Source organism: Staphylococcus sp. NWU MKU2 (assembly GCF_033283605.1).
In the GTDB taxonomy this organism is placed as follows: Bacteria; Bacillota; Bacilli; order Staphylococcales; family Staphylococcaceae; genus Staphylococcus; species Staphylococcus haemolyticus.
In genome coordinates this window covers 1-57,671 of record NZ_JAVSMH010000003.1, presented here as the reverse complement: position 1 = coordinate 57,671, position 57,671 = coordinate 1, and the positions used below count along the sequence as shown (strand labels likewise).

50 protein-coding genes and 5 pseudogenes (1 of these 55 running past the window's edge) are annotated in these 57,671 nt (G+C 33.8%); 37 read left to right on the top strand and 18 right to left on the bottom strand.

Features of this window, described 5'->3' with window-relative positions:
* Window positions 1-1,510, top strand: partial view of a glycosyltransferase gene (locus tag SBL15_RS06285; RefSeq protein ID WP_107611610.1) — the 3' portion only. 995 nt of this gene lie to the left of the window's left edge; only the last 1,510 of its 2,505 coding nucleotides appear in the window; its start codon lies beyond the left edge, outside the window; its stop codon occupies window positions 1,508-1,510.
* A 180-nt stretch (window positions 1,511-1,690) separates the two neighbouring features.
* On the opposite strand, the gene SBL15_RS06280 is transcribed toward SBL15_RS06285, so the two are convergent.
* On the bottom strand, window positions 1,691-2,641 hold the full coding sequence (locus SBL15_RS06280) for an NAD-dependent epimerase/dehydratase family protein (RefSeq protein ID WP_107611611.1): 951 nt from the start codon (window positions 2,639-2,641) through the stop codon (window positions 1,691-1,693).
* Window positions 2,642-2,918: 277 nt separating this feature from the next.
* On the opposite strand from SBL15_RS06280, the gene pruA reads away from it, so the two are divergent.
* Window positions 2,919-4,463 carry an L-glutamate gamma-semialdehyde dehydrogenase gene (gene pruA, locus SBL15_RS06275; protein ID WP_317955476.1) on the top strand — a complete coding sequence of 515 codons (1,545 nt, stop codon included), beginning with the start codon at window positions 2,919-2,921 and terminating at the stop codon, window positions 4,461-4,463.
* 873 nt (window positions 4,464-5,336) lie between these two features.
* On the opposite strand, the gene SBL15_RS06270 is transcribed toward pruA, so the two are convergent.
* Both SBL15_RS06270 and SBL15_RS06265 read right to left on the bottom strand, forming a co-directional pair.
* Window positions 5,337-5,783 (bottom strand): VOC family protein, encoded by a 447-nt coding sequence (locus SBL15_RS06270; RefSeq protein WP_107611613.1) that lies wholly within the window; start codon window positions 5,781-5,783, stop codon window positions 5,337-5,339.
* 112 nt (window positions 5,784-5,895) lie between these two features.
* Entirely contained in the window at window positions 5,896-6,444 is a 549-nt protein-coding gene (locus SBL15_RS06265) for a TetR/AcrR family transcriptional regulator (protein WP_053016090.1), read from the bottom strand.
* Between the two features lie 320 nt (window positions 6,445-6,764).
* On the opposite strand from SBL15_RS06265, the gene SBL15_RS06260 reads away from it, so the two are divergent.
* Together SBL15_RS06260 and SBL15_RS06255 are read left to right on the top strand one after the other, a co-directional pair.
* On the top strand, window positions 6,765-7,235 hold the full coding sequence (locus SBL15_RS06260) for a hypothetical protein (RefSeq protein ID WP_011274829.1): 471 nt from the start codon (window positions 6,765-6,767) through the stop codon (window positions 7,233-7,235).
* Window positions 7,236-7,411: 176 nt separating this feature from the next.
* On the top strand, window positions 7,412-8,362 hold the full coding sequence (locus tag SBL15_RS06255) for a CorA metal ion transporter family protein (protein WP_107611615.1): 951 nt from the start codon (window positions 7,412-7,414) through the stop codon (window positions 8,360-8,362).
* Window positions 8,363-8,418: 56 nt separating this feature from the next.
* On the opposite strand, the gene SBL15_RS06250 is transcribed toward SBL15_RS06255, so the two are convergent.
* Window positions 8,419-8,736, bottom strand: a complete 318-nt coding sequence (locus tag SBL15_RS06250) for a YrhK family protein (RefSeq protein ID WP_107611616.1) — start codon at window positions 8,734-8,736, stop codon at window positions 8,419-8,421.
* 90 nt (window positions 8,737-8,826) lie between these two features.
* Between SBL15_RS06250 and SBL15_RS06245 the strand changes: the two genes are divergently transcribed.
* Window positions 8,827-9,348, top strand: coding sequence for a methylated-DNA--[protein]-cysteine S-methyltransferase (locus tag SBL15_RS06245; RefSeq protein ID WP_107611617.1), 522 nt, complete (start codon window positions 8,827-8,829; stop codon window positions 9,346-9,348).
* Window positions 9,349-9,437: 89 nt separating this feature from the next.
* On the opposite strand, the gene SBL15_RS06240 is transcribed toward SBL15_RS06245, so the two are convergent.
* A complete protein-coding gene (locus SBL15_RS06240; RefSeq protein WP_107611618.1) occupies window positions 9,438-10,604 on the bottom strand; it encodes a hydroxymethylglutaryl-CoA synthase in 1,167 nt (388 codons plus the stop codon).
* Between the two features lie 294 nt (window positions 10,605-10,898).
* Between SBL15_RS06240 and SBL15_RS06235 the strand changes: the two genes are divergently transcribed.
* Window positions 10,899-12,050, top strand: a complete 1,152-nt coding sequence (locus SBL15_RS06235) for a thiolase family protein (protein WP_053016095.1) — start codon at window positions 10,899-10,901, stop codon at window positions 12,048-12,050.
* Window positions 12,051-12,054: 4 nt separating this feature from the next.
* Window positions 12,055-13,332, top strand: a complete 1,278-nt coding sequence (locus tag SBL15_RS06230; RefSeq protein ID WP_107637514.1) for a hydroxymethylglutaryl-CoA reductase, degradative — start codon at window positions 12,055-12,057, stop codon at window positions 13,330-13,332.
* A gap of 95 nt (window positions 13,333-13,427) precedes the next feature.
* On the opposite strand, the gene SBL15_RS06225 is transcribed toward SBL15_RS06230, so the two are convergent.
* Together SBL15_RS06225 and SBL15_RS06220 are read right to left on the bottom strand one after the other, a co-directional pair.
* Window positions 13,428-13,862, bottom strand: a complete 435-nt coding sequence (locus SBL15_RS06225) for a CHAP domain-containing protein (RefSeq protein ID WP_107611620.1) — start codon at window positions 13,860-13,862, stop codon at window positions 13,428-13,430.
* A 532-nt stretch (window positions 13,863-14,394) separates the two neighbouring features.
* The gene (locus tag SBL15_RS06220; RefSeq protein ID WP_107637515.1) at window positions 14,395-14,610 is read right to left on the bottom strand and encodes a sterile alpha motif-like domain-containing protein; all 216 of its coding nucleotides are present in this window, start codon (window positions 14,608-14,610) and stop codon (window positions 14,395-14,397) included.
* A gap of 192 nt (window positions 14,611-14,802) precedes the next feature.
* On the opposite strand from SBL15_RS06220, the gene cidR reads away from it, so the two are divergent.
* The 5 genes from cidR (at window position 14,803) to ptsG (ending at window position 21,308) form a co-directional block, all read left to right on the top strand.
* Entirely contained in the window at window positions 14,803-15,687 is an 885-nt protein-coding gene (cidR, locus tag SBL15_RS06215) for a cidABC operon transcriptional activator CidR (protein WP_317955471.1), read from the top strand.
* A 292-nt stretch (window positions 15,688-15,979) separates the two neighbouring features.
* Window positions 15,980-16,366 (top strand): CidA/LrgA family protein, encoded by a 387-nt coding sequence (locus SBL15_RS06210; RefSeq protein WP_107611624.1) that lies wholly within the window; start codon window positions 15,980-15,982, stop codon window positions 16,364-16,366.
* Between the two features lies 1 nt (window position 16,367).
* A complete protein-coding gene (locus tag SBL15_RS06205) occupies window positions 16,368-17,054 on the top strand; it encodes an LrgB family protein (protein ID WP_107637516.1) in 687 nt (228 codons plus the stop codon).
* Window positions 17,055-17,104: 50 nt separating this feature from the next.
* Window positions 17,105-18,844: a pyruvate oxidase gene (locus SBL15_RS06200; protein ID WP_037538548.1), complete on the top strand. Its 1,740-nt coding sequence runs from the start codon at window positions 17,105-17,107 to the stop codon at window positions 18,842-18,844.
* A 397-nt stretch (window positions 18,845-19,241) separates the two neighbouring features.
* The gene (gene ptsG, locus SBL15_RS06195; RefSeq protein ID WP_107613179.1) at window positions 19,242-21,308 is read left to right on the top strand and encodes a glucose-specific PTS transporter subunit IIBC; all 2,067 of its coding nucleotides are present in this window, start codon (window positions 19,242-19,244) and stop codon (window positions 21,306-21,308) included.
* A 64-nt stretch (window positions 21,309-21,372) separates the two neighbouring features.
* On the opposite strand, the gene SBL15_RS06190 is transcribed toward ptsG, so the two are convergent.
* A complete protein-coding gene (locus tag SBL15_RS06190) occupies window positions 21,373-21,936 on the bottom strand; it encodes a LysE family translocator (protein WP_233666938.1) in 564 nt (187 codons plus the stop codon).
* 195 nt (window positions 21,937-22,131) lie between these two features.
* Window positions 22,132-23,184, bottom strand: a complete 1,053-nt coding sequence (locus SBL15_RS06185; protein WP_107637517.1) for a zinc-dependent alcohol dehydrogenase family protein — start codon at window positions 23,182-23,184, stop codon at window positions 22,132-22,134.
* 202 nt (window positions 23,185-23,386) lie between these two features.
* Between SBL15_RS06185 and SBL15_RS06180 the strand changes: the two are divergent.
* Window positions 23,387-23,791, top strand: a pseudogene (locus SBL15_RS06180) (acyl-CoA thioesterase).
* Between the two features lie 20 nt (window positions 23,792-23,811).
* Window positions 23,812-24,144, top strand: a complete 333-nt coding sequence (locus tag SBL15_RS06175; RefSeq protein WP_053016105.1) for a thioredoxin family protein — start codon at window positions 23,812-23,814, stop codon at window positions 24,142-24,144.
* A 170-nt stretch (window positions 24,145-24,314) separates the two neighbouring features.
* Here SBL15_RS06175 and SBL15_RS06170 read toward each other — a convergent pair whose 3' ends face one another.
* Window positions 24,315-25,271, bottom strand: a complete 957-nt coding sequence (locus SBL15_RS06170; protein WP_107637518.1) for an L-lactate dehydrogenase — start codon at window positions 25,269-25,271, stop codon at window positions 24,315-24,317.
* A 163-nt stretch (window positions 25,272-25,434) separates the two neighbouring features.
* On the opposite strand from SBL15_RS06170, the gene SBL15_RS06165 reads away from it, so the two are divergent.
* Window positions 25,435-26,406, top strand: a complete 972-nt coding sequence (locus SBL15_RS06165) for an alpha/beta hydrolase fold domain-containing protein (protein WP_107637519.1) — start codon at window positions 25,435-25,437, stop codon at window positions 26,404-26,406.
* Between the two features lie 110 nt (window positions 26,407-26,516).
* Here the strand turns inward: SBL15_RS06165 and SBL15_RS06160 are convergent.
* Window positions 26,517-27,445: pseudogene (locus SBL15_RS06160) on the bottom strand (EamA family transporter).
* 84 nt (window positions 27,446-27,529) lie between these two features.
* Here SBL15_RS06160 and SBL15_RS06155 point away from each other — a divergent pair.
* Entirely contained in the window at window positions 27,530-28,429 is a 900-nt protein-coding gene (locus tag SBL15_RS06155) for an AraC family transcriptional regulator (protein WP_317955465.1), read from the top strand.
* Window positions 28,430-28,447: 18 nt separating this feature from the next.
* Here the strand turns inward: SBL15_RS06155 and SBL15_RS06150 are convergent, their stop codons facing one another.
* Window positions 28,448-28,768 carry a hypothetical protein gene (locus SBL15_RS06150; RefSeq protein ID WP_053019915.1) on the bottom strand — a complete coding sequence of 107 codons (321 nt, stop codon included), beginning with the start codon at window positions 28,766-28,768 and terminating at the stop codon, window positions 28,448-28,450.
* Between the two features lie 426 nt (window positions 28,769-29,194).
* On the opposite strand from SBL15_RS06150, the gene pgsB reads away from it, so the two are divergent.
* The 10 genes and pseudogenes from pgsB to SBL15_RS06100 form a co-directional block, all read left to right on the top strand.
* Window positions 29,195-30,352, top strand: a complete 1,158-nt coding sequence (gene pgsB / locus SBL15_RS06145; RefSeq protein ID WP_011274856.1) for a poly-gamma-glutamate synthase PgsB — start codon at window positions 29,195-29,197, stop codon at window positions 30,350-30,352.
* A gap of 1 nt (window position 30,353) precedes the next feature.
* A complete protein-coding gene (pgsC, locus tag SBL15_RS06140; protein ID WP_011274857.1) occupies window positions 30,354-30,806 on the top strand; it encodes a poly-gamma-glutamate biosynthesis protein PgsC in 453 nt (150 codons plus the stop codon).
* 23 nt (window positions 30,807-30,829) lie between these two features.
* Window positions 30,830-31,903 carry a CapA family protein gene (locus SBL15_RS06135; protein WP_048667803.1) on the top strand — a complete coding sequence of 358 codons (1,074 nt, stop codon included), beginning with the start codon at window positions 30,830-30,832 and terminating at the stop codon, window positions 31,901-31,903.
* A complete protein-coding gene (locus tag SBL15_RS06130; protein ID WP_011274859.1) occupies window positions 31,878-32,054 on the top strand; it encodes a hypothetical protein in 177 nt (58 codons plus the stop codon). Before SBL15_RS06135 ends, SBL15_RS06130 begins: the two co-directional genes overlap by 26 nt.
* Window position 32,055: 1 nt before the next feature.
* Window positions 32,056-33,651, top strand: coding sequence for a gamma-glutamyltransferase (locus SBL15_RS06125; RefSeq protein WP_317955462.1), 1,596 nt, complete (start codon window positions 32,056-32,058; stop codon window positions 33,649-33,651).
* A 377-nt stretch (window positions 33,652-34,028) separates the two neighbouring features.
* Window positions 34,029-35,516, top strand: a pseudogene (xylB, locus tag SBL15_RS06120) (xylulokinase).
* A gap of 412 nt (window positions 35,517-35,928) precedes the next feature.
* A complete protein-coding gene (locus SBL15_RS06115; RefSeq protein WP_016930797.1) occupies window positions 35,929-36,975 on the top strand; it encodes a PTS sugar transporter subunit IIC in 1,047 nt (348 codons plus the stop codon).
* A gap of 2 nt (window positions 36,976-36,977) precedes the next feature.
* Window positions 36,978-37,664 carry a serine dehydratase beta chain gene (locus SBL15_RS06110; RefSeq protein WP_011274863.1) on the top strand — a complete coding sequence of 229 codons (687 nt, stop codon included), beginning with the start codon at window positions 36,978-36,980 and terminating at the stop codon, window positions 37,662-37,664.
* Window positions 37,665-37,677: 13 nt separating this feature from the next.
* The gene (gene sdaAA, locus SBL15_RS06105; protein WP_011274864.1) at window positions 37,678-38,574 is read left to right on the top strand and encodes an L-serine ammonia-lyase, iron-sulfur-dependent, subunit alpha; all 897 of its coding nucleotides are present in this window, start codon (window positions 37,678-37,680) and stop codon (window positions 38,572-38,574) included.
* Between the two features lie 323 nt (window positions 38,575-38,897).
* Window positions 38,898-39,065: pseudogene (locus SBL15_RS06100) on the top strand (hypothetical protein); the annotation flags it as partial.
* A 112-nt stretch (window positions 39,066-39,177) separates the two neighbouring features.
* Here the strand turns inward: SBL15_RS06100 and SBL15_RS06095 are convergent.
* On the bottom strand, window positions 39,178-39,672 hold the full coding sequence (locus SBL15_RS06095; RefSeq protein WP_107611630.1) for a GNAT family N-acetyltransferase: 495 nt from the start codon (window positions 39,670-39,672) through the stop codon (window positions 39,178-39,180).
* Window positions 39,673-39,830: 158 nt separating this feature from the next.
* On the opposite strand from SBL15_RS06095, the gene srtA reads away from it, so the two are divergent.
* Both srtA and SBL15_RS06085 read left to right on the top strand, forming a co-directional pair.
* On the top strand, window positions 39,831-40,433 hold the full coding sequence (gene srtA, locus SBL15_RS06090) for a class A sortase SrtA (RefSeq protein ID WP_053016113.1): 603 nt from the start codon (window positions 39,831-39,833) through the stop codon (window positions 40,431-40,433).
* A gap of 269 nt (window positions 40,434-40,702) precedes the next feature.
* Window positions 40,703-41,500, top strand: coding sequence for a Cof-type HAD-IIB family hydrolase (locus tag SBL15_RS06085; protein ID WP_107611632.1), 798 nt, complete (start codon window positions 40,703-40,705; stop codon window positions 41,498-41,500).
* 60 nt (window positions 41,501-41,560) lie between these two features.
* Here the strand turns inward: SBL15_RS06085 and SBL15_RS06080 are convergent, their stop codons facing one another.
* Window positions 41,561-42,553, bottom strand: coding sequence for a D-lactate dehydrogenase (locus SBL15_RS06080; RefSeq protein ID WP_037538390.1), 993 nt, complete (start codon window positions 42,551-42,553; stop codon window positions 41,561-41,563).
* A gap of 318 nt (window positions 42,554-42,871) precedes the next feature.
* Between SBL15_RS06080 and SBL15_RS06075 the strand changes: the two genes are divergently transcribed.
* The 3 genes and pseudogenes from SBL15_RS06075 to SBL15_RS06065 all read left to right on the top strand — a co-directional run bounded on the left by SBL15_RS06075 (window position 42,872) and on the right by SBL15_RS06065 (window position 46,410).
* A complete protein-coding gene (locus tag SBL15_RS06075; RefSeq protein ID WP_107611633.1) occupies window positions 42,872-43,528 on the top strand; it encodes an NAD(P)H-dependent oxidoreductase in 657 nt (218 codons plus the stop codon).
* A gap of 240 nt (window positions 43,529-43,768) precedes the next feature.
* Window positions 43,769-45,262, top strand: coding sequence for an aldehyde dehydrogenase family protein (locus tag SBL15_RS06070; RefSeq protein WP_107611634.1), 1,494 nt, complete (start codon window positions 43,769-43,771; stop codon window positions 45,260-45,262).
* A gap of 219 nt (window positions 45,263-45,481) precedes the next feature.
* Window positions 45,482-46,410: pseudogene (locus tag SBL15_RS06065) on the top strand (phosphate/phosphite/phosphonate ABC transporter substrate-binding protein).
* Between the two features lie 352 nt (window positions 46,411-46,762).
* Here the strand turns inward: SBL15_RS06065 and SBL15_RS06060 are convergent.
* Window positions 46,763-47,569, bottom strand: a complete 807-nt coding sequence (locus SBL15_RS06060; protein WP_107611636.1) for a VOC family protein — start codon at window positions 47,567-47,569, stop codon at window positions 46,763-46,765.
* Window positions 47,570-47,807: 238 nt separating this feature from the next.
* On the bottom strand, window positions 47,808-48,089 hold the full coding sequence (locus SBL15_RS06055) for a GNAT family N-acetyltransferase (RefSeq protein ID WP_053016119.1): 282 nt from the start codon (window positions 48,087-48,089) through the stop codon (window positions 47,808-47,810).
* 173 nt (window positions 48,090-48,262) lie between these two features.
* Here SBL15_RS06055 and SBL15_RS06050 point away from each other — a divergent pair, with 173 nt between their 5' ends.
* Window positions 48,263-49,225 carry a metal ABC transporter solute-binding protein, Zn/Mn family gene (locus SBL15_RS06050; protein ID WP_107637949.1) on the top strand — a complete coding sequence of 321 codons (963 nt, stop codon included), beginning with the start codon at window positions 48,263-48,265 and terminating at the stop codon, window positions 49,223-49,225.
* A 48-nt stretch (window positions 49,226-49,273) separates the two neighbouring features.
* On the opposite strand, the gene aldA is transcribed toward SBL15_RS06050, so the two are convergent.
* The gene (gene aldA, locus SBL15_RS06045) at window positions 49,274-50,701 is read right to left on the bottom strand and encodes an aldehyde dehydrogenase (RefSeq protein ID WP_107611638.1); all 1,428 of its coding nucleotides are present in this window, start codon (window positions 50,699-50,701) and stop codon (window positions 49,274-49,276) included.
* A gap of 177 nt (window positions 50,702-50,878) precedes the next feature.
* Here aldA and mhqR point away from each other — a divergent pair, with 177 nt between their 5' ends.
* The 4 genes from mhqR to mhqD all read left to right on the top strand — a co-directional run bounded on the left by mhqR (window position 50,879) and on the right by mhqD (window position 53,874).
* On the top strand, window positions 50,879-51,313 hold the full coding sequence (gene mhqR / locus SBL15_RS06040) for a MarR family transcriptional regulator MhqR (RefSeq protein WP_011274878.1): 435 nt from the start codon (window positions 50,879-50,881) through the stop codon (window positions 51,311-51,313).
* A gap of 63 nt (window positions 51,314-51,376) precedes the next feature.
* Complete coding sequence (gene mhqE, locus SBL15_RS06035) at window positions 51,377-52,345, top strand: ring-cleaving dioxygenase MhqE (protein WP_317955459.1); 969 nt, start codon at window positions 51,377-51,379, stop codon at window positions 52,343-52,345.
* A 14-nt stretch (window positions 52,346-52,359) separates the two neighbouring features.
* Complete coding sequence (locus SBL15_RS06030) at window positions 52,360-53,265, top strand: VOC family protein (RefSeq protein WP_053016123.1); 906 nt, start codon at window positions 52,360-52,362, stop codon at window positions 53,263-53,265.
* Window positions 53,266-53,280: 15 nt separating this feature from the next.
* Window positions 53,281-53,874 carry a methylhydroquinone degradation carboxylesterase MhqD gene (mhqD, locus tag SBL15_RS06025; RefSeq protein ID WP_107611640.1) on the top strand — a complete coding sequence of 198 codons (594 nt, stop codon included), beginning with the start codon at window positions 53,281-53,283 and terminating at the stop codon, window positions 53,872-53,874.
* A 61-nt stretch (window positions 53,875-53,935) separates the two neighbouring features.
* On the opposite strand, the gene SBL15_RS06020 is transcribed toward mhqD, so the two are convergent.
* Window positions 53,936-54,973 carry a hypothetical protein gene (locus SBL15_RS06020; protein WP_390894803.1) on the bottom strand — a complete coding sequence of 346 codons (1,038 nt, stop codon included), beginning with the start codon at window positions 54,971-54,973 and terminating at the stop codon, window positions 53,936-53,938.
* A gap of 253 nt (window positions 54,974-55,226) precedes the next feature.
* On the opposite strand from SBL15_RS06020, the gene SBL15_RS06015 reads away from it, so the two are divergent.
* Window positions 55,227-57,008, top strand: a complete 1,782-nt coding sequence (locus SBL15_RS06015; RefSeq protein ID WP_107609753.1) for a cation:proton antiporter — start codon at window positions 55,227-55,229, stop codon at window positions 57,006-57,008.
* Window positions 57,009-57,671 lie beyond the last annotated feature (663 nt).

The window sequence follows — 57,671 nt, the reverse complement described above, 5'->3', positions numbered from 1 at the left end:
CATTGTCTTTTATACACCTGACTACGAAACATATCAATTTGAAAGAGGAGTGTATATCAACACTCAGGATTTACCGGGACCGGTTGTGCATACCATTGATGATGTTGTACAAGCTATACAACAAAAAACATATCAATTAAGTAAGGTGAAACATAACTATCAAACGTTTAAAAAGACGTATGCTTATCTAGATGACGGAAATGCTGTTGACAAGGTGATTGAGCGGGTATTCACCTCAAAACATAAACGTAAAAAGAAAAAGAAATGTGCTAAAAAACGACTATTAATTTATCCTGGCGGGATGAAAAATAATGGTATTACATCGTCTGTTATTAATTTATTAGAAAATATTGATTACAATCAATACGACGTTACTCTATTTACAAATAGAAGTAATAATGAAGAAATCTTGAATAACCTGAATAATGTTAATCAAAATGTAAGAATTATTTTAAGAGTTGGACCATTAGCAGCGTCGTTAAAAGAGACGTATAAAGTAGACTTCGTCAGACAACGAGGGCTAAAAAGTGCATTAGAACGTTTCTTATATCCAAAACATGTATATGAACGTGAGATGCGTAAAATATTAGGTGAAAGTCAATTTGATTGTGCGATAGATTTCAGTGGGTATTCTATGTTTTGGGCGAATCTTATTTTAGCTACGACTGCTAAACGTAAGTTGGTCTACCTTCATAGTGATATCAAAGCGGACATGGAGAGAACCGTAAATGGTGTGAAACCGCATTATCAAAATTTAAAAGGTTTGATCACATTGTATGATCAATTTGATAAACTGGTATGTGTTTCTGATGCATCAAAAGAACAAAATATGCGCAATATAGCTAAAAAAGCACTAAATAAGAAATTTGTAGCGTCAAGAAACACGATTAATTTAAGTAAAATATCGAAATTCATGTTAGATGATGCTGATCAATTTGAGAAAAATAATGTACCGGTGCTCGTCAGTGTGAATAAAGGGAAAGTAACGTCGGTGCCTTTTAAAGAGGATGATTTTAAAATTGTGTCGGTTGGCCGTTTATCACCTGAAAAAGGATTTGATTTATTAATTGAAGCGGTTGGCAAAGTTATCGTGCACTATCCTAATACGAAATTATATATTATGGGAGAAGGTCCATTAAGACATAAATTAGAACAACAAATCCGTAAGTTGAAGTTAGAACAGCATGTCTTTTTATTAGGACAACGAAAAAATCCATTCTATATTATGAAACAAGCAGATGTCTTATCGTTAACGTCTTATTATGAAGGCCAATCAATGGTTCTACTTGAAGCACTATCACTTGGTATGAATGTATTGGCATCCGATATCATTGCGAATCGTTATGTATTAAATAATGGTAAGTATGGTATGTTAGTGAGTCATGATGTCAATGATATTAAGCACGGCTTAGAGCGTTTTATCAAACATCAAACACCACATTATGAGACGTTTAACGCTCAAGAATACAATCAATTAGCGATAGAAGAGTTCTATAAACTTCTAAAATAATCAGTAAATACAATATCTATTAAACTTAAAGAATTCTTGATCCAAAAAGCGTTTGAATGTGTATTAATCATGATTGGATAAAGAATGTAGTATTTCCATTGGTTAATAAAAATGATAAAAAGACAATTTCTATTGAAATTAAATAGAGATTGTCTTTTAAATTTATCTGAGTCGATTGTTTTATAATCTTACTTCATGTTCTTTATTATATGCTAAATAAGATTGAATGCCTTTAGCTATATCATATTTAGGGTGATAACCTAATGATTCAAGTGGTGTAATGTCAGCACAAGAATGCTTAATATCTCCAAGTCTTGGTGCTTTAAATTGGCATGGGATACTGTACTTGAAGCCCTTCTCAAACGCTTTAAAAACTGCTTTCAGATTTGTTTGTATGCCCGTACCTATGTTGAATATTGAACCACTAGTTGTTGGGGTATTAAGCACAAGCCACATAGCGTCAATTAAATCATTAATGTAAACAAAATCACGAGTTTGTTCACCATCACCATAGAAGGTAAATTCAGTTTGATTGGTAAATTTATGATTCATTATTGAGATGACACCTGAATAATCCGAGTTAGGATTTTGTCTTGGGCCATAAACATTAAAGAATCTGAGACAAGCGCAGGGAATGTCGAACAAATGATTGTAAATCTTTGCATACTGTTCTCCAGCGTATTTCTGTATTGCATATGGAGATAATGGCGACGGTTTAGAGAGAGAAACGGATTTAGGTAAACTTGGTAGATCACCGTAAATGGCTGCCGATGATGCAAATATGAATTTCTTAATTTGCTTATTATACGTTCGAATGGTTTCTAAAAGATGAACTGTGGCATCAATATTAATTTGATTAGATAATGATGGTTTCTCAATCGTTTCAACAACACTCACCATGGCTGCTAAATGAATAACATAATCAAATTGTTCTTGACGTATTAATTGCGTTACAAACTCAAAATCGGTGATATCCTTTACGTAAATATGTTCTTTATTAACAAAGGGAATATTATGTAAGTATCCGGAACTTAAATTATCTATGACATGTACCTCGATATTTTGCTTAACAAAATGTTCGGCTACATGTGAGCCAATGAATCCTGCTCCGCCTGTAATTAATGCTTTCATGTGTGTACTTCCTTTTCTTGATGTCGTTAAATTGTGTAAATTTATTATACTTTATTTTTATAAAAATATAAAATTAGAATAATATAGCTAGGTTGTATCGAAAAATAAGCCACCTTTGACTAATAATTAAAACTTTTCAGATAATGTTAATGTAAGCGATTGCAAAAATAACCCTAAGCATAGTAGAATGAAATTAATGACACAAATTATCATTTTAAGTAAGTCATTGTTTTACTGATTTTTATAATTCTTACAAATACATAGGGGGTAATTAAGAATGGTAGTACCTTTCAAAAATGAACCTGGGATTGATTTTTCAGTACAAGAAAATGTAGAAAGATTTCAAAAAACGTTAGAGCAAGTTAAAAATGAAATTGGTCAAACACTTCCAATTGTGATTGACGGAGAGCACATTACTAAAGATGATACATTTGATTCAATTAATCCAGCTAATACATCGGAATTAATTGCTAAAGTATCTAAAGCTACTAAGGAAGATGTAGATAAAGCGTTTGAATCTTCAAACAAAGCTTATAAAGCATGGCGTCAATGGTCACATAAAGATCGTGCAGAGTTATTATTACGTGTTGCAGCAATTATTCGACGTCGTAAAGAGGAAATCTCTGCAGTCATGGTATATGAAGCAGGTAAACCTTGGGATGAAGCTGTAGGCGATGCAGCAGAAGGTATCGACTTTATCGAATACTATGCACGTTCAATGATGGAATTAGCAGATGGTAAACCGGTATTAGATCGTGAAGGGGAACATAACAAGTACTTCTATAAATCAATTGGTACTGGTGTTACAATTCCACCTTGGAACTTCCCATTTGCAATCATGGCTGGTACAACATTAGCACCAGTTGTTGCTGGTAACACGGTTCTGTTGAAACCTGCTGAAGACACAGTATTAACAGCGTATAAATTAATCGAAATCTTAGAAGAAGCGGGTCTTCCTAAAGGTGTTGTTAACTTTGTACCTGGTGATCCGAAAGAAATCGGTGACTATTTAGTTGATTCTGTTCATACACACTTTGTTACATTTACAGGTTCACGTGCAACAGGAACTCGTATTTACGAACGCAGCGCAGTTGTTCAAGAAGGACAAACATTCTTAAAACGTGTTATTGCAGAAATGGGCGGTAAAGATGCGATTGTCGTTGATGAAAATATTGATACTGATTTAGCTGCAGAATCAATTGTAACGTCAGCATTTGGTTTCTCAGGCCAAAAATGTTCAGCATGTTCACGTGCCATCGTACACAGTTCAGTGTATGATGAAGTATTAGAAAAAGCGGTAGCATTAACTAAAGAATTAACAGTTGGTAACACTGTAGATAATACATTCATGGGACCTGTTATTAATAAAAAACAATTCGACAAAATTAAAAAATATATCGAAATTGGTGGAAAAGAAGGTAAAATTGAAATCGGTGGCGAAGCTGATGATTCAACAGGTTACTTCATTAAACCAACAATTATTTCAGGATTAAAATCATCTGATCAAGTAATGCAAGAAGAAATCTTTGGTCCAGTGGTTGGCTTTACTAAATTTGATAATTTCGAAGAAGCGATTGAAATTGCGAATGATACAGACTATGGCTTAACAGGTGCAGTTATCACAAATAATCGTGAAAACTGGATTAAAGCTGTTAATGAATTCGAAGTAGGTAACTTATATCTTAACCGTGGATGTACTTCAGCAGTTGTAGGTTATCATCCATTTGGTGGATTTAAAATGTCTGGTACAGATGCCAAAACAGGTAGCCCAGATTACTTATTAAACTTCTTAGAACAAAAAGTAGTTTCAGAGATGTTCTAAGCAATTAAGATCAATATATAACATGTTCAATAAATTTTAAAATAACATTTCTAAGTAAATAGTCAGTAGATGAATGCAGTCCATTCATTTACTGACTTATTTTTATTTCATTAAACTTGAGATGCTTGCCTAGGGGGTAAAGAAATTCTTAATTGTTTTACATTTTATAATTACTTACCTAAGTGTCAAAGCACATAGGTTCATTATTTAACTTAAATTATTTCGCATTCCAGTGGGAAAGGCTCGTGCCTGTATTCCTCTAAAGGCGCTCTTAGATAGATGATCCACTCACTTAAGTTGCTTCGCGTTCCTGGGGTGCCGTCTCAGCCTGTAGTCTTCGACTGGCACTGCTCCCCTAGGAGTCTTCGCAACTATGTTTCGTATTCTATCTTAGAGCGCCTTACCTAAGTGACATAGCACTTAGGTTCATCTAATAATGGTTCCACTAGGAGTCTCATAACTATGCTACGCTAACTATCTTAGAACTACTTACGTAAATGTTTGAACACTTAAGTTCCTTTTCCCCAGCTTGCTTAGCTTGAAGATTTTCTTATTTAACATCTCTTTGCTGAGCTTCATTCCCAAACTCTATTTATTATCTATATCAACGCTACTTTCTTAAATGAGTATGACTTTAATGTTATATAAAAAAAGAGCCTGGGACATAAATAATATGATGATGCTATTTTGCAAATTCGCAGTAGCTGACTGAACTGAAAATGCGCTTAAATCAAGCTTTTTTCAGTTCTAGTCATCCTTGCGGGGGTGGGACGACGAATTTAAAAAGAATTCTGTCCCACTCCCTTCTAACTAATCTATGAATAGGATGTCATAACATCTTTGATTAGTAGTTTAATAAAATCAATGTGATTATTAATTAAGTTGTGTATAGTCTTGACCATGTAACATCCAACGTACGCCATATTTATCTGTAAAGGCGCCCATTTTTCCACCCCAGAATTGTTCTTTGAGTGGCATTTCAATGTCTATTGAGTCATAATCTTTAATTTTATCGTAAAATTGTTGAACTTTATCTGAATCGTCTTGATTGTTAACATCGAAATCAATAAGTAATGAAATTCCATTATTGATGTTCTCTACACGTCCGAATGAATCAGAGCATAAAATTTTAACACCTAACACTTCAAATTCAGCGTGCATTGTAGCTTCTGCAGCCTGTTCTTTTGTCATGCCAAATTGTTCCGCTTGTTCTTCGCTCACTTCTAATCTTTTGACGTTTGTAGCGCCAAATACTTCTTCGTAATATGCTATTGCATATTTTGCTTTTTCAAATGCTAAATATGGAAATAATTCAGTCATGATAAAACCCCTTTAGTTAGTTTGTAACCCAGTCCATTATATAATGAATAGATGTAAATAGCGATTAATATACGGTCGTGAAACTTTGAATAAAATAGAATGAGTATTCTAATTAATCATGTGCTTTGACATTGATAAGTTTATGAAAGATTTGGTCCATTTGCTTAGGTTTAATCTCGACATTTTCATTCTTTTTCCAATCGATAAATGCATTTAGTACCGAACCGAACACATAGAATACTAGGCTTTTCGGTACTACATTATCAACAGTAATACGATGCATGTTGGTTTTGAAATCCTTTTGCATTATTTCAATTAAATAATTATTGCGAACATCTTCAAACTCTTTATCGTTATATTGCTTGAGTTCAATTCGAGATATCTCTTCTTTATTGAAGGAATTAGCTAAAGTTTGAAAAGGATTATTCAAACGTTCTTTAATATCAGTTGCAAAGTAGTCATCGTGTGTTAATTTTAATAGGTATTTAAGCAATTCATATTTATCGTAAAAATGTTTATAAAAAGTAGTGCGATGAACACTAGCATGCTTACAAATTTTATTAACCGTTAATGTTGTAAACATCTCTTGTTCAAGCAATGAATATAAGCTATCAGTTAATGCCTTTTTAGTTTTAATTACCCGTAAGTCTTTATCATTCAAAATTGTTCTCCCCTAACATAGATAGAAGAATCTAATAAATTTGGTGAAACATAATATTTAATTATAGATTATATAAATACATAAATAAACATGCATTTACATTAAAAATGTAAATTACGTATAAAAAATAAACTGATTAAAAATTTGAAATGTATTGTGTAATGATTTTGACATAGCGTTTTAAAGCGTTTTGAAAGGGTATATTATATCCAAATAGAAACATTGTTTAACTATTAAAAATAAAATTGTAATTTTTATGAATTTATTCTATTTTCCAAGTCTAAATTTATAAATTTATTCTATATGGGAGGATTTTAATTATGAAAGGCACTAAACAATTAGATCAAATTAAAGAAGATAATAAGAAGCAACTTAAAAAATTATTCAAATATGATAAAGATAATGCATTAACATTTAGCAAAGAAGATCGTGAGAAAGTTCAAGATAAATTTGGCGTATATGTTATCTTCGATAAAAAGACGCCTATCTTCGTTGGTCAAACAGGTGGCTATTCTACTGGTTACCAACTTATTACAAAAGACTTATTCAATAAATTAGGTCAATATAATTTAAAATCAGGTGTCGGCACTACCAAATTTAAAAAAGGTTTAGCACAGAAAAAAGGTGTCAATGAAGAGGATATTAAATCAATTACAGCTGAAGATTATAATTTGAAATTCCAATATGTCAATGTTAAAGATGAACCAGCGTTCATTAATGTTTTAGAAATCTTAGCAATTGAGTATGCTAAAGATAAAGGTTATGAATTATATAATTTTAACCAAAACTAATGACATCAATTGATAAGTATAAATGAATTGTTATAAGAGGTTAGGACGATTGAGGGGCTAGGACTTTGAATGAATATTGAATTCTTTCCTATTCCACATGATAGTCCTAACCTTTTTGTTTTCATTTTCTGAAGAGTGGTATTGATGAGTAAAACTTATCTAAAGTAGGAGATACTATGGCAATTCGTGTCCATTTTCAAGACCAAGCAGATCACTTCCATACTGCATGTACATTTTCAGCTATTCCTGAGGATGCCAAACTTGTGTGGATTGATTTTGAGAATCCGACAAAAAACGATCAAGCATTACTTACTCAACGATTCAATATTGCTAGACACCACATTGAGGAATCTGTATTTACAGTTACGAGACCTAAAGTTAGTTATCACCCACAGAAACAGCATTTATATTTAATATTGCATGCGATTAGCCATAATAATTTCTCAGCAGAACCACTGAGTATTACTGTTAAGGGTAATTGGATAATCACGGTCCATAAATATCCTATGGATGTATTATTAGATATCATTACGTCATTCAATAAGTCACCTAAAGCTATAACTGCGATTGAACTAACAACTATCATGGTTGATAAGATTACACATCAATATTTTAAATATGTGGATCATGTTGAAGACACTGTTTTCTCTTTTGAGGATCAAAATGTAGATAAAGTCAATAACCGTAAATTAATGGATGATGTATATAATATTCGTTCTGAAATTATTAAACTGAAACGTGTGCTCATTCCTATGGAACAACTCCTAAATGAAATAATAGATGAATCACCATTAGACGTATCACACGAATATCAACTATTGATTAAACATATTCATAGTAGAATATTAAGACAAACAGATACGTTGATGGCATGTGAGCACATCACAGATGATATTAAAGATAATAATGAGTCTTACCGTTCTAATAGAATTAACGGTGTGATGAATGTCTTAACCATTATTTCGTCTATATTCTTTCCGCTATCATTTTTAACAGGTTGGTATGGCATGAACTTCTCTTATATGCCAGAACTTGATTGGCATTATAGTTATTTCGTCTTTATTGCTATTTCATTAGTGGTTGTTGTGTCGCTCATTACTCTTTTCAAAAAGAAGGACTGGTTCTAACACAAACAAAATAAGCGTATGATTCTACAAGTGCTAGATTCATACGCTTATACCTATTAATGTTGATTCTCTTCATCTAGGAGCCGTTTATATTTGCGTTTGTAATATTTAGACAGTTTCATGTCATGGACAAAAGAAATCACAGGTCGTGCTGTCATTTGAATACTTCCAATCACAAATAGTATCGTGCCGGCAATCATTGTTTGGTCACTAAAGAATAGAAAACTACCTATTAAAAATATAATGCCCAGTACGATATCGTTGATTTGGTATAGGGCTTTGTAGAAGAATGAGATTTGCTTCGCATGATCATCTTCATTAAATTGATTGGTATTAAAATGTAAATCAACATCATCTTTATTTAAACCAGCCATTTTAACACCTCCATTATTTTAAGTAATAACATACTTCCCGTTGTACTTTGATATGAAACTTCTTCATAATGGTCAGAAAGGAGTGGTATGATGTCTTATTCAATGCTTTACGAATCTCCCGTACAAAATTTAGAACTCATTAGTGATGGTGAGTCACTTACACATGTACTCTATAAATATAACGACACAACGGATACTCATCCAACTAATCCTGATTTAGATATTTTTAAAAAAGTGGTTGAGTGGTTAAATGAATATTTCTCAGGAAATCGTCCGCAAATTGATTTTTCACTTAAACCGGAAGGCACTGATTTTCAAAAAAGTGTGTGGCGAAAGCTACAAGAAATAGAATATGGACAATTAAAAACGTATGGTGATCTAGCGAAACGCGTAGGTGAAGAGCGTAATAAGCCGAATATGTCTGCACAAGCAGTAGGTGGTGCAGTAGGTAGCAATCCGATTTCTATTATTATTCCATGTCATCGCGTGGTTGGAAAAGATGGAAGTTTAACAGGATATGGTGGCACGATTAATCATAAAATTAAATTACTTGAGCTTGAGAAAGTAGATATGACTAAATTGTATAGACCTAAAAATTCAACTAAACCATAACACCTTTATATTTACCCAAAAATAAAGAGGCGTTCGAGACAAGAGCCTAAATTGCTCTTATTTCGAATGCCTCTTATTTAATGTTAACGTTATTGAGGAATATGATATTGACGAATATCCTCCTGAATATTTTCTAAGTAGTAAATAGACTTATCGTCATCTGTTTGTTCAGTAGCGTGGTCGAATTCTAAATCATCGAATCGCTTGAAGAAACTTTCATAGTCTTCAACTGAAACTTCTTGACGTTCATTCAATAAAGCTTTATGTCGTTCAATATCTAGTTGTTTTTCATAGCCTTCGACTAACGTAGCACTAAAGAATTCTCCTACAGAACCAGATCCATAGCTAAACAATCCAATAGTTTGACCACCCTTAAGCGATCTATTCTCTAATAATGAAATTAAACTTAGATATAAAGAGCCAGTATAAATATTACCTACATAACGATTATAATATACTGCATCTTCATATCCAGATGTTAAACGTTCTTGCGTCGTTTCATCGGCATCATTGATAATTGAGTCTAAAGCTTTTTTACCCATTTTAGTGAAAGGTACGTGGAAACATAATGACTCAAAGTCAGATAATGTTTTACCTTCACGTCGAGCATATTCGTTCCAACTTTCTTGGAATGATTTAATATATGCATCTTTAGATAACGCACCGGCAACTAATGGATATTTATGTCCAGTTGGTCTCCAGAAGTCATACACATCTTCAGTATATGCAACGGCATCATCATTCAATTCTAAGATACTTGGATTATTTGAAATCAACATAGCTACGGCACCAGCACCTTGTGTCGGTTCGCCACCAGATTGAATACCGTAACGAGCTGTATCACTTGCGATAACAAGTACCTTTTCATTAGGTCGTTTCTCAATGTAGTCTTTAGCTAATTGAATTGCAGGTGTTGCAGCATAGCAAGCTTCTTTCATTTCGAAGCAGCGTGCGAATGGCTGAATACCTAGTAAATTGTGAATTTGTACTGCAGCAGCTTTTGCATTATCGATTGCAGATTCAGTTGCTACAATGACCATTCCAATATGTTTTTTATCATCATCTGTTATAATATCTTTAGCAGCATTAGCCCCCATAGATACAATATCTTGTGATACTGGACTTACTGCCATTTGGGTTTGACCAATCCCAATTAAAAATTTATTTGGATCAACTTGGCGAGCTTCTGCAAGCTTAGCCATGTCTACATAGTATTTAGGTACGTAAAAGTTAATTTTATCGATTCCTATACTCACGGGCACTACATCCTTTCGTTATTCTAATTTTATAAGTCATATTAATAGTAGCTTTTTGAGACAATTTCATTTAAAATGCTCACTAATAGAAAGCGTCTTCATACGGAAAGTTAAATGCAATAACGCATGTCGTTTAATATAGTAATATAATAAAATATGTGAAACTGCATGGTATAACATTGAGTGTGAGATAACTTCTATCGGCTATTATTAATAATCATATTAATAGTTATTTTACCAAATTAAATAACTAAATTACAATTTATATATAAACTACATATAAGGAGATAAAGAATGAAAAAAATTGCTATAGTTAGTGCTAAAAGAACGCCAATCGGTAGATATAAAGGTAAATTAAGAAATTATTCTGCAGTTGAATTGGGAACGACAGCTTTGAAAGGTGCAATCGATTCAGCAAATATTGACCCTAATATAATTCAACAAGTTATCTTTGGTAACGTGCTACAAAGTGGTGTAGGACAAAACCCAGCACGTCAAATTGCGATTAAAGCGGGTGTACCTGATACAACACCAGCTATGACAATTAATGAGGTATGTGGATCAGGTCTTAAAGCAATTATATTAGGAAAACAGTTAATTCAATTAGGTGAAGCGGATGTTGTTGCAGTGGGTGGAGTTGAAAGTATGACAAATGCCCCACAATTAATCTTAAAAGAAGGTCAAGAACCAGTGGAAAGTTTTATGCATGATGGTTTAACAGATGCCTTTCATTATGTACCAATGGGTGTAACAGCTGAGAACATAGCTGAAAAATATGACATCACGCGTGAAATGCAAGATGAGTTCGCAAATCATTCACAAGCTAAAGCAGCTAAAGCGACGCAAGATGGTAAATTTAATAATGAAATCATCGGTATGACTGACGCAGAAGGGGAACAAATGACTTCTGATGAAGGTGTTCGTCCAAATAGTAGTGTTGAGAAGCTTGCGACATTAAAGACAATTTTCAAAGAAGATGGAACAGTAACTGGTGGTAATGCTTCAAGTATTAATGATGGTTCATCTGCACTCATTTTAATGGAGGAATCATATGCTAAAGCGCATGGTTACGACATTTTAGGAATCGTTGGAGATTATGCAGAAGTAGGTTGTGATCCTCAATATATGGGCTATGCACCATTCTATGCTGTTGAGAAGCTACTTGATAAAACGGATAGCAAAATCGATGATATTGATATTGTAGAAATGACTGAAGCATTTGCTGCACAAAGTATACCTGTCAAAGACAATTTGCATATTCCGGATGAAAAATTAAATATCTATGGCGGTGCTATTGCACTAGGACACCCAATTGGTGCCAGTGGTGCTAGATTAGTCACTACTTTAGTGAACGCACTTGAACAAGAAAATAAACGTACGGGTATTGCTACAGCATGTATTGGTGGAGGACTAGGTATCGCTCTAATGATTGATAAAGGGGAATAATGTTATGAAGAGTTTAGATAAGACATTTCGACATTTATCTCGTGAAGATAAATTAAAACAACTTGTTGATTATGGATGGTTAACTGATGAAAGCTACGATGTTTTACTAAAAAATCCATTAATTAATGAAGAAGTTGCAAATAGTTTAATTGAGAATGTAATTGGTCAAGGTACATTGCCTGTAGGTTTATTACCTAAAATCATTGTCGATGATAAAGAATATGTTGTACCGATGATGGTTGAAGAACCTTCTGTAGTAGCTGCTGCAAGTTATGGCGCTAAGTTAGTCAATAATACAGGTGGTTTTAAAACTATTAAGAGTGAACGACTAATGATTGGTCAAATTGTATTTGATGACGTAAGTGATACCGATGCCTTAGCACAAGCAATTTACGATTTAGAACCACAAATTGAACAGATTGCAGCTGAAGCTTACCCATCAATTATAGAACGTGGCGGTGGTTACAGACGTATTGAAATTGATACGTTCCCAGAGAATCAACTATTGTCTTTAAAAGTATTTGTAGATACTAAAGATGCAATGGGCGCCAATATGCTCAATACAATCTTGGAAGCTATAACTGCACATATGAAGAATGAGTTTCCAGATCGTGATGTGCTTATGAGCATTTTGTCTAACCATGCCACAGCCTCAGTAGTACGAGTTCAAGGTGAAATTGATATCAAAGATTTAAATAAAGGTGATCGTTCTGGTGAAGAAGTAGCACAACGCATGGAGCGTGCTTCTGTACTAGCACAAGTCGATATACATCGTGCTGCAACACACAATAAAGGTGTTATGAATGGCATTCACGCCGTAGTATTAGCAACTGGTAATGATACACGCGGAGCAGAAGCAAGTGCACATGCATATGCCAGTCGTGATGGACAATATAGAGGTATTGCGACTTGGAAGTTTGATAAAGAACGTGGTCGCTTAGTCGGAACAATAGAAGTACCGATGACATTAGCAATCGTCGGTGGCGGTACTAAGGTATTGCCAATTGCGAAAGCATCACTTGAATTATTAAATGTTCAATCAGCACAAGAATTAGGTCAGGTTGTTGCTGCTGTTGGATTGTCACAGAACTTTTCAGCATGTAGAGCCTTAGTTTCTGAAGGTATTCAAAAAGGTCATATGAGTTTACAATACAAATCATTAGCAATCGTAGTAGGTGCTCAAGGTGATGAGATTGCTCGTGTTGCCGAAGCATTGAAAACTGCGCCTAAGGCTAATACTGCTACGGCTCAACAAATTTTAAAAGATTTACGACAACAATAACAATATATAGAAAAAGCCACTAATTACGAGTAAGGTTCTTAAATCAAGACCTTGATTCATAAATAGTGGCTTTTATTTATATGTCAATATTTATTTTAGTAGATGTAATTAAAATTACGTGCAGACCATTTACTTAAGTAGCGAGTTCCGTATGCGTTCGGTCTATTGTAATTGTATTCAGAAACTTTAATACTACCGTTACTATATACACGTTCAACTACAGCAACGTGGCCATAATAGCCTGCAGTAGATTGCATTACTGCGTAGCGTTTAGGCGTGTGACCAGTTCTATAACCAGAGCGTTTTGCATTGTAATACCAGTTCTTTGCATTTCCCCAACGATTTGATACAGGTTTACCTAGTTGAGCACGACGTTGGTATGCCCACCAAGTACATTGACCTTTCGTATAGTAGTTATATGAAGCGGCTTCAGATACGTGCGTGTGTTCAATGTTTTGATATGTAAAAGTTCCTGCGAACATGATTCCAGTAGCGAGTAAAAGACGTAAAAATAATTTTTTAAATTTCATTTTTGTTCCCCTCAAAATATAAAAGAATTAAAAACTGTATTAATCATATTCGTTAAAAAGGTCTAATACAATATAAGAAACGAATTATACAAGTAACTGTAATATATATGAAATATAACAGCGTAATTTGTAACTTATTTTACATTAAAGTAATTTTACACAATTTAAGATAGTAGCACGGTAATGTCTTAAAGTTCAAAGCATTACTTAATTTAAATGTGAAATTTTTTAAGTTTATCCTATAAAAAAAGCACCATAAAGGCGCTTAGAAATAAAAATAATATATTAAATTCAACTATTATATTCGCAGTAGCTGACTGAACTGAGAAGATGTGCTAATCAGCTATTCTCAGCTCTAGTCATCTTTGCGGGGGTGCGGGGCCCCAGCAAAAAGAATTTCACTAAGAAATTCTACAAGCAATGCAAGCTGGGGCAACGAATTCAAATAGAATTCTGTCCACTCCCAAAAAAAAGCGCCATAAAGGCGCTTGGTGAGATGATACGTCCATGATGTATAATAACAAGTTAGAAATCATACATTTGTGAATTGGTTAAAAACAGCCAATGCTCTTTTAACGATAGTCACGGGTATGTTTTCTGGACATGGATTATTTCGAAAATATGACAATACTTCTACTTGTCTCTTCACTTCTTTAGGGAAATTGCTATCTTGATTAATCCAATTTACCAATTCACCTAATGGTGTGTCATCACCAACAAAATTTTGCATAAATTCGTAAAAGCTCAATGCCTCACCTCTTCAATCAATTTGAGCCTATGTGATTATAACATTTTTTTAAAATGAAACATATAGGGTCTGACATTGAATTTGAATTAGACTTGTTCTCGGAAACATTTAGTTTAACTTTACATATTTTTATTTTCTCAAAAATATTTCGTGTATAATGAAATTACAATAATGAACAAAGTGGGTGAGCATTTGGACATCAAACATATGAAATATTTTATGGAAGTAGTTAATCAAGGTGGTATGACAAATGCTTCGAAATCTCTATACATAGCGCAACCGACGATTAGTAAAGCAATTAAAGATATAGAAAATGAATTGAAAATGACATTATTTGATCGTCAAAAGCGTTACCTCGTACTCACTGATGCGGGTAAAATATTTTATAAAAAGTGTGAGGAAATCATAGCGTTATATGATAATATTCCTTTCGAAATTAATGGACTATTAGGATTAGAAACAGGTCATATCAATATAGGTATGTCTGCAGTAATGGACATGCAACAATTTATCTATATACTAGGTGAGTTTCACAAGCTCTATCCAAACATTACGTATAATTTAAATGAAAGTGGCGGTAAATCTATTGAAACGCGACTTATCAATGATCAAATTGATATTGGAATTACAACTATTCCAATAGATGAGAACGTCTTTGACTATTTACCATTATATAGTGAAGATTTGAGATTAGTTGTAAGTAAAGAACATGACCTTGCATCACGTGAATCTGTTACAATGGCAGAACTTAAGAATGAAGATTTTATATTGTTTAACGAAGACTTTTACCTTAATGATAAAATTATTGCCGCAGCTAAAAATGCAGGTTTTCTCCCAAATACGGTTTCAAATGTCTCGCAATGGAACTTTATTGAGTATCTGTTGCTGGCACGTTTAGGTGTAAGTATCTTACCAGAGCACATCGCTAACATGCTCAAAGACAACATCAGAAGTATTAAGATTGAGGATACTGGCATGAGTTGGGAATTAGGTGCAATTTGGAAAAAGGATAAACTATTAAGTCATGCTACCTCTAAATGGATAGAATTTATGAGCAAGAGATTAAAATATGACTAAATGATACTTCATAACAACAAACACAATAAATAGATAAATAAAAATAGAGAAGCGTTTAAACGAAACGCTTCTCTATTTTTTTATCGTAAAGCCATTATGGACATAATAATATTGTCATCGACATTCAACTACACCAATACGTATAGATATTAAAGCGATTACATAGAAAAAAACTATAGGTGGTATTTAAAATGGATATTTTTCTATTTTCTTAGGTTGAATTAGAATGATGAATATAGGTTTAAATTTCACTGTAACAATTTCGACATATTTTAGTGGGAGGTCAGTCATCTTGAAAAAAGTATTATTTATTTCAAAAGTTATCATACAAATTGCCATTATCATAGTCATTAGTTACTTAGGTAGTTTATTGCAAACATTATTGCATATACCACTAGCTGGAAGTATCGTAGGCATGATATTGTTGTACATTTTACTTGAACTGAAAGTGATAAGTATGAATTGGATATCTGACGGCGCAGAATTTCTATTAGCTACAATGGTGTTTTTCTTTATACCTTCTGTAGTAGGAATAATGGATGTTGTTTCTGATATTACGAAGAGTTATATCATTTTCTTCTTATTAATTATTGTAGGTACAAGTTGCGTTGCACTAGCTTCTGGTTACATCGCTGAAAAGATGGTTAAACAACCTAACGTTAAGAGAGGTCATCATTAGTATGACATTCATTCAAGCTATCTTAATGATATTGTTGACCGTCGTTATGTATTTTGCTGCAAAAAAGCTTCAACAAAAATATGATAATCCATTTTTGAACCCAGCGTTAGTAGGTTCGGTTGGTGTCATTATTGTATTATTGTTAACACATCAAAACTATCATGATTATATGACAGGTGGTAAATGGATCAATCATTTATTGAATGCCACTGTTGTATGTTTAGCTTACCCACTATATAAGAATCGACATAAAATTATTGAGAATTTAAGTATTATCTTTTCAAGCGTGATGGTTGGCGTAATACTTAATTTTGTGTTAGTGTTTACCTCGTTAAACTTATTGAGTTACGACGAGGAGACGATAGTAACAATATTACCACGTTCAATAACAGCTGCTGTAGGTATCGAAGTATCACAGGAATTAGGTGGTACTGATACGATTACAGTATTATTCATTATAACTACAGGTTTAATAGGTAGTATGATGGGATCAATGTTATTGAAAGTAGGTAATTTTAAGACCTCTATTGCCAGAGGGTTAACATATGGGAATGCATCACACGCTTTCGGTACCGCAAAAGCATTAGAACACGATATTGAATCTGGTGCATTCAGTTCAATTGGAATGATATTAACTGCTGTAATTAGTTCAATACTTATTCCAATTATGATTATTTTATTCTACTAAAGGAAATATATATTGTACTCGTTTAAAAAGAGAAAGGAGCTATTGTAATAATGGCGAAGATAAAAGCAAACGAAGCATTAGTTAAAGCGTTAGAAGCATGGGATATTGATCACTTATATGGTATTCCAGGGGATTCAATTGACGCAGTAGTAGATAGTTTACGTACTGTTAGAGACTCATTTAAATTCTATCATGTACGTCATGAAGAAGTAGCAAGTTTAGCTGCAGCTTCATACACTAAAATGACAGGTAAAATTGGGGTAGCATTAAGTATTGGTGGTCCTGGTATCGTTCACTTATTAAATGGTATGTATGATGCAAAAATGGATCGCGTACCTCAATTAATTTTAGCAGGTCAAACAAATAGTACTTTATTAGGTACAAAAGCGTTCCAAGAAACAAACATAACTGATATGGTTTCAGATGTATCTGTATATAATCACCAAATTCAAAAAGGTGATAACGTATTTGAAATTGTTAACGAAGCTATTCGTACAGCATACGAAAAACGTGGTGTAGCAGTAGTTGTATGTCCTAATGACTTATTAACTCAAAAAATTAAAGACACAACTCATCGTGCTATAGACACTACTAAACCAAAAGCACCAACTCCAACATTACGTAGCATTAAAAAAGCTGCAAAATTAATCGATAAAAGTAAAAAACCAGTAATGATTATTGGTGTAGGTGCACAAAATGCTAAAGATGAATTACGTGAATTTGTAGAAGCGGCTAAAATTCCAGTAATTCATACGTTACCAGCTAAAACAATCATTCCTGATGATCACCCATATAGCATCGGTAACTTAGGTAAAATCGGTACCAAAACATCTTACCAAACAATTCAAGATGCCGATTTATTAATCATGGCAGGTACTAACTACCCTTACGTTGACTACCTACCTAAGAAAAATATTAAAGCAATTCAAATTGATACAAACCCAGATGTAATTGGACATCGTTTCAGTGTCAATGTTGGTATCGTTGGTGACGCTAAACTTGCTTTCCATCAATTAACTGATGTTATCAAACACGTACCACAACGCCCATTCTTAGAAAAAACATTAGAACGTAAAGCTGTTTGGGATAAATGGATGGAACAAGACATGAATCAAGAAAGCACACCAATCCGCCCAGAACGTTTAATGAAATCAATTAGTAAATATAGTGACGATGACGCTGTATTCTCAATCGATGTAGGTACATCTACAGTTTGGTCAACACGTTACCTAAACTTATCAGTAAATAATAAATTTATTATATCTTCTTGGTTAGGTACAATGGGTTGCGGACTTCCAGGAGCAATTGCTTCTAAAATCGCTTTCCCTAAACGTCAAGCTATCTCAATTAGCGGTGACGGTGCATTCCAAATGGTAATGCAAGACTTTGCAACTGCTGTTCAATATGACTTACCAATGACAATCTTTGTTATGAATAACAAACAATTATCATTTATTAAATATGAACAACAAGCTGCAGGTGAATTAGAATATGCCATTGATTTCTCTGATATGGACCATGCTAAATTCGCTGAAGCTGCAGGCGGTAAAGGTTATGTATTAAAAGATCCTAGCCGTATCGATGAAGTAGTAGAAGCAGCGTTAAATGAAAATGTACCAACAATCGTTGATGTACATGTTGATCCAAATGCTGCACCATTACCAGGTAAAATTGTTAATGAAGAAGCAATCAACTATGGTAAATGGGCTTACAGATCAATCACTGAAGATAAAAAATTAGACTTCGACGAAATCCCACCAATTTCTGTCGCTGCTAAACGTTTCTTATAATAGATACTTCAATCGCTAATAGCGCTTGATAAATGTTGTCGGCAAACTTTTGATTTTGTCGGCAACAATTTTTATAAAAAAGTATTGAAAACGTTTTATCAAATGTATATAATATAAATTAATTGAAAAAAGAACTGCGTGTTACTATTAAATTAGGCATAAGCAATCAATGAGATTAGGGCATTTAATAGCCTTAATTAATATACAATTCTCTGTTAGACGATGTTATAGCGTCACATGGCCTTGTATTTTGAAAGTAGAAGAGAGATAAAAGGGACAAATATACATGATGTAAATCAACGTATAGTAATTTTATTTCTTAAACTTACTTTTCTCAGTATTGCTTATGTCTTTTTTGTGTCATCAAGTTCAATATGAGTAGAAGGGAATAAGGATTATGTTTAAGAAATTTTTCGGTCAATTGCAACGTATCGGTAAAGCATTGATGTTACCTGTTGCAATCTTACCAGCTGCCGGGATTTTATTAGCATTTGGTAATGCAATGCACAATGAACAACTTGTTAAAATTGCACCATGGCTAAAAATGGATGTCTTCGTTATGATTTCATCTGTAATGGAAGCAGCCGGACAAATTATATTTGATAACTTACCATTGCTATTTGCAGTTGGTACAGCACTTGGATTAGCTGGCGGTGACGGTGTTGCGGCTTTAGCAGCATTAGTTGGTTACTTAATTATGAATGCCACTATGGGTCAAATCATGCATATCACGATTGATGATATTTATAGTTACGCTGATGGCGCTAAAGAACTTAGTCAAGCGGATAAATTACCAGCATATGCTTTAATCTTAGGTATACCAACACTTCAAACGGGTGTGTTTGGTGGTATTATCATGGGGGCACTTGCTGCTTGGTGTTATAACAAGTACTACAATATTACGTTACCTCCATTCTTAGGATTCTTTGCAGGTAAACGCTTCGTGCCAATCGTAACATCATTAGTTGCAATCGTTACAGGTATTGCATTATGTTTCGTTTGGCCTCCAATTCAAGAAGGATTAAATAGCTTATCAAACTTCTTATTAAATAAGAACTTAACATTAACAACATTTATCTTTGGTATTATTGAACGTTCATTAATTCCATTTGGTTTACATCATATTTTCTATGCACCGTTCTGGTTCGAATTTGGCCATTACACAAACCATGCAGGCGAACTCGTTCGTGGTGACCAACGTATTTGGATGGCACAATTGAAAGATGGTGTACCATTCACAGCGGGTGCATTTACTACAGGTAAATATCCATTTATGATGTTTGGTTTACCAGCAGCAGCATTAGCAATTTATAAAAATGCTCGCCCTGAACGTAAAAAAGTGGTTGGTGGTTTAATGTTATCAGCTGCTTTAACATCATTCTTAACTGGTATTACTGAGCCATTAGAATTCTCATTCTTGTTCGTAGCACCATTATTATATGTTATTCACGTATTCTTAGCAGGTTCATCATTCTTAATCATGCACTTACTTGATGTTAAGATTGGTATGACATTCTCAGGTGGATTTATCGACTATGTCCTTTATGGTTTATTAAACTGGGATCGTACACACGCCTTATTAGTTATTCCAGTTGGATTAGTTTATGCAGTTGTTTACTACTTCTTATTCAACTTTGCAATTAAGAAATTTAATCTTAAAACACCTGGCCGTGAAGATGAAGAACAAGAAATCCGTAACTCAAGTGTTGCGAGATTACCGTTTGATGTATTAGATGCAATGGGTGGTAAAGAAAATATCAAACATTTAGATGCTTGTATCACACGTTTACGTGTTGAAGTAAACGATAAATCTAAAGTAGATGTTCAAGGATTAAAAGCATTAGGTGCTTCTGGTGTCCTTGAGGTTGGTAATAACATGCAAGCAATCTTTGGTCCAAAATCAGACCAAATTAAACATGATATGTCACTTATCATGAAAGGTGAAATTACGAAACCTAGTGAAACAACAGTTACTGAAGAAGTTTCTGATGAACCTGTTCATGTTGAAGATATTAAAGAAACTGAAATCTATGCACCTGGAACTGGACATATTATTCCATTATCTGAAGTGCCAGACAAAGTATTCTCTGAAAAAATGATGGGTGACGGTGTTGGTTTCGTTCCAGAAAAAGGAGAAATCGTGGCACCATTCGATGGTATAGTTAAAACAATCTTCCCAACTAAACATGCGATTGGATTAGAATCTGAAACTGGCGTAGAAGTTCTTATCCATATCGGTATTGATACGGTGAAATTAAACGGTGAAGGTTTCGAAAGTTTAGTTAATGCAGATGAGCCTGTAACACAAGGGCAACCATTAATGAAGATTAACCTAGCTTACCTTAAAGAACATGCGCCAAGCACAGTTACACCAATCATTATTACTAACTTGGGCGATAAAACATTAACAGTTGAAGATGTTGAATCAGTAGACCCAGGAAAAGCAATTATGAAAATTAAATAATATTAAAATAAACCTCTTGTCAGAAATAATGACAGGAGGTTTTTTGCAATACAGTGATTGAGTTTTACCATAGTTCTACAGCACTATAGAGTAATAAAACTGTGATAATTACATTAATGATTTTATAATGTTGTTGATAGATTCGATTCATCATTTGTCCTAAAAGACTCCATACGATTGCGCCTGCAATACCAATAACAATGAGTAAAACCGAGCGTACAAAAGTAGAATTCCAAGTATCAGGTAAAGTGAACGTTGTTAAACCAGTTAAAAAATATAACATTGCTTTAACATTCGTAGCTTGAATCAATATACCTTTGAGTACAGGGCGATCTAAAGCCTCTTTTGCACTATCAGGTTTTGAAATCAACACATGATACGCAAGATATAGTAAGTAAATCGTACCTATAATTTTCATGATAAAAATAAAGCTATGATTATGTTTTAAAGGTTCTGAGAACACTAAAGCGATCGCCAATGTAAATAAAATACCTATAAGTACACCCAAATTAAAAGGTAAGGCTCTAATAAATCCTTTACGTTGACCTTCGGACATTGCCATGATGGTGTTAGGTCCGGGAGTGAATGACATGGTAGTAATAAAAAGCAAGTAAGAGAACAAACACATCGCTCCTCTCAAAAAGTTGAATAAGACTATTCTAAAACCAATGGATATGAAAATGATATAAAATTTAGATAATTCTGATAAATAAGATTTGATTTTATCAAAATAAGACATTTAACCACTAATTGCACTTAATCGAAATACGCATAGAATGGTAAAAGGTCATTTTAAATTTATATATTAAATGTGTATAAAGAATTACTGAGTGATATCATTTTCTATAAGTAATTTAATTGCTTTGTGATCCGTTGCATTTCTGAATAATTCATAAGCATGTTCAATATCACTTAATTTGCTATAATGTGTCACCAATTGTTCAGGTTGAATAATTTTACTTTTCAAAGCTTCTAATAATTCTTCAGTAGTATTGGCTGAAACTAAACCTGTTGTCACATTAATATTCTTAATCCATAATTTATCAATATCAAATTGTACTGGTAATCCATGAACGCCAACATTAGCGATTGTACCGTCAACACCAATTAACTTTTGACATAAATCAAAGGTTTGTGGAATACCAACAGCTTCAATGGCTACGTCCACACCACGAGGGTTCAATGTTTTTACTTGAGCAACAGCATCTTCAACATTCGTTGAATTAATTGTATGTGTAGCACCTAATTCCTTGGCAGTTGCTAAACGATTATCATCCAAATCGAGCATAATAATTTTAGAAGGTGAATAAAATTGTGCTGTTAATAATGCAGCTAATCCAACTGGACCTGCACCCACTATCGCAACCGTACTACCTGGTTTAACTTTACCTTTTAAAACACCAATTTCATAACCCGTTGGTAAAATGTCGGAGAGCATAACGAGTGCTTCGTCTGGTAAAGATTCTGGTGCATGGTATAAAGAGTTGTCTGCGAAAGGTACTTTAACATATTCTGCTTGTGTACCATCGATGAGGTGACCTAATATCCAACCGCCATCTTTTTCACAATGTGCATAAATACCTTTTTTACAGTAGTAACATTTACCACACGACGAGATACAAGAAACAATGACTTTATCTCCAACTTTGAAGTTGTTTACACTTGAACCAACTGATTCAACGATACCAATACCTTCATGGCCAAGTGTTGTGTTTGATGGTACTTCCGGTGTATCGCCTTTGATAATATGTAGGTCTGTACCACAAATCGTTGTTTTGACCATTCTAATAATTGCATCTGTACTTTCCGTAATGACTGGCTTCTCTTTATCAATCAGTTTTGCGACCCCTGGCTTTTCATAAACATAAGCTTTCATATGAATCATCCTCCTAAAATATGTGAATATTTTCACAATTATTATACCATGTAAATTTGCTTATGTATTTAATAAAAATAATATATAATAAAATAGACATATATAGTTCGCGCATTAAATGTTGTATAGTTAAATTAGATGAAAAATGCATGTAAACGTCGTAAAATATAATTGAATGATGACTTAAAGGAGATTATATTTTATGGAACATGAAGGCTTGTTAGTCGCCGAAAGAGAAATCGAAGTTAACAATTACGATATCGATGCAATGGGGATTGTAAGTAATATCGTCTATATACGTTGGTTTGAAGATTTACGTACAATATTTATTAATGAATATATGACATTTTCAGAAATGATGAAGCAACATATATCGCCAATATTAATGAAGACAGAAATAGAGTATAAAGTTCCAATTACGATACACGATAAACCTGTTGGGCGTTGCTGGTTTGTTAAAGGCGGAAGAATGAAATAGGTATTTAAATTTGAAATTACGTCTGGAGACAAAGTGCATTGTATTGGACAGCAAACAGGTGGTTTCTTAGATTTAGAACGTCAAAGAGTAACTAAGATGCCAGAGGTATTTCAAAACTTATTAAAATAAGTGAAAGTATAGGTGAGGATATGGCAAAACATTTGAGTAATATGGAAGCATTCCATCAAATTATTAATAATAATCAGTTAGTAGTAGTCCACGTAATGCGGGATCATTGTTCAGTGTGCCATGCAGTATTACCACAAATTGAAGATATTGTAGCATCTTACCCTAATGCAAAACTCGCCGTCATAAATCAATCAGATGTCGAAACCATTGCAGGTGAATTATCTATATTTACTGTACCCGTTGATTTAATCTTTATGAATGGTAAAGAAATGCATCGCCAAGCACGATTTATAGATATGCAACGCTTCGAACATCAATTGAAATTAATGTATGATAGTTGCTTTGAAACATAAAGTGAGAGCGGGGCCCCAGCAAAGAGAATTTCATAAAGAAATACTACAAATAAAGCAAGGTGGGGTTCGGGGCCCCAGCAAAGAGAATTTCACTCAGAAATTCTACAAGCAAAGCAAGCTGGGGTTAAGAATTAATTTCTTTCCCGCTCCCCACTCACTTACTTTTAATATCAGCGCATTTGATCAATGATTGCATCCGCTTGTCGCTGATAGTCTAAGATGATATCAGCAGAATGATGTAACTGTGATAATTCTTCCTTTGAGAGAGCTAATTCAATAACTCGGTCAGCACCATTTCCGTTAATAACGGTAGGTACACCGATATATACATCACTCAACCCATATTCACCTTCAACGTAACTTGAAACATTCATAATGATATTTTTATTAAATAAGATGGCTTCTACGATTCTAACTAGACTTAGTGATATTCCGAAATTGGTTGTGCCTTTTCGAACATAAATATCGTAACCAATTTGAGTTGTACGGTTGGAAATGGAAGTCTTAAATGCTTCTAAATTCGTATTAGAAGGTAATAAATCTAACACCGGCTCACCTGCAATTTGTGCGTGTGACCATACTGCGACTTGTGAATCACCATGTTCACCAATAATAGGTGCATAGACTTGATTCGGTGCTACATCGAATTCTCGACTTAAAAAGAATTGGAAACGCGCAGTATCTAAAGAAGTGCCTGAACCAATGATTTTATTTTTAGGAAAATTCGACACTCGTTTAACGACATAACTCATAATGTCAACGGGATTGGAAGGTAACACAAAGTAGCCATCGAAACCACTATCGACAATGCGTTGAATCATTGGTACAAAAATGTCTACATTATCTTCTAGTAGCTTAAGACGTGTTTCACCTTTAGCAAGTTTAGCACTTGCACAAATCACTACAATATCAGCGTCTTTACAGTCTTCATACTGTCCGACATGCACATTTACGAAGTTATCGCCAAATGGAGTCGCATGATTTAAATCCCACGCATCTGCTTTAGCTTTATCCTCATCAATATCTATAACTGCCATCTCATCCACTAAACCTTTAGCTACGATTGCATGTGCAAACGCAGATCCTACATAACCACTTCCAATAAGTACAATTTTATGACGTGCCATAAATCGTTGCCTCCTTTTATAATTTGAAAATTCAGATAATTTATATAAGGATAGCATGTTTGCCTTAAAATGAAAATATTGTTTAACGATAACAGTGTTAATTACTAAATGAATTGTCATTTAAGGTTTATAATATAGACATGTATAGGAGGTCGTTTAAGCTATGAAAAAAAGTATGATAACCGTAGCAACATCTGCGATATTAGGAACATTAGCATTTATTAAAGTTAAAGAAAAACGCAGTTACAAAAGTTTTATAACTGAAAAATATATACGTATGTCTGGCATGAAAAAAACGTTTGAAAATGAAGCGGACGCGAAAAAAGCATTGGAAGAAACGAAAGAAATTACAGCTGGAAAATATGGCGGCACTAGTTATGAATTTAAACATGACGTTCGAACAAAAAGTTGGAATGGGTGTGTCACATATATTGTGAATGACCAACGTAATCATCAACAAAAAGTTGTTTTATATATTCATGGTGGCGCATGGTTCCAAGATCCACTAGATAATCATTTTAATTTTATAGATGAACTCGCAGGACAACTTGATGCGAAGGTCATTATGCCAATTTATCCTAAAGTACCTCATCGTGATTATCGTACTACATTCGAATTATTAAAACTTATTTATGATAAACCAGTTGCCAAAGTTGAAAGTAGTGAACAGCTTATTGTGATGGGAGATTCTGCAGGGGGACAAATTGCATTGTCATTTGCCGAATATTTAAAAGCAGAAACTACACTTCCACAACCGGGACATATTGTAATGCTATCTCCAGTGTTAGATGGTACGTTAAGCAATCCAGATGCTAAAACGTATGAACGCATTGATCCAATGTTAGGTATAGAAGGTAGTAAATACTTTATAAAATTATGGGCTGGCCAACTACCTATTGAGGACTATAGAATATCGCCGATTAACGGTGACTTAGAAGGATTAGGTCGATTATCCATTTTTATTGGTACAAAGGAAACGTTATACCCTGACGCTTTAAAATTATCCCAAATGCTTAATGATAAAGGTATTGAACATGATTTTATGCCAGGATATAATTTATTCCACATTTATCCTATCTTCCCATTACCAGAAAGACAGAAATTCTTTACACAACTTAAATCAATTATTCTATAAAAATTAAGCGCCGAGGACGAGATAATTACCAGAGTGACACGATGAATTCATGAAGAATTTTGCGCCATTCAGGCTAGTTATCGTTCAATTCCTTGGCGCTACTTTATTGATTACATTTCTTCCGGTTGTTTCTTAAGTGACAACATTAAAATTAAAATAAGAATTAATACGATTCCAATGACTTGGACTGATTGGAAAGTAACACCCAGCCATAATGCACTTGTAACAACTGCTATGACTGGTTCAATCGTACCTAATAACGTTGTCTCCTTAGGTGATAAGTATTTAAGACTATCTATAAATAGATAAAATGCGAAAGCAGTCCCAGCAATAATCCCAAAAATTAAATAAATGATTGTAGATGCACTCATGTTGCTAAAGCTAACATCCCATATAGGATGCTTGAAACTCATTGCACAACCTGAAATAATCATTGCCCATCCTACGATTAAAATTGAAGGGAACTTTTCAAGTAAGCCTGTGGCATAAATCGTGTAAAACGCAAGTGCTAAGCCAGAGATGATTCCCCAGAACAAACTCGTAGGTGATACGACTAAATGAGAGATAGATCCATTTGTTAAAAGTAGAAAAGTCCCAATTAGCGTCATGGCAATGGCTAAAATATCAAAAGGACGAAATACATCAAGACCACGTATGACGAACCAAATAATGATATAGACTGGTGCAATGTATTGGAGAAGTGTAGCTACTGCTACATTGCCGGTTGCGATGGATGCCATATAAGCGTATTGGACAAAAGCATCCCGATTAAACTATATATAAACAAACTAACGATTGTTTTGGGCTTCTTAAAAACAATAAACATAGATTGCTTAGGATGTAATAGTTTGTACAGACTCAATAAGAAAATGCCACTTATTAGTAGGCGAGCAGTAACATACCAATCCACTTCAATATCTCGTTGATTAAAGAGTAAGTCGGAAACAGTCCCACCTAATCCCCATAAAGTAGCACCTATAATTGCAAATAATACTCCTTTTAATCTGTGTTGTGTGTGATTCATTGAATGCACCTCCATCTGTATTTTGTTTTATTATAAATCTCATAATATAATGTATATAAATTTGATAATACTCAAATAATGAGTAAAAGTATCAAGATATTGAGGTGGTGTGATATTGTTTCTGAAATTATTATTAATGAAGACTTAGAAGAAAAGATTAATTATCCTGATCGACGTTGGCCACATGTCATTCTACATACATCATTGAGTGAGACATTACTCGGATATATACCTTTACATTGGCATTATGCCTTGCAATTTATGTATGTCACAAACGGTGTGATTAAGGTAAAGTTAGCAGAAAATACATTGGAGATACATGAAGGGGAAGGATTATTTATTAATTCAAACGTTGTACATGAAATTCGTGACGCGAATGAAGGCGCGCGTTTCTATTGCTGGAACATTGGGTTGCCCAATGTCACGGAATATATCAATTTTACTTATGTTAGTCGAATTGTTGATCAAGCACAGTCCATTCCATTTATTAAATTAATACCAAAAGGTGAAGAAAATGTAAGTTTGTTACGGCGTATTGAGAGAGTAGGACATATTTACTTATCACAAAGAGATTATTATCAACTGCAAATTCTTAGCGAATTTTATCAATGTCTAAATCATCTTTTAAATATTTTTGATCAATATGAACAAATCAATCAATATTTCTTTGATCCAAGAGTTAAACAATGTATTCAATACTTACAAAGTCATTATCATAATAAAGTAAAACTAAGTGAGTTAAGTCATATGGTTCATATGAGCGAAGCGGAGACGATTAAGTTGTTTAAACGATTTGCAGGGGACACGCCATTCAATTTCTTACAAAATTATCGACTAGAGCAAAGTGCTAAGCAACTCATGTATCATCATAAAAATGTGACTGAAGTGGCAATGGATTGTGGATTCTCAACTACAAGTTACTTTATACAAAATTTTAAGCAGAAATATTCACTTACTCCTAAGCAATTTCAAATAAAATATGCAAAGTATTTAAAATAAAGTAGGTGCATAGTGTCATCAATCAGATGAACTTGCACCTACTTTTTCAGTATCTGTATTTGAAATTGTATCATTTGTATTTGAAATGGTTTCTTCTTTGGCAACATCATCACTTGTTGCTGAAGCCTTATTTAACTTTGTATCATTTATGCCTTCGTTAGAATCTTTAGTAACACTATTAATGTGTTGATGGTCTGTGTCTAAAACTGAGCTACTCATATCATTGCCTTGTAAGCTACCCACAAGAATCAATACCAAATAGCTTGAACAAACTAATAATACCATTGCTAAATATATGCTAATTGCTATCTTAACAGGTTTAGTCAAAGGTTTACCCATCAGTATCCTCCTAAAGTTGTATCTTTAATACCTTTAAATTAACATCAGAATTTTAATCTAATGTAAATGCGACGTAAATATTTGATGATTTCTCAAATAACTAGAACTAGATTTAAATTTTAGAAAAATATTTTTAAATTTATTCTTTATTTGTAAAAGTAAAATATTGAATATTTCTAAAAAAACTAATCTTTGTTAATATAATTTTACATTAGATTTACAATGTTAAAACTGACTAAATACGCACATGATAGCATACCCTTATTAGAAGTAATAATTTATTTATTATGTTCATATGAAGTAAGAGCGTTTGGATTTATTAGTCACTTCTATAGAAAATGTTTAAAGACATTTTTGATATACATAGCAATGAAATACGTATTTAGACAACTTAATATTAAAACAATTAAAGAGAGGTACTACACTGTGATTCTCATTATAATTTGTATCGCATTGATTTTATGGCTTGGTATTAAAGAGAAGAATCGCCATACTAATCGACTCAATAAGATTCCAATTAGAATCAACATTAATGGTATTCGTGGTAAATCAACGATTACGAGAATGATTTATAGCGTTTTAAGAGAAGACCATTACCATGTTATTGGTAAAACCACAGGAACAGATGCTCGAATGTTGTATTGGTTTACTGACAAGGAATACCCCGTTATTAGAAAACCACAAGGCGCGAATATTGGTGAACAACGTGACATTGTGCGCAAAGTTGTTAAACAAAAAGCTGACTCTTTAGTTAATGAATGTATGGCAGTTAATCCAGACTATCAAATTACTTTTCAAAAAGATTTAGTTAAAGCCAATATAGGCGTTATCGTCAATGTCATGGAAGACCACATGGACGTGCTTGGACCTACACTTCAAGATGTTGCTCAAGCGTTTACTGCAACAATTCCTTACAAAGGGACTTTAGTTGTTATGAAAGACGACTATACGAAATTCTTCGCAAAAGAAGCTAAGAAACGTAAAACAAAGTTAATTGTCGTAGATAAAGATGAAGTTCCAGAATCATATTTAAGAAAGTTTCCATATCTTGTCTTCCCAGATAATGTTGCTATTGCATTAGGCGTTGCAGAAGCTGTTGGCGTTGATAAGGAAACTGCATTGAGAGGTATGTTAAATGCACCACCTGATCCTGGTGCGGTTGAAATCAAATATTTTAATGCAAATCGCACACGAAATGTATTTGTTAATGCATTTGCTGCTAATGAACCTCAATCGACAAAAGCTATTTTAAATAAAGTTGAATCTTATAACTATCCATATACGAAAAAAGTAGTGATTTTAAATTGTCGTTCAGATAGGGTAGATAGAACGCGTCAATTTGTTGAAAACTTTATTGATGATGTAGACTTTGACACACTCATTTGTACAGGTAAAAGTACACAAATGGTGACAGACTTAATGCAACACTTACCTGATAAAAAATATCTTAATTTTGAAAACCGTGAGTTCCCAGAAATTGAGAAAGCCATTTTGCAAGAATCACAAAACGCACTCATATTCTGTGTAGGAAATATTCATGGTCCAGGTGGTAGAATAGCAGAATTTATAGAAGGGATAGAATAAAATGATTGGTTCAGAATTATACTTCTCCCTATTTGTCGGTATTGTATTAAGTTTAATATTTGCCGAGAAATTTGGGATTAATCCAGCAGGACTCGTTGTACCGGGTTACTTAGCACTTATATTCGATCAACCCATCATGTTGTTATCTGTGTTAGTCATTAGTTGTTTAACATTTTTCATAGTTACATACGGTATTAGTAGATGGGTTATTTTGTACGGAAGAAGAAAATTTGCGGCGATGATTTTAACTGGGATGGTACTTAAATTCCTGTTCGACTTGATTTATCCATTGACGCCATTTGAAATGGTTGAAGTGTCTGGTATTGGTGTCGTTATTCCTGGAATCATTGCGAATACAATTCAAAAGCAAGGTGTCGTGATTACGTTATCAACAACGATGTTACTTACATGTATCACGTATGTCATCTTATTCTTATATAGCTTTATTAATTAATCGCGAGCAAGGAGCGCAGAGTAATGAAAAAGAAAAAACGGTTATCAGCGAGCGAATGGTTACTTAAGCAATCGAAACGTCACAAACGTTTCAATTTTAGTTATACACTTATCGTTTTAATTGTGGCACTTGTACTTCTAGTATTCGCTATTAGAGCTGTAAAAGTTGAGCCAGTCGAGGCAATGCCAAGCTCAGGTAATGATTATATTCGTAGTACATATTTAGGTAATATCACATTGAATAAACATTTTCGACAAATGGATCTTAACGAAGTGTTTAAAGGGTTAAAACAACCACTTCAACAAAGTGACTTTTCAACTGCTTCACTTCTAGTGAGCCATTTCTCAAACGATCCAAAAACGAACATCAAGAAGAATATTGAGAACATTATGTTCTTGAAAAAAGAAAATGTTAAAAGTGTCAATTTAATTAATAATACGATTGATAACGTGCAAGCCCAAGATTTAAGTAAACAAGTGGAAGCACAAACGGATTATAACTTTATGACTGGTAATGGTTCTAACCCAATTAATAGTAAGACGGTGCAACAAACGGTTAAAGGTAAAAAAATAGCTAACGTGTCATTCACTGACGTAGGTTCAAACTATGAAGATCCACTTAAAAATACAACATCTATTAGTTTAGACCCAAAAATATTTGTTCCATTAATCAAAAACTTAAAAGAAAATAACGATTTAGTTGTCGTAAACGTGGATTGGGGTATTACCAATGAACGTAGTGTGACGGATCGTCAAAAAGAATACGCACATGCGCTAGTGAAATCCGGTGCAGATGTAATCATTGGTCATAACTCAGTTGTCCAAAAAGTTGAAAAATATAAAAATGCAAGTATCTTCTATAGTTTAGGTAATTTAACATCAGATTCATTCTTATCTAAAAACCAAAAAGGTATGGTAGTTCAGCACGATTGGAATGGGCAGCATAATAAATTTAGCATTACACCTGTACGTGGTGCAGATGGCAAAATAACGAAAGACAACATGAATAAGATGGAGGCACAACGTTATTACAATAATATAAATGATAAATCAATTCACCTTAAAGAGGAGAATGGAGGATATACCTTTGAATATTAAAAAACATTGGTTAGGTATTGTAACAACGCTCATTATAATTGCAATTCTATTGATGGTGACGTTTGCCAAAGCGAACGAAGGCCTTGATAACTATGAGAAAAATGAATTAAAAGATGCAACGGAGCAATATTTATCTAAAGGGGCCAGTTAGTATGAATATTTATAGTAAAGTGACATTATCAGTCATTTTAGTTATCACCATTTTAATATCATTCGTCTTTTACTACTTTAATAAAGAAGACAGACCTGATAAAGATACATTATTCGAAAATAAAATTGCAGATCATAAATCATCTGGCAGTAAAAAGAAATATGGTGTAGCATCTAATAATGCGATTGCCACGCGTGTCGGTAATAAAATTATTGAAGATGGTGGTAATGCAGTAGATGCAGCTATGGGTGTTTCTTATGCGCTAGCGGTAACAGAGCCACATTCTTCAGGTTTAGGTGGCGGTGGTGCCACGCTTACATATAATGGTAACGAAGGCGAAGAACCAAAGATGTACGAATATAAAACGCTATCTTCTTATAATTATAAGAAAGGCGATGAAATTGGTACACCTGGATTTGTGCAAGGTATGCATGATATGCATCAACGAGAAGGTAATATGGATGAGAAGAAAATTTTTAGTTACATCGTACCATTAGCCGAAGATGGCTTCGAAGTTGATTCAGAATTAGAACGTAGTTTGAAAATCTACGGTTCTGATATCGATCGAAATTCACCTTTCTTCAAAGGAAAACGTACAGTACGTGAAGGCGATGTAGTTAAACAGCCCGCTTTAGCTAAAACACTTAAAGGTATTAGAGATAAGGGGCCTAAATATTTCTATAAGGATATTGCTAAAAGTGTATCTAAGCAAGTTGATAGTGAATTAATTGAGAAGGACTTTTCAACATTTAAAACTGAAGAAAAGAAACCAGTATCAACTAAATATTTAAATAATACAATATACTCTGCATCAAATCCTTTAGGTGGGGTTTTAATGTTACAAGGTTTAAAAATTGATGAAAGTGCCAATTCAAATAATGATAGAACAGATTATATCAATGGCATTATTAAATCACGTGATGTAATGTACCGAAATAGAGATATTGTTAATGGTCAGGAAGCGAATAACGACTCACACTTATCGGAAAATTATTTATTAGACAATTTAAATAATGTAAATAGTGGCGGTAATGAAATGAATAGTGATTTTGATACGTCATTAGATACGACGAGTACAACTCATTTTGTTGTCATTGATAAGAATGGTAAGCTTGCTAGTACTACAAATACACTATCTAGTTTCTTTGGTTCTGGTAAATTTGTTAAACAAGGTTTCTATATGAACAACTCTTTAACAAACTTCTCAAGTGATCCTAATAGTCCAAACTATGGTGGAAAACATAAAGCACCACGTTCTTATACATCACCATCCATTGTTGTTGGTCCGGATTTCTATATGGGTATTGGTACACCAGGTGGAAACAAAATTCCTACCATCTTAAATGAAGTGTTGATTGACTATTTAAGAGGTGACGGTACTCTACAAGAATCTATTGATAAACCACGTTTTTATAACGATGGGGGTACAGTCTATTATGAAAATGCGACAAGTGATGAAGATATCAATACATTCAAGAGTATGGGATATGGTGTTAAAGAAAAACGTAATGACGCAAACTTTGGTAGTGTTCAAGGTGCAATATATAATAAAAATGATCAAACTGTTGAAATCGGACAAGATGTTGGTAATAGATAATGGTTTGGTAAAAGCAAAATAATATTTTTTGGGAGACTGGGACATAAATAATATGATGATGCTATTTTGCAAATTCGCAGTAGCTAACTGAACTGAGAATGCGCTTAAATCAAGCTTTTTTCAGTTCTAGTCATCCTTGCGGGGGTGGGACGACGAATTTAAAAAGAATTCTGTCCCACTCCCTTTTTCTAAATAGGAATAAAGGGATAAGAATTGAAATCATAGTTTACTATTGAAATTATCATTAAAATCGATATGATGAATATATAGGTTATAGAATTTAATATTAAAATTATATAAAATAAATATATATTGAATTGTTTACTTGATATGTAAGATGAGCGCCTCTTATAATGATGGACAAAGGTGGAATGGTTATGGAAGATGTAGTATTAGGAATAGACTTAGGTACGAGTGCAGTTAAAATTATAGCTGTTAATCGACAAGGAGAAGTAATTGCATCAACGAGTGAACCTTTAACGTTGATACAAGATCGTGCCGGTTATAGTGAGCAAGATCCTGAAGAATGGTTTGAAGCGGTTAAGAAAGGTATTAAATATATTAATGAAGTGCCTGAAATGGCGAATTATACTGTCAAAGGGATCTCGTTCTCAGGACAAATGCATGGTTTAGTGCCATTAAATAGCGAACATAAACCTGTACGACATGCCATTCTATGGAATGATACCCGTAACTCTGAACAATGTGCGCAAATCAAAGAAGTATATGGAGAAAGATTGAATGGTAACCCTATTCTTGAAGGATTCACACTTCCAAAAATGCTTTGGATGAAACAAAATGAGCCATCACTTTGGGAACAAGTAAGTGTCTTCGTATTGCCTAAGGATTACGTACGCTATTGTTTAACAGGTCATATTCACATGGAATATTCTGATGCAGCCAGTACATTACTATTAAGTCCAAAAACACATGATTGGACTAGAGATGTAGGTGAACGATTAGGCATCGGTGATATTTATCCACCTTTAGTACGTTCAACAGAGGAAGTTGGAGTAGTACGTTCAGAATTAGAACAAGAGCTTGGTTTCAAAGCTCCTGTGAAGGTTTATGCTGGTGGTGGAGATAACGCATGTGGTGCCATTGGTGCAGGTATCATTAATGGTAACGATACGCTTTGTAGTATCGGGACATCAGGTGTTGTACTCAACGTTGAGAGCGAAGGCTACACTGAATACAAGAACAACATACATTTCTTTGATCATAGCGTTCCACAAACATTCTATGCTATGGGCGTAACCTTAGCAGCAGGTTACAGTTTAAATTGGCTTAAACAAACGTTCTTTGAACATGAGAGCTTTGACGATATCGCTCAACAAGCAAGTACGTCAACGATTGGTTCTAATCACTTATTATTCGCACCTTATTTAGCAGGCGAACGGACGCCACATGGAGATGCATTTATAAGAGGAAGCTTTATTGGTATTAGTGGTAGCCATAATAGGGCGGATTTTGCTAGAGCAGTATTAGAGGGTATTACCTTCTCGTTATATGACTCTATACAATTAATGCGAGAAGCTGGTAAAGAGATTACGCATATTACTTCTATTGGTGGCGGTGCGAAAAGTTCATTTTGGTTGCAGATGCAAGCAGATATCTTTAATGCTACAATAAGAAAGCTAAAACATGAAGAGGGGCCTAGCATGGGCGCTGCGATGATTGCAGCATATGGACTGAAATGGTTCGAAAGTTTCGATGAATGTGTAGATAAGTTTATAGATATTGCTTAAACATTTGAACCTGACGCTAAAAGACACGCACAATATGAAGCATATTATAAAGTATATAAAGATATTTACCGTCAAACACATCAATTAACTGAAGCATTATTAAAAATTGAAGATTAATTCAATCATAATAAACTGGAGCAGCAATGGTTGTTCCAGCTTTATTATGTTTAAAACTAAATCGTTTCAATTTTGCAACAATTTTAAATGTGAGCAATTTGTTATGTAATGATTAGTTGTCACGTTAAAGTGAAAATATCAACAAAGAAATGTATACAATTTAACCGAAATTTCAAATAATAAATACGCTGTTGAAAAGGTTTACAAAGCAGTTTGCGTTAGTGTAAAATAACACATATTATTTATTTATTTTCAAAAAATTTAAAACTAAAAATATTTTAACCTCAAAAAGTCTCTAAATGTGATTTATTTCACAATTTTATTTTTTTGTCACTGAATATGTCTTGAAATCGTTTTCTACAGGGTGTAGTATGACTATGGTTGTTAAATAAATAGAAAGAGGTTTTGGGGAATGAATATCATTTTAGGAGTAGGAACACTCGTATTAGTGCTTATCGTTATGACGCTATTCTTAAACTTTGCGCCATATGGTAAACAAGGACTACAAGCTTTATCAGGAGCTGCTTGTGCAACTTTCTTACCACAAGCATTTCTAAGTTACGCTATTGGTGGCGTATTCCATATCGAGTTTTTACAAACAATAGGAGATTTAGCAGGAAGCCTTGCAGGTGTTGCAGTAGGTATCTTAACTGGCTTGAAAATGGGCATCTCACCTGTTTTTGCAGTAATCATAGGACTAGTATTACACGACTTTAAATTATTACCAGCATTTATAGCAGCGTATATTATTTCATTCGGTATTAAATTTATCGAGAAAAAAGTCCCAGAAGGGTTGGACTTAATTGCTGTGATTTTAATTGCTCCAGCACTTGTATTTGGCTTAGCTACAGTTATTAGCCCAGGGGTTATGGCTGTATTAACTCAAATCGGTGGTGCAGTTACATCAGTAGGAGACAGCAATCCATACGCATTAGCAATTATTTTAGGATTAGTAATTCCAGTAACGGGTATGACACCACTAAGTTCAATGGTATTAACTAGCTTATTAGGACTAACTGGTATACCAATGGCTATCGGTGCTTTAACATGTACTGGTTCATCATTTGTTAACTATGTATTATTTAGCAGACTTAATATTGGCGGAAGTAAATCAAAAGCATTCGCAGTATTTGTTGAACCATTAACACAAATCGATTTAATCGCAAAATACCCTCTACAATTATATGGCACGAACGCAATTATCGGTGTTGTAAACGCTTGTATCGTTACATTTAGTGGACTCGTAATCGGTGTTAAAGGTATGGCAACACCAATTGCAGGTGCAATCGTATTATTCGGATTTAACGATGCTACAAAATCAATTATTACAATCATCGTCGTTGCAGTAGTAAGTGTGGTATTAGCATTTATCTTCAGTACGTTAATTAAAAAATTCAACCTAATGAATATGAGTATAAAATTGCCTAGTAAACAGAAACAACCTAAGGAGAGTGTTTAATTATGGCTACTAAAAAAAGCTACGATTATCAAAGTGCATTTGATATTATTGGCCCTGTAATGATGGGACCTTCAAGTTCTCATACAGCAGGTGCAGTTAAAATCGGTAATGCTGCTTATGCAGTATTAGGTGGTATGCAGCCAGATAAATTAACAATTCATTATTACGAATCCTTTGCTCAAACACATCAAGGACACGGTACAGATTTAGCTATCGTTGGTGGTGCAATGGGCTATAGCACATTCGATAGTCGTATTAAGAGTTCATTAGCAATCGCAAAAGATCAAAACATCGAAGTAAATATTATCGAAGAAGAAGGCGACAGTATTGGTGAGCATCCTAACTGTGCGTATCTTGTTGCAGAAGGAAATGGTCGTCACATCGAAGTAATTGGTAACTCAATTGGTGGCGGTACAATCAAATTAAAACGCATCAGTGTAGAAGGACTAGACATTGATTTTAACTATGGTTTACCTATCCTAGAAATGGATGGAGCGGCAAATAAATCAGAAGTTAATCACTTTATCAATGATGTGAATGAACTTGGTGCAGACATTAAAGAGGAAATGACACAAACGGGCGATAATTTTAGTTTAGCAGTATTACCACTAAACAAAGCATTATCTGAATCAACGTTAGATCAAATTAAAGAAAAATATAGTCACTTAAATATATCCTATATTAAATAGAGGGGGATTAAAGATGTTTGATTCAATTAGAGAAACTATAGACTACGCAGTCGAAAATAAAATGTCTTTTGCAGATATTATGATTCAAGAAGAGATGGAACTTTCAGGCAAGACGCGTGACGAAGTTAGAGAAACAATGAAACAAAATTTAGACGTCATGAGAGATGCCGTAATTAAAGGATCAACTGGCGAAGGCGTTAAAAGTGTAACAGGTTATACTGGTCAAGATGCCATTAAACTTGCTAAATATAACGAGAATAATCATGCCTTATCAGGACATGAAATGGTTGAAGCAGTTAAAGGTGCGGTTGCTACTAATGAAGTAAACGCAGCTATGGGTATCATTTGTGCAACTCCAACAGCTGGATCCTCCGGAACGATTCCGGGCGTATTATTTAAATTAGAAAAAACACATGACCTTACAGAAGAACAAATGATTGATTTCTTATTCGTTTCATCATTATTTGGTCGCGTTGTTGCTAACAATGCAAGTGTTGCAGGTGCTACAGGAGGTTGCCAAGCAGAAGTAGGTTCAGCTTCAGCAATGGCAGCAGCAGCTGCAGTATCAATCTTCGGTGGCGAACCGGAAGCATCTGGTCACGCTATGGCATTAGCGATTAGTAATTTACTAGGTCTAGTTTGTGACCCAGTAGCAGGTTTAGTAGAGATTCCTTGTGTAATGCGTAATGCAATTGGTTCTGGTAACGCATTAATTTCTGCAGACTTAGCATTAGCTGGTGTTGAAAGTAGAATTCCAGTAGATGAAGTTATCGAAGCTATGGATAAAGTAGGACGTGGCTTACCAGCTGAATTAAGAGAAACAGGACTTGGTGGTTTAGCAGGTACACCAACAGGTGAAGCAATCAAACGTAAAATCTTTGGTGAAGCTGAAGTTAATAGCTTTTCATAATATAACTTAAATTAGAAGCCATTCTTAAATGTCAATATGACATTTGAGAATGGCTTTTTTAATCCTTATGACAGATTTATCATTCTGGCAGTAGCAGACTGATTTGAAAATGCTTTGAATTATGTATATTCAAATCTAGTCGGGGCCCCAGCAAAGAGAATTTCATAAAGAAATTATACAAGCTAAGCAAGCTGGGGTTAAAACGAATTCAATTTTGAGAATATATTAGATATGTTCTACTTCCATATATTTATCAGAAAATTAAAAAAGTTATTGCAAAATTTCACTAATACGTTTAAAATAGCCGAAAAGGGGATGATGATATGCTAAGGTTATGTATCATCTTTTTTATATTCGTGACTAACACAACCATTACACAGTTATGGACAGTTGAGGGAACATGGGAGAATCTCTTATTACAATCAATGTCACTAAGTATGATTATTGTATTCCTGTTTTATTATGTGGGTTTTGTGATTGCGGAGAAAAAGAGGAAACAAATAGAAACTTTATTTAAGAAAGAATTCTTTCATGAGAAGGAAGACTTTTTTGAAAAAGACGATAAAAGAAAAGTAAGTGAGTAAAAGGGACTCACTTACTTTTTTATTTGTCATGCAAATCATATTGGTAAAAAGCTAAATCTAACCAGCGATCAAATTTGTAGCCAACATTTTGAATGATACCTGCATGTTTGAAGTTAAACTTTTCATGTAATTTGATGCTGCTATCATTGGAAGCATCGATACCAGCTACAATAGTACGATAATTTTTATCTCTAGCATCTTCAATAAGATGTTGTAATAATTGAGAAGCAATGCCTTTGCCTCGATTTGATTTATCTACGTAAATCGAATGTTCAATAGAATATAAGTAAGCCGGCCAGTTTCTAAATTGACCGTAAGTCGCAAAACCAACAGCCTTGCCAGCTTGTTCAAATACATATATAGGTTCATTTGCTTTATTCTTCATGTCAAACCAAGCTTTACGTTCATCTAAAGTTTGAATATCGTATGTGTAAACAGCTGTAGTATGCAATATTGCATCATTATAGATTGATAGTATTGCCGGTAAATCTTCAATTTTTGCTTCTCTAATCATTATGGCACCTACTTTTCTAAGTTTGTATCAGTTTAAAACGAGATTTCAATTGTTGCAACTATATGTAATTAAATATGACACGATAAATTAAATTAAACTTACGAAATAAACATGATATACTATGACCTAAGAAAGCCACGTTAAAGGAGTAACACATAATGAAGAATTGGATTAATCGATTGATGACGATACTTGGTGTCATACTCATCTTAGTAGCAGTGTATCTATTTGCTAAACCACATATCGATAATTATTTACATGAAAAAGATAACGACAACAAAATAGAACAATATGATAAACAGGATAAGTCTAGCAATAAACAAACACCAACCATTCCTAAGGATAAAACTAAAATGGCAGGGTATATATCAGTGCCAGATGCAGAGATTAAAGAACCAGTGTATCCTGGACCAGCGACACCAGAACAGTTAAATCGTGGTGTAAGTTTCGCTGAGAAAGATGAATCGCTAAGTGATCAAAATATATCAATCGCAGGTCATACATTTACCGATAGACCACATTACCAATTCACAAACTTAAAAGCAGCTAAAAAAGGTAGCAAAGTATACTTCAAGATAGGAAATGAAACACGCGAATATAAAATGACTAGTATACGTGATGTCAATCCAGACGAAGTTGAAGTATTAGATGAACACAAAGGTGAAAAGAATCAATTAACATTAATCACATGTGATGATTACAATGAGCAAACCGGTGTTTGGGAAAAACGTAAAATCTTTGTAGCGAAACAAGTTAAATAAATATATTTTAAAAAATTTGAAATAGATCTTTAATAAATACCAATCGTTACATAAAACATAAATGCTAAGTCATTAGGAGTGATACAAGACGTCTAATATAGATCTTGTGTCACTCCTTTAAATTTAGCATTAGAAATCATCATGCTATTTTTATTAATTGTATTTAATTTCAGAATGTGAATATAGTTTCATCATGTTAGTGTGAACTTCAACCCTAATTAGATGACATATATAATAAATGTGAATACAACGGACTAGGGGGATTGCACATGGTTAAAGCTATTGCAGTAGATATGGATGGTACATTTTTAGATTCTAAAAAGAATTATGATAAAGACCGTTTTGAGAAGATATTTAAAGCATTGAAAGAACGCAATATAGAATTCATTGCTGCAAGTGGAAATCAATTTGCTAAATTACAATCTATATTTGGAGAAAGAGATATGTTCTTTATTTCTGAAAATGGTGCGGTTATTTACAAAGGTAAAGACTTATATAATTATCGAAGCTTCAATCAAACAGACTACAAAGAAGTTGTCGATTATTTAAATATCGATAGAAATATTAAAGAATTTATAGTTTGCGGATTAAAGAGTGCCTATATATTGAAAGACACGAGTGAAGCATTTAAGGAAGATGCGCATTTCTACTATCATCAGTTAGAGGAAATTGATTCTTTTCAACCATTACCGGATGATGAATATGTCAAGATTGCGTTAAATATTAATCGAGATACGCATTCAACACTTGATACTGATTTAGAAGAAAAGTTTAGCAATACTATTAAACTTGTATCGAGTGGACATGATAGTATTGATATTATTATGCCTAATATGACAAAAGGACAAGCGCTTCAACGTTTATTGGAAGAGTGGCATATGTCTGCTTCTGATTTGATGGCATTTGGAGATGCTAACAATGATAAGGACATGCTTGAATTAGCCGAGCACAGTTATGTAATGGCTAATAGTCATGATGAATCACTATTTGAAGTTGCCAAGGCAGTTGCTCCAAGTAATGATGAGCAAGGGGTATTACAAATTATAGAGCAAGAAGTATTAAAATAGCTTAAAAAAGGAGAACTCTCAACTTTGAGAATTCTCCTTTTTATTTATTAAACACATATCTTAGTTTAATTGAGTTTCACATTTACCAGTATTAATAACTGATAATGCTGCGTTTAATCCGCCTTCAACTAAATTTCTCACAGCTTCATCAGAGAAGAATGCGATATGTGGAGTGACCAAAATGTTTTCATGTTTAATTAATTCTAATAAAGTTTCATCTTCGATCTCTTTTCCTGTCCAATCATAAGTAAAGTACGGCGCTTCGTTTTCATAAGTATCAATAGCAGCACCATATAATGTACCGTCATTAACAGCTTTAATTAATTCAGGTGTATCAATTACAGCACCACGAGCCGCATTAACTAATACTGCGCCTTTTTTAACTTTAGAGAACATATCTGCATCGAATAAGTGGAAACTTTCTTTATTCGCTGGAACATGTAATGAAATGATATCAGCATCAGCAATTGCTTCTTCAACTGTATCTTTATATTCTAAGAAGTCTAATGAATTGTTAGGGTATGCATCATAACCTACAACTTTAGCTCCGAAACCAGCATAAATTTTACCAGTTGCAGCACCAATACGTCCTGTACCGATAATAGCTACTGTCATATTTTTAACAGGGGTAGACATAATAGGTGCAGCCCATTTGAAATTATGTTCTTGAACACGTTTTTCAATTGCAGGGAAGCGACGAACTAATTGTAAAGCGATAGAAACTGAATATTCAGCAATAGTTTCTGGTGAATAACTAGGTACATTTGAAATGATAATGCCATGTTTTTTAGCTAACTCTAAATCGTACATGTCGAAACCAGCAGTACGTTGAGCAATTTGTTTAATACCATATTCTTCAAGTTTAGGGTAAACAGAGTCTGCTAATTTACCAAATTGCATTGTAGTAACACCATCGAAACCTTTAGCTAAATCAACTGTATCTTCACTTAAAATTTCTTCAGTTGTAACAACTTCAACATTGTTCGCTTTACCCCAGTTTAAAGCGTCATTTTTCTCGTAATCACGAGTTCCATAAAACATAATTTTTGTCATTTTAATAACCTCACTTCATTTTGTATGAATTTATAATTAATAAATAAGTTTTCTTAAGTTGTCTATAGAAATGTGAATTATTAATAGGAATAATGATTTAAAACATCTCTATTACTTAACTTACAAATATATTATATTGTGAATTTATTCACAAATCAATAGGCAATATGAAATTTATTTTTCGATTGTTAAAAAATTCACATAAAAATAGTAAATTTTCATTTATTTTTTAATGATAAGTTTTGTAAGCGTATAACTTTAGGCTAAAGGAAACGTACTTTATAATCAAATTAGTACTATCTAAGGAGGATATATTTCATGAGTTCAATGCAAGAGACAATAATCAACGCATTTAATTTTAGACATGCAACAAAGGAATTTGATCCTGAAAAGAAAGTTAGTGAGTCAGACTTCCACACAATATTAGAAACAGGTCGTTTATCACCTAGTTCACTAGGATTAGAACCTTGGCGTTTTGTTGTTATTGAGAATGAAGATTTAAAAGAAAAATTAAAACCTTACAGTTGGGGAGCACAAAAGCAATTAAATACAGCAAGTCGTTTCGTTATTATTCTTGCACGCAAAAATGTCACTGCAGACTCAGAATACGTACAACATATAATTCGAGGTATTAAAAAATACGAAGAAAGTACGATTCCAGCAGTTGAAGATAAATTTAATAATTTCCAAACGAATTTCCATATTAACGATAATGAGCGAACGTTATTAGACTGGGCAAGTAAACAAACTTACATTGCATTAGCTAACATGATGACTTCAGCAGCATTATTAGGAATTGATTCATGTCCTATGGAAGGATTTGATTTAGATAAAGTTACTGAAATCTTAGCTGAAGAAAAAGTTATCGATACGGAACATTTCGCACCATCAGTTATGGTTGCATTTGGTTATCGAAAAGAAGAACCAAAAGATAAAGTTCGTCAACCCGCCGAAGACGTTATTGAATGGATTTAATATAGAATCAAAAAGGAGAGCAAAGACTCTCTTTTTTATTATCCATAAGTGATAGATTCTATAATTAGAATCAATGATGTTTAAAGAGCTTAATACACGGAAAAATATTACAAGCAAGTTAGTGTATTTAAAAATGTAAATAAGGTAAAATGATAGTAGTTTTAAGTAAACGCTTACATTACGATGTAAACACAACGCACATAAGGTTTTTCATAAATTTATATAAAGGGATGATGAAAAATGGCAAAAGTAAACGTTAGAGATTTCATAGAGGGACAATACGGTTTATTTATCAACGGTGAATTTCAAGCAAGCGAAAGTGGAGACACATTAACTGTAACTAACCCTGCGAATGGTGAAGATTTAGCTAAAGTAGCTAAAGCAAGTAAATCTGATGTTGATAAAGCAGTACAAGCTGCGCAAGATGCTTTTGACAGTTGGAGTAAAACATCTAAAGAAGAACGTGCGGACTATTTATTAGAAATTAGTCGTCGAATTCATGAAAAAGTGGAACACTTCGCGACAATTGAATCGTTACAAAATGGTAAGCCTTATCGAGAAACGTCAACAATTGATGTGCCATTAACAGCAAATCAATTTAAATATTTTGCGAGTGTATTAACAACAGACGAAGGTTCAGTCAATGAAATTGATGAGAATACAATGAGTTTAGTTGTCAATGAACCAGTAGGTGTTGTTGGTGCTGTAGTTGCATGGAACTTCCCAATTTTATTAGCGTCATGGAAATTAGCACCAGCATTAGCTGCGGGTAATACAATTGTGATTCAACCATCTTCTTCTACACCGTTATCATTAATTGAACTTGCGAAGATCTTCCAAGAAGTATTACCTAAAGGTGTCGTAAACGTATTAACTGGTAAAGGTTCAGAATCAGGCGATGCAATCTTCAATCATGAAGGTGTAAACAAATTATCATTTACAGGATCAACAGACGTTGGTTACGGCGTTGCGAAAGCAGGTGCTGAACGTATCGTTCCAACTACATTAGAACTAGGTGGTAAAAGTGCTAATATCATCTTTGACGATGCAAACTTAGATCAAGTTGTTGAAGGTGCGCAATTAGGTATTTTATTTAACCAAGGTGAAGTATGTAGTGCTGGTTCACGTTTATTAGTACAATCTTCAATTTATGATAAAGTAATGCCTAAATTAAAAGAAGCTTTCGAAAATATCAAAGTGGGAGACCCATTTGATGAAGACGTTAAAATGAGTGCTCAAACTGGCCCAGAACAACTTGAAAAAATTGAAAGCTACGTAAAAATTGCAGAAGAAGATTCAAATGCAAATATCTTAACAGGTGGTCATCGCTTAACAGATAATGGACGTGACAAAGGATACTTCTTCGAGCCTACAATCATCGAAATTAAAGATAATAGTCATCAATTAGCACAAGAAGAAATTTTCGGACCAGTTGTAGTAGTAGAAAAATTTAAAGATGAAGCTGAAGCAATTAAAATTGCGAATGATTCAGAATACGGCTTAGCTGGTGGTATCTTTACGACTAATATTAACCGTGCATTAAATGTTGCTAAAGCGATGAGAACTGGTCGTATTTGGATTAACACTTATAACCAATTCCCAGCTGGTGCGCCATTCGGTGGATATAAAAAATCTGGTATCGGTCGTGAAATTTATAAAGACGCTATTAAAAACTATCAACAAGTTAAAAATATCTTCATTGATACTAGCAATCAAACAAAAGGATTATACTAAGATAGTTAGTTTATAAATAAAAAATGAATATCATTTAAATTGAATGAGAGCTATCTGCAAAGCTGAGACTTTGCAGGTAGCTCTTTTTATGAGTTTAAAAGATAAGCGTATATGATTTAGTTACAAATTGCACATTGTAAAAGTTTTATTTAGAAATTGATAGATTGAGACTTTTTTTAAATTAAATAAGTTATAATACAATTTAAGTCTTTAAAGTCTATATTTTGCAAAAGGAAAAATAATGAAAAATTACATGTATTATTAATTAGTTTTATAGTATTAGTACTCACCCTGAGTGGTTGTTCTAAACATGATGAGAAACATTCGAAAGACCATGAACCAAAAGAATTAAAAGTAGAATTTGTACCATCCCAAAATTCAAAAACGTTGAATGCTAAAGTGAAACCGTTACAGCAACAGTTGTCAAAGGAATTAGGCATTCCAGTTAAAGTACATGTGGCAACTAATTATAATGCAATGGTAGAAGCTTTAAGATCAAAGAAAGTGGATGTTGCATTTATTTCACCAGTGTCTTATACCATCGCACATGACAAAGGTGCTGCAGATGTTCTGTTGAAGTCCAAAGGTTATTTAGTAGATAATAAAGGTAATCCAACTAATAAATTAGTCGATTATTATCGCTCACAAATCGTAGTTCGTAAAGACAGTCATTTACATAAGTTAAAAGATTTAAAAGGGGCCAAAGTAGGCTTACAAGACCCAGAATCTACTTCAGGATATATTTTCCAATGGCAAGCTTAAAAAAAGTTAATGTTAATCAGAATGATATCAAAATTGCTCAAATTAAAGGGCATGATCAAGCATTGATTGCATTATTAAACGGAGATGTGGATGCTGTAGCTACATATCAAGATGCACGTGCTGATTTAAAGCAAGATTATCCAAAAATATATAAAGACACTAAAGTGATTTATCGCACGGATAAGATACCAAATGATACGATTTCTGTGCGTGGTGATATGAGTAAACAGTGGAAAACAAAAATCAGTAATGCCTTTTTAGATATTAGTAAATCTGAAAAGGGTAAGAAAATTCTTACAGATATTTATGGGCATCAAGGCTATGAAAAAGCAAAAGATAGTGACTTTGATACAGTAAGAAAGTATAGAAAACTTGTTGAGGAATAAAAATATAAGATTAAGGGAGTGGGACAGAATTCTTTTAAAATTCGTCGTCCCCACCCCCGCAAGGATGACTAGAACTGAGAAAAGCTTGATTTAAGCGCCTTCTCAGTTCAGTCAGCTACTGCGAATTTGCTAAATAGCATTATTATATTATTTATGTCCCAGACTGTACAAATATATATTGGCAGTAGTTGACTCAATTAAAATACACTTGTAGCAAGCTTCTTTTTAATTCAAGTCAACCTTGTTGTCGGGGCAGGACCACGAAATAAATTTTGGAAAAATATTATTTCTGTCCCGCCCCAAATCTATTTAAAATGACATGTTTTATAAACGATGCCAAATATGAATCATTCTATCCTGGAACGACACTTGTATCACTGTGAACTGTAATATCAAAGCCTTCAGGAGATGTAATATGTTCTTCTTTAGCATTTGGTTTATATATATCGAAATGAACTAAGCCATAAGTAGTCTCGTTGTCTGTTCTAGCTTGGTTAGATTGCCATACATTAGTAGCGATATGATGATGATATTTTTGAGTAGACATGAACAAAGCTTGTGGGAAATTAGAAATGTGTTCTAAACCTATTTGTTCCACATAAAAGTCACGTGCTTGCCCGATATCATGTGTTTTAAGATGTAAATGTCCAATTTTGCCATCTGCTGGCCAACCGTTCCAACCTTCTTCAGTACGTTGCGCAATTAAATCATCCGCATCTACTGCAAGTGTATCCATTTTTACAAAATTACCATCCCATTGCCAATCTTCAGATGGACGATCTTGATATACTTCAATGCCGTTACCTTCTGGATCATTAAAGTATAACGCTTCACTTACAAGGTGATCTCCACCACCTACAGGCACATTTAAACGACTAGCGTGGAATAAAAAGTTTGCTAAATCTGTGCGTGTTGGAAGTAAATAAGCGATATGGAATAAACCAGCTTCTCTAAATCCAGGACGGCGACCATCTTCTAAATAATGTAGTGTTAATGTATGACCATTAGCACCAACATTAAAGATGACATGATTGTCGTCTTGTTCTTTAATTGAAAATCCTAGTATATTTTTATAGAAGTTTGTCATTTTATTTAAGTCTTCAACGTTTAATGTAATATTAGTAACTTGTGTTGCTTCAATAGTGTGAAATGCATTCATAATGTAGTGTCTCCTAAGATGAATAAGTCATCTTTATTTATTATTTATATTAAGTATAATAAATATACTACTAATTGTTAAATTAATCAAGACAGTTGCTTTAAAACTTTAAAAGCATACAAAAAAGCTTTTAGACTAATGAAATAAAGGTGTATAAAAACCTCATTCAAGCCTAAAAGCTAATTCTGTAAAACATTTCAGTTAACTTCAAATTGTAAGTCAACGAATATGAAATAGATTATCCTAAATAAACATCTTGATAATCATCATTTTTCTCTAGAACGTCTTTCGCAAATGGACAAGATGCGATGATTTTTAAGTTGTTTTCACGTGCATAATTAACGACAGCTTCAACTAATTGTTTACCTAAACCTTGACCACCTAATTCATCAGCTACACCAGTATGGTCAATATCGATTTCATTATTATCTACTTGTTTAAACGTAATGACAGCTTGAGCATTTTGTTCATCTTCGCCAACATAAAATTGTTGATGTCCTTGTTTAATTTCTTGTGCCATAAAACGTCACTCCTTTAATAATGTCATATTACTATCTATCACTTTTGAAGAAATCTAAAACATTTTATAATTAAATATTTAATCTTAAATAATATAATAAACATAGATATTGCATTATTACATTATTAAAGATATAGTTAAAAACGAATTTATTACGCTTTGGAGGGTTCTGTGTGAAGAGGATTGGCTATCTCATTATCGTCCTGTGCATTTGTATTGCTTTATCAGCTTGTAGCACAGGTCAATATTCGGATGCGAAAAAGATAGATGTTTCAACCAACAATAAAATAAATATCTATACTACAGTATTTGCATTTGAAAGTTTCACCAAACAAATAGGTCGCAAATATGTCAATGTAGATACGATTTATCCTCCAGGTGCAGACACCCATACATATGAACCAACTCAAAGAGATATGATTAATATTGCTAAAAGTGATCTATTTATATATTCAAGTGATGACTTAGATCCAGTGGCGAAGACGATTACGCAATCAATGACCAACGATGATATGAAATTAGCAGTTGCAGCTGATTTAAATCATCATACATTGCTTGAAGAAGACCATGATCATGAAGATCACGACCACCATCATAGTCATGAAGAGGAAAGTCACGACCCGCATGTTTGGCTTGACCCAGTCTTAGACAAGCATTTTGCAGAAAAAATAAAGAATGATTTAGTTAAAAGAGATCCTCAACACAAAGCATATTATGAACAAAATTTTAAGAAATTAAATCAAGATTTAACAGATTTAGACAATAATTTGAAAACAATTACTAAAAATCCTAAAAGACAAAAAGTAACCATCTCTCATGATTCATTAGGTTATTTAGCAGAGCGCTATCACTTTCAACAAGAGGGTGTCAGTGGTATGAATAACGAAGAGCCTAGTCAAAAGGATATTCTTGCGCTTATTAAACAAATCAATCAATCGAAGCAACCTTATATCCTTTACGAACAGAATATCACTTCAAAGATAACTGATGTCATTCGTGATGAAACCAATGCAGAACCAGTAAGTTTTAATAATTTGTCTGTGCTATCTAAAGAACAAGCTAACGACAAAGATTTAACTTTCCAATCAATCATGAAAAAGAATATTAAAGCGTTGGATAAAGCGTTGAATCAATAAAAATATCCCCAATCCTTTCATTAGGAGATGGGGATATTTTATACCTATTTATTCATATCTAATATAGCTTACCGTTGTATTATAGTATTCTTCGAAACCATGAATACCATCTGCACCACCTAAACCTGATTCTCTCCAACTAGCATGGTAACCATTAACAACTTCTTCTGCTTCGCAATTAGCGTAAACTTCACCGAATTTTAAACGTTCTGTAGCTTCCATCACTTCTTTTAAATTCTCTGAAAAGATATAAGAAGATAAACCTGCATTTGTATCGTTTGCGGCATCAATTGCTTCATCGAAATCATTATAAGTTGTAATTGCTAGAACAGGACCAAAAATTTCCTCTTTAAAGGCACTGTCATCTTTTTTAACATTATCAAGAATTGTAGGTTCATAGAAGTAACCAGCGCGATCTAATTTATGGCCACCTAAAACTAAGTCTGCACTATTATTAACGGCTTCTTGCACTTTATCATCAATACTGTCCAACTGTGTTTGATTGATAATAGCACCATAATCGGTGTTATCGTCTAATGGGTCGCCGACTTGTAAGTCGCTCATACGTTGTTTAGCCTTGTTTACAAAGTCATCATGAACATCTTCGTGAACAAAGATACGCTCTGGACAAGTACATACTTGACCAGCATTATTTATTCGTGCTGTGACAATGTAGTCCACCGCTTTGTCTAGGTTAGCATGAGGTGTAACTAAGACAGGTGCGTTACCACCTAATTCAAGATTCACTTTTTTTACTGTATCTGCTGCATTCTTATAAACTGCTTTACCAGCACGCATACTTCCTGTTAAAGAAATGAGTTGTACATCTTTATGTGTGGCTAATTGTGTGCCAACTGTTTCGCCAGTACCAGGCACAATTTGAACTAAACCAGCTGGAATCGTTGAGGCACGGAATAGCTCAGCCAATCTTAACGTTAATAATGTTGTTTCTTCACTTGGTTTAATGACGATTGAGCATCCCGTTACTAGTGCTGGAATCACTTTACGCATTAAGACCATAATTGGTGCATTCCATGGCACAATACCTGCAGTTACGCCAATTGGCTTTTTAATTAATTGAATCATTTCATTCGAAACACTATTTTGTAGTACTTCGCCTTTATTACGCATACTTAAACTTGTCATATAATCAATAAATTGCACAGCTTTATCGATTTCACCTTCAGCTTGTGCTAATGTTTTACCTTGTTCTTTAACATATAATTGGGCAAGTTCATCTTTGTTTTGCTCTAATAAAGGAATTAATAATTTTACATGCTCTGCACGTGTTGGTGCTGGTACTTTTTCCCATTCAAGTTGTGCATGTTTAGATTTTTCGATTGCCTCGTTAACTTCTTCCTCAGTTGCGAAAGTAATGGTATCAAATGCTTCTCCTGTAGCAGGATTGATGACTTCCATCGTGTCACTAGATTTACTCTCTACAAATTCATTATTTATAAATAATTGATTGGTCATTTGAGACACCTCCAATGTTTGTATTCCCTGTAACAACCGTTTTCATGCTTATTTCATTTTGAAAAAAGATAGAAATAAATAGATATTGAAATTATAATAGAGCTAACATATTGACGATTAATTGAAACGCGTGTACAATTTATCTCGAAATCGAAATAAATTAAAGGTGGTGAGTAAATGGATCGCACAGAACATTCATTAAAAGCATTTATTGGTCTAAATAGAGCATTAGATACATTAGAAAAAATCGTGCAACAAGATGTGAAGAATTACGGGCTCAACGTGACGGAATTTGCAGTGTTAGAGTTACTCTATAGTAAAGGTCCACAACCTATTCAACGTATTAGAGATAGGGTGCTCATCGCGAGTAGTAGTATTTCATACGTTGTGAGCCAATTAGAAGACAAAGGTTGGATTACACGTGATAAAGATCCATTAGATAAGCGTGTATATAACGCAACACTTACTGACAAAGGTCAACAATTTATGGCAGATATATTTCCACAACATGCCTCAACGTTGGAACAAGCCTTCTCAGTTCTATCAGAAGAAGAATTGATAACGATTCAACAAGCATTCAAAAAATTAAGTGCACAATCTACTGAAGTGTAAATCGGTGCACTTTTATTTATAACTAAAATTATCTCGAAATCGAAATAAATGGAGGTTTTTAATATGACTAAACATGATTTATTAGGTATTCATCATGTAACTGCAATTACAGATGATGCTGAACGTAACTATAAATTTTTTACCGAAGTACTAGGTATGAGACTAGTTAAAAAAACAGTAAACCAAGATGATATTCAAACGTATCATACATTTTTTGCAGATGATGAGGGGACAGCTGGTACAGATATGACATTCTTTGATTTTCCTGGCATTCCTCAAGGACGTAAAGGTACCAATTCGATTACTAAACCATCGTTTCGTGTTCCAAGTGATGAAGCATTAACATACTATATGAAGCAGTTTGAAGCGTTTGGTATAAAACATGATGGTATTCAAAACGTGTTAGGTAAGAAGGTATTGCCTTTTCAAGAGGCGGATGGACAAGACTATCAATTAGTATCCGATGAAGGCAACAGCGGTGTCTCACCAGGTAAACCATGGAAGAATGGGCCGGTTCCAGAGGATAAAGCAATTTATGGCTTAGGACCAATCGAAATTACGGTTAGTTACTTCGAGGATTTCAAACAATTATTGGAAAATGTATATGGAATGCGAACAATTATGAATGAAGAAGATGTAGCATTGCTTGAAGTCGGTGAAGGTGGTAATGGTGGTCAAGTTATTTTAAGAAAGGATTCAGAGGGACTAGTTGCCGTTCAAGGATATGGCGAAGTTCATCATGCATCATTTAGAGTGAAAGATTATGAGGCCATTAAACACTGGATGCAGAAATATCAAGAACTAGGCATACCAAACTCCGGTTTAGTCAATCGTTTTTATTTTGAAGCGTTGTATGCACGAATCGGTCATATTTTGTTAGAAATTTCAACTGATGGACCTGGTTTTATGGGTGATGAACCCTATGAAACGCTAGGTGAGAAATTATCACTTCCACCATTTTTAGAGGAACAAAGAGAAGCGATTGAAGCGCAAGTTCGTCCGTTTGATACAACTGGAAAAAGTTATAAATAGGGAGGTATTGAATTATGGAACCAATTACACACATTCATCATATTTCAGCGATTGTAGGAGATGCTCAAGAAACGTATGATTTCTATACAAATGTATTAAATTTAACTTTGATTAAACAGACAGTAAATTATGATGATACAAAAACATATCACTTATATTTCTCAAATGACAGAGCGCAACATGATATGGTACTTACTTTCTTTAATTGGCCAAATCAATATAGAGGTCGTATCGGTTCAGGTCAGGTTGGACGATTAGCGTTTAGAATACCAAAAGATAGCATGTCACATTGGGAAATGAAATTAAATATGAATGGGATTCAAACACGTCAAACTGAATCATTCAATCAAACAACGTTAGAATTTGAAGACATTCACGGATTAACATTAGCGATGGTTGAAAGTGATGAAGAACGTGTTAACAATGACATCATAGGATTTCATGGCGTAACAATGCTATCAGCTAATCCTCAAGCTACGGAAGCATTGTTGCAAAATGATTTAGGGTTAGAACATATTCAAGAAACAGATGACAATGTTCACTATCAAACGAGTGGTAGCGTGCATCATCAAATTATTGTGAAAAAGTTTGTAAACCCACAACCTGTTCGTTGGGGTGGTGGCATCTTCCATCATATTGCATGGTCAGTACCAAATGACGAGGTACATGTACAATGGCGTGATTATCTTCTTAATAAAGGCTTGCATGTAACAGATGTGAAAGAACGATTCTATTTTCATGCGATTTACATGAAAGAACCTGGCAATTTAATATTTGAATTTGCAACTGCAGGACCTGGCTTCACGATTGATGAAAACGTCGATGATTTAGGTAGACAACTACAGTTACCGCCATTTTACGAAGAAAGAAGATATGAAATAGAAGGTCATTTAATGCCAATAAAATTAAATGAGTACTAAGGAGAGGTGAGACAAATGGAACATATTTATAGACCAGGTAAGGATAACGCACCTACGCTAATTTTGTTACATGGGACTGGTGGGGATGAAACAGATCTTATTCCACTTGGAACAGCTTTAAATCCTAACTATAACTTGTTAAGTATTCGTGGAGAAGTCAATGAGAATGGTATGAATCGTTATTTCAAACGCATTGCTGAAGGTGTATACGATGAGGAAGATTTAGAATATAGAGGTCAACGGCTGTTAAATTTTATTTATGAAGCGGCTGAACAGTATCAATTTGAATTGAATAGAACGGCTTTAGTTGGTTTCTCTAATGGATCAAATATTGCGATTAACTTAATGTTACGTGACACAGCACCGTTTAAAAAAGCATTACTATTTGCACCACTTTATCCAATAGACGCTTCAACAAGCAAAGATATGAGTGATGTAGACGTTCTATTATCAATGGGAAAAAATGATCCAATCGTATCCATTGATCAAAGTGAACATGTTATTAATTTATTTAAGCAACTGGGTGCACAGGTTACAGAAGTATGGGTCAATAGTCATGAAATTACACAAGCTGGATTACAGAAAGGTCAAGAAATACTGAATTCATAATGGAAAAGGACACAAAGATGTAAGGTTCGCATCTTTGTGTCCATTTTAATGTATTCCTAATTTATTTAGAGAATATTAAGTGTTTAAACCCCTGGTATAAAATTGGGACAAGGAGTATGAAGCCAAATAATCCCATAATTGGGAAGACTTTTCCAATTAAAGAAATGAAACCGATAAATGTACATATAAACGTGATGATAGCCATTATAATAATGAGTACAAAGTACCCTTTGGAAAATGGTTCTGTAAAACGAGAAGCAAATGCATACATAAGACCAACAATCGTATTATAGATAACAAGAACCATTATAATCGACATCACTGTACCTAATAATGGTGAAATGTGACTTGCGATTAATAGTGTCGGCAATGCGACAGATTGAATATGTTCAAATTCTGTAACAAGGCCCAAATTAATCATTAATAACAGTAATGTGATAATGATGCCGCCAAGTAGGCCACCCCATAAGCCAGACTGACGATGCTGCATGCGATCGCCCATAACACTTAAAAAACTAAATGCGGCTGCAATTTGTAGGCTTGCATAATTTAACCCATCAAACCACCAACCAAGTGATAGCGATTGATGTTGTTTATTGAAACGATTGGCCGCACTAAAATTTAAATCTCCTGTTATAAAATAATAGATAGCGATAGTAGAAACAACAATGACTAAGAACGGTGTAACCATACCTAATACCGTAATCAGACGTTCAAATTTAAGAAATAGCGTCATAAGAATGACTAACACTAGAATTAATGAACTCAACCAATAAGGTAATCCGAAACTTTCATGTATAGTTGACGCACCACCCGCAGTCATAATCATCGCTAAGGAGAATAAGAATAGAGTTAAGATAATATCAAAGATACGTGCAATGATTGGATGTAAATAATATCGAATAGACTCAGAATGGTTATGAGATTGAATGACAAAGCCAGTGTTTAATACGAACACGCCTGCTAGCGTTATAATCAAACCGGTAACAATAATGCCAGAGATGCTATAGATACCATTACTTGTGAAGAACTGAAATATTTCTTGACCAGTAGCAAAACCAGCACCAACGACAACACCAACAAATGCGAAAGCTACCATGATACTCTCTTTAAAAAGTTGCACAATTAAAATTTCCTTTCAAATCATTTCTAAATTCATATATTTAAACGCAATTACCTATTTTAGATGAAAAGATACTAGAAATAAACAGGAAAGTTTACTCGAAGTGAACATTGTGTGTCCGAAAAAGGCATTAACAGGTTGTTTATAAAATAATAATGCAGGCTTAATCAAAGTTTGATAGTATTACACAGTATTAAAAAAGTTGAATCTTATTGAGGAAGGTGTAGGTATGTCATTAGATTTACCTGTCATGTTAATCATTGTCTTATTTTTAGCATTAGGCATATTTAGTCAATGGTTAGCGACACAGATTAAATGGCCATCAATTGTAGTCATGTCGATTGTGGGCTTATTGATTGGACCGATATTGGGACTAGTTAACCCTCAAGAAACATTGGGAGCTGAAGTATTTAGTCCGATTGTGTCTTTAGCTGTAGCTGTCATTTTATTCGAAGGAAGTAGTAATTTAGACTTTCGTGAATTAAGAGGCATTTCTAAAGCGGTCATTCGAATTATTACCGTTGGCGCAGCTATATCATGGGTGCTCGGTGCGATTGCATTACATAAAATTTTAGATTTTCCAATTTCTGTTGCGGTTGTGATGGGCGGATTATTCTTAATTACAGGCCCAACCGTCATTCAGCCACTTCTTAAGCAAGCAAAGGTGCGTAAGAGTGTTGACTCTATTTTAAGATGGGAAAGTATCATATTAGATCCAATAGGACCGATACTCGCATTAACAGCGTTTTATATTTATCAAATATTTGAGCAAGGTTTTGGTGTCCAAGTTATTCTCATCTTTATTTTGAAAATGGTTATAACAGCCATTATTGGCTTCGGAGCATCATTCGTTTTCAATTGGTTAATTCAACGTGATTTTATTCCGCAAAATTTGATGCCATCGATTCAGTTAGTCTTTATTTTATTAGTCTTTAGTATTTGTGACCAAATATTACAAGAATCCGGATTATTAGCCGTTACCATTTTCGGCTTAATGATGGCACGTTATAAGAGACATGATTTAATTTACAAGGAGTCAGATCATTTCATTGAAAATGCATCATCAATTCTTGTATCTACCGTCTTTATATTAATCACTTCATCATTAACGTCATCTGTATTGATGGATGTCTTGTCATGGCAATTAGTGATTTTTGCGATTGCAATGATTGTATTGGTACGTCCAATCTCTGTTTTATTATCAACAATAGGTACAGAGATCACGAAAAGAGAACGCGCTATTGTAGCAATGATGGCACCTCGAGGGATTGTCGTTTTAACTGTGGCACAATTCTTTGGAGGATTATTCATGGATGATCATGTGAAAATGGCAAGTTATATCACGCCAGTGACATTTGGATTAGTGTTTATTACGGTTGTTATTTACGGCTTTAGCTTTACGCCATTGAGTAAGTTGCTAGGACTTGCGAGTACAGAACCACCTGGCGTTATTATAGTAGGAGAGAGTGAATTTTCATTCCATCTAGGGATGAAATTGCATGAACATGATATTCCTATAATGGTATTTAATTTGTTTGAGAATACGTCGGAGAAGGCAGAAGAACTTGGCTTTGAAGTGTTTAAGGGGAATTTATTATCAAGTAGTGATCGAATATATGCGGATTTAATTCGTTATAATAAATGTCTATTAATGACTAAGTCGTTTATTTTTAATAGTTTAGCGTTTAATGAATTGGTACCAGAGTTTGGATTGAATAATGTAAGTATGATGCCAGTGTCATTTACTGATGAACAGGCACGTAATAACTTAAATGGTCCGTTACGTAATCATATTTTATTTGATGAATCACACAGTCCAAGATGGTTTGATAATACGATAAGTAATAAGAATATTGTGGAGGTACTTGCAGAGGAATACGACACAATTACTGATCACGATATGATTATTTATCACGTTGATGATAATAGTGTTGTTTCATTTAATAAAAGTACTAAACCTATACCACAATATGATCAAGGTACATATGGCATCTTAAGAGATGTGTATTGAATATAGTTCAAGTTATGTTTAATTAGAGGATTGTAAAGTAGTTCTTTAAGAGCCTGGGACATAAATAATATGATGATGCTATTTTGCAAATTCGCAGTAGCTGACTGAAATGAAAATGCACTTAAATCAAGCTTTTTTCAGTTCTAGTCATCCTTGCGGGGGTGGGACGACGAATTTAATAAGAATTCTGTCCCACTCCCTACCTATTTGTGTGCATTACTATCTGTTATTAAGAATAAATAAAATTTAAAAAGGGCTGGGACAAAAAAATGTCTCAGCCTACTTTATCATTTTGTCAGTAGCTGAGTGATTTGAAAATGCGCTTGAATCAAGCTTTTTTCAGTTCTAGTCATCCTTGCGGGCGGGGCCCCAACAAAAAGAATTTCCTAAAGAAATTCTACAAGCAAAGCAAGTTGGGGTTCGGGGCCCCAACAAAGAGAATTTCTTAAAGAAATTCTACAAGCAATGCAAGTTGGGGTTCGGGGCCCCAGCAAAGAGAATTTTTTAAAGAAATTCTACAAGCAAAGCAAGTTGGGGTTACAACGAAATAAATTTTGAGAAAATATTATTTCTGTCCTACTCCCCTTTCCTACGATTAGTCAAGCATTTACAAATAAAATAAGCATTACTTAACTAAACCGTTCAATTTTAATTTTTTGAATA

Bases quoted from the DNA above. Each gene is read 5' to 3' on its own strand.
- SBL15_RS06280 (WP_107611611.1), bottom strand. From the start codon at position 2,641: ATGAAAGCATTAATTACAGGCGGAGCAGGATTCATTGGCTCACATGTA.
- pruA (WP_317955476.1), top strand. From the start codon at position 2,919: ATGGTAGTACCTTTCAAAAATGAACCTGGGATTGATTTTTCAGTACAA.
- SBL15_RS06270 (WP_107611613.1), bottom strand. From the start codon at position 5,783: ATGACTGAATTATTTCCATATTTAGCATTTGAAAAAGCAAAATATGCA.
- SBL15_RS06260 (WP_011274829.1), top strand. From the start codon at position 6,765: ATGAAAGGCACTAAACAATTAGATCAAATTAAAGAAGATAATAAGAAG.
- SBL15_RS06255 (WP_107611615.1), top strand. From the start codon at position 7,412: ATGGCAATTCGTGTCCATTTTCAAGACCAAGCAGATCACTTCCATACT.
- SBL15_RS06250 (WP_107611616.1), bottom strand. From the start codon at position 8,736: ATGGCTGGTTTAAATAAAGATGATGTTGATTTACATTTTAATACCAAT.
- SBL15_RS06245 (WP_107611617.1), top strand. From the start codon at position 8,827: ATGTCTTATTCAATGCTTTACGAATCTCCCGTACAAAATTTAGAACTC.
- SBL15_RS06235 (WP_053016095.1), top strand. From the start codon at position 10,899: ATGAAAAAAATTGCTATAGTTAGTGCTAAAAGAACGCCAATCGGTAGA.
- SBL15_RS06230 (WP_107637514.1), top strand. From the start codon at position 12,055: ATGAAGAGTTTAGATAAGACATTTCGACATTTATCTCGTGAAGATAAA.
- SBL15_RS06225 (WP_107611620.1), bottom strand. From the start codon at position 13,862: ATGAAATTTAAAAAATTATTTTTACGTCTTTTACTCGCTACTGGAATC.
- SBL15_RS06205 (WP_107637516.1), top strand. From the start codon at position 16,368: ATGACATTCATTCAAGCTATCTTAATGATATTGTTGACCGTCGTTATG.
- SBL15_RS06200 (WP_037538548.1), top strand. From the start codon at position 17,105: ATGGCGAAGATAAAAGCAAACGAAGCATTAGTTAAAGCGTTAGAAGCA.
- ptsG (WP_107613179.1), top strand. From the start codon at position 19,242: ATGTTTAAGAAATTTTTCGGTCAATTGCAACGTATCGGTAAAGCATTG.
- SBL15_RS06190 (WP_233666938.1), bottom strand. From the start codon at position 21,936: ATGTGTTTGTTCTCTTACTTGCTTTTTATTACTACCATGTCATTCACT.
- SBL15_RS06185 (WP_107637517.1), bottom strand. From the start codon at position 23,184: ATGAAAGCTTATGTTTATGAAAAGCCAGGGGTCGCAAAACTGATTGAT.
- SBL15_RS06175 (WP_053016105.1), top strand. From the start codon at position 23,812: ATGGCAAAACATTTGAGTAATATGGAAGCATTCCATCAAATTATTAAT.
- SBL15_RS06170 (WP_107637518.1), bottom strand. From the start codon at position 25,271: ATGGCACGTCATAAAATTGTACTTATTGGAAGTGGTTATGTAGGATCT.
- SBL15_RS06165 (WP_107637519.1), top strand. From the start codon at position 25,435: ATGAAAAAAAGTATGATAACCGTAGCAACATCTGCGATATTAGGAACA.
- SBL15_RS06150 (WP_053019915.1), bottom strand. From the start codon at position 28,768: ATGGGTAAACCTTTGACTAAACCTGTTAAGATAGCAATTAGCATATAT.
- pgsC (WP_011274857.1), top strand. From the start codon at position 30,354: ATGATTGGTTCAGAATTATACTTCTCCCTATTTGTCGGTATTGTATTA.
- SBL15_RS06135 (WP_048667803.1), top strand. From the start codon at position 30,830: ATGAAAAAGAAAAAACGGTTATCAGCGAGCGAATGGTTACTTAAGCAA.
- SBL15_RS06130 (WP_011274859.1), top strand. From the start codon at position 31,878: ATGGAGGATATACCTTTGAATATTAAAAAACATTGGTTAGGTATTGTA.
- SBL15_RS06125 (WP_317955462.1), top strand. From the start codon at position 32,056: ATGAATATTTATAGTAAAGTGACATTATCAGTCATTTTAGTTATCACC.
- SBL15_RS06115 (WP_016930797.1), top strand. From the start codon at position 35,929: ATGAATATCATTTTAGGAGTAGGAACACTCGTATTAGTGCTTATCGTT.
- SBL15_RS06110 (WP_011274863.1), top strand. From the start codon at position 36,978: ATGGCTACTAAAAAAAGCTACGATTATCAAAGTGCATTTGATATTATT.
- sdaAA (WP_011274864.1), top strand. From the start codon at position 37,678: ATGTTTGATTCAATTAGAGAAACTATAGACTACGCAGTCGAAAATAAA.
- SBL15_RS06095 (WP_107611630.1), bottom strand. From the start codon at position 39,672: ATGATTAGAGAAGCAAAAATTGAAGATTTACCGGCAATACTATCAATC.
- srtA (WP_053016113.1), top strand. From the start codon at position 39,831: ATGAAGAATTGGATTAATCGATTGATGACGATACTTGGTGTCATACTC.
- SBL15_RS06085 (WP_107611632.1), top strand. From the start codon at position 40,703: ATGGTTAAAGCTATTGCAGTAGATATGGATGGTACATTTTTAGATTCT.
- SBL15_RS06080 (WP_037538390.1), bottom strand. From the start codon at position 42,553: ATGACAAAAATTATGTTTTATGGAACTCGTGATTACGAGAAAAATGAC.
- SBL15_RS06075 (WP_107611633.1), top strand. From the start codon at position 42,872: ATGAGTTCAATGCAAGAGACAATAATCAACGCATTTAATTTTAGACAT.
- SBL15_RS06070 (WP_107611634.1), top strand. From the start codon at position 43,769: ATGGCAAAAGTAAACGTTAGAGATTTCATAGAGGGACAATACGGTTTA.
- SBL15_RS06060 (WP_107611636.1), bottom strand. From the start codon at position 47,569: ATGAATGCATTTCACACTATTGAAGCAACACAAGTTACTAATATTACA.
- SBL15_RS06055 (WP_053016119.1), bottom strand. From the start codon at position 48,089: ATGGCACAAGAAATTAAACAAGGACATCAACAATTTTATGTTGGCGAA.
- aldA (WP_107611638.1), bottom strand. From the start codon at position 50,701: ATGACCAATCAATTATTTATAAATAATGAATTTGTAGAGAGTAAATCT.
- mhqR (WP_011274878.1), top strand. From the start codon at position 50,879: ATGGATCGCACAGAACATTCATTAAAAGCATTTATTGGTCTAAATAGA.
- mhqE (WP_317955459.1), top strand. From the start codon at position 51,377: ATGACTAAACATGATTTATTAGGTATTCATCATGTAACTGCAATTACA.
- SBL15_RS06030 (WP_053016123.1), top strand. From the start codon at position 52,360: ATGGAACCAATTACACACATTCATCATATTTCAGCGATTGTAGGAGAT.
- mhqD (WP_107611640.1), top strand. From the start codon at position 53,281: ATGGAACATATTTATAGACCAGGTAAGGATAACGCACCTACGCTAATT.
- SBL15_RS06020 (WP_390894803.1), bottom strand. From the start codon at position 54,973: ATGGTAGCTTTCGCATTTGTTGGTGTTGTCGTTGGTGCTGGTTTTGCT.
- SBL15_RS06015 (WP_107609753.1), top strand. From the start codon at position 55,227: ATGTCATTAGATTTACCTGTCATGTTAATCATTGTCTTATTTTTAGCA.